This is a genomic window from Diaphorobacter caeni (assembly GCF_015354245.1).
Classification (GTDB): Bacteria; Pseudomonadota; Gammaproteobacteria; order Burkholderiales; family Burkholderiaceae_C; genus Diaphorobacter_A; species Diaphorobacter_A caeni.
In genome coordinates this window covers 172,377-230,047 of the sequence record NZ_JADKYZ010000006.1, presented here as the reverse complement: position 1 = coordinate 230,047, position 57,671 = coordinate 172,377, and the positions used below count along the sequence as shown (strand labels likewise).

The 57,671-nt window shown below is 63.5% G+C and carries 50 protein-coding genes (2 of these 50 cut by a window edge); 20 read left to right on the top strand and 30 right to left on the bottom strand.

All coding sequences use genetic code 11. From position 1 onward, the window contains the following. On the bottom strand, positions 1-194 hold the 5' portion of the coding sequence (locus ISG32_RS16320; protein ID WP_194772081.1) for a hypothetical protein. The gene continues 16 nt to the left of window position 1, outside the view; only the first 194 of its 210 coding nucleotides appear in the window; the start codon lies at positions 192-194; the stop codon falls past the left edge of the window. A gap of 270 nt (positions 195-464) precedes the next feature. Beyond that, positions 465-923 carry an azurin gene (azu, locus tag ISG32_RS16315; protein WP_194772080.1) on the bottom strand — a complete coding sequence of 153 codons (459 nt, stop codon included), beginning with the start codon at positions 921-923 and terminating at the stop codon, positions 465-467. A 154-nt stretch (positions 924-1,077) separates the two neighbouring features. On the opposite strand from azu, the gene ISG32_RS16310 reads away from it, so the two are divergent. The 4 genes from ISG32_RS16310 (at position 1,078) to ISG32_RS16295 (ending at position 4,894) form a co-directional block, all read left to right on the top strand. Next, positions 1,078-1,662 (top strand): YigZ family protein, encoded by a 585-nt coding sequence (locus ISG32_RS16310; RefSeq protein WP_194772256.1) that lies wholly within the window; start codon positions 1,078-1,080, stop codon positions 1,660-1,662. Between the two features lie 86 nt (positions 1,663-1,748). Beyond that, the gene (locus ISG32_RS16305; protein ID WP_194772079.1) at positions 1,749-3,164 is read left to right on the top strand and encodes a dihydrolipoyl dehydrogenase; all 1,416 of its coding nucleotides are present in this window, start codon (positions 1,749-1,751) and stop codon (positions 3,162-3,164) included. Positions 3,165-3,218: 54 nt separating this feature from the next. Next, the gene (locus tag ISG32_RS16300; protein WP_194772078.1) at positions 3,219-3,548 is read left to right on the top strand and encodes a helix-turn-helix domain-containing protein; all 330 of its coding nucleotides are present in this window, start codon (positions 3,219-3,221) and stop codon (positions 3,546-3,548) included. Positions 3,549-3,583: 35 nt separating this feature from the next. Beyond that, the gene (locus ISG32_RS16295) at positions 3,584-4,894 is read left to right on the top strand and encodes a type II toxin-antitoxin system HipA family toxin (RefSeq protein ID WP_194772077.1); all 1,311 of its coding nucleotides are present in this window, start codon (positions 3,584-3,586) and stop codon (positions 4,892-4,894) included. Positions 4,895-4,899: 5 nt separating this feature from the next. Here ISG32_RS16295 and ISG32_RS16290 read toward each other — a convergent pair whose 3' ends face one another. From ISG32_RS16290 to ISG32_RS16280, 3 genes are all read right to left on the bottom strand, one after another. Further along, the gene (locus tag ISG32_RS16290) at positions 4,900-5,763 is read right to left on the bottom strand and encodes a YbgC/FadM family acyl-CoA thioesterase (protein WP_194772076.1); all 864 of its coding nucleotides are present in this window, start codon (positions 5,761-5,763) and stop codon (positions 4,900-4,902) included. Between the two features lie 68 nt (positions 5,764-5,831). Further along, positions 5,832-6,749, bottom strand: coding sequence for an alpha/beta hydrolase (locus ISG32_RS16285; RefSeq protein ID WP_194772255.1), 918 nt, complete (start codon positions 6,747-6,749; stop codon positions 5,832-5,834). 80 nt (positions 6,750-6,829) lie between these two features. Beyond that, positions 6,830-7,729 carry a 2-keto-4-pentenoate hydratase gene (locus tag ISG32_RS16280; RefSeq protein WP_194772075.1) on the bottom strand — a complete coding sequence of 300 codons (900 nt, stop codon included), beginning with the start codon at positions 7,727-7,729 and terminating at the stop codon, positions 6,830-6,832. 78 nt (positions 7,730-7,807) lie between these two features. Here ISG32_RS16280 and ISG32_RS16275 point away from each other — a divergent pair, with 78 nt between their 5' ends. Both ISG32_RS16275 and ISG32_RS16270 read left to right on the top strand, forming a co-directional pair. After that, on the top strand, positions 7,808-8,944 hold the full coding sequence (locus ISG32_RS16275) for an iron-containing alcohol dehydrogenase (protein WP_194772074.1): 1,137 nt from the start codon (positions 7,808-7,810) through the stop codon (positions 8,942-8,944). A 145-nt stretch (positions 8,945-9,089) separates the two neighbouring features. Further along, positions 9,090-9,344 (top strand): hypothetical protein, encoded by a 255-nt coding sequence (locus ISG32_RS16270; protein ID WP_194772073.1) that lies wholly within the window; start codon positions 9,090-9,092, stop codon positions 9,342-9,344. Positions 9,345-9,421: 77 nt separating this feature from the next. Here the strand turns inward: ISG32_RS16270 and hrpA are convergent, their stop codons facing one another. Continuing rightward, positions 9,422-13,486, bottom strand: a complete 4,065-nt coding sequence (hrpA, locus tag ISG32_RS16265; RefSeq protein ID WP_194772072.1) for an ATP-dependent RNA helicase HrpA — start codon at positions 13,484-13,486, stop codon at positions 9,422-9,424. Positions 13,487-13,675: 189 nt separating this feature from the next. Between hrpA and ISG32_RS16260 the strand changes: the two genes are divergently transcribed. Beyond that, complete coding sequence (locus ISG32_RS16260; RefSeq protein ID WP_194772071.1) at positions 13,676-14,407, top strand: alpha/beta fold hydrolase; 732 nt, start codon at positions 13,676-13,678, stop codon at positions 14,405-14,407. Between the two features lie 160 nt (positions 14,408-14,567). On the opposite strand, the gene ISG32_RS16255 is transcribed toward ISG32_RS16260, so the two are convergent. Continuing rightward, positions 14,568-16,901 carry an ATP-binding protein gene (locus ISG32_RS16255; RefSeq protein WP_194772070.1) on the bottom strand — a complete coding sequence of 778 codons (2,334 nt, stop codon included), beginning with the start codon at positions 16,899-16,901 and terminating at the stop codon, positions 14,568-14,570. 418 nt (positions 16,902-17,319) lie between these two features. Here ISG32_RS16255 and ISG32_RS16250 point away from each other — a divergent pair, with 418 nt between their 5' ends. The 4 genes from ISG32_RS16250 to ISG32_RS16235 all read left to right on the top strand — a co-directional run bounded on the left by ISG32_RS16250 (position 17,320) and on the right by ISG32_RS16235 (position 23,403). Next, the gene (locus ISG32_RS16250) at positions 17,320-18,459 is read left to right on the top strand and encodes an HlyD family secretion protein (RefSeq protein WP_194772069.1); all 1,140 of its coding nucleotides are present in this window, start codon (positions 17,320-17,322) and stop codon (positions 18,457-18,459) included. A 35-nt stretch (positions 18,460-18,494) separates the two neighbouring features. After that, positions 18,495-21,260, top strand: coding sequence for a ribosome-associated ATPase/putative transporter RbbA (gene rbbA / locus ISG32_RS16245; protein WP_194772254.1), 2,766 nt, complete (start codon positions 18,495-18,497; stop codon positions 21,258-21,260). Positions 21,261-21,264: 4 nt separating this feature from the next. Further along, positions 21,265-22,410 carry an ABC transporter permease gene (locus ISG32_RS16240; protein WP_194772068.1) on the top strand — a complete coding sequence of 382 codons (1,146 nt, stop codon included), beginning with the start codon at positions 21,265-21,267 and terminating at the stop codon, positions 22,408-22,410. A gap of 282 nt (positions 22,411-22,692) precedes the next feature. Then, positions 22,693-23,403, top strand: coding sequence for an aspartate/glutamate racemase family protein (locus tag ISG32_RS16235; RefSeq protein ID WP_194772067.1), 711 nt, complete (start codon positions 22,693-22,695; stop codon positions 23,401-23,403). Between the two features lie 45 nt (positions 23,404-23,448). On the opposite strand, the gene ISG32_RS16230 is transcribed toward ISG32_RS16235, so the two are convergent. Genes ISG32_RS16230 through ISG32_RS16205 form a run of 6 tightly spaced genes read right to left on the bottom strand, consistent with a single transcriptional unit; the run spans position 23,449 to position 28,624 of the window. Beyond that, complete coding sequence (locus ISG32_RS16230) at positions 23,449-24,195, bottom strand: GntR family transcriptional regulator (RefSeq protein WP_228529872.1); 747 nt, start codon at positions 24,193-24,195, stop codon at positions 23,449-23,451. Between the two features lie 57 nt (positions 24,196-24,252). Beyond that, complete coding sequence (locus ISG32_RS16225; protein ID WP_228529871.1) at positions 24,253-24,732, bottom strand: nucleoside deaminase; 480 nt, start codon at positions 24,730-24,732, stop codon at positions 24,253-24,255. Between the two features lie 57 nt (positions 24,733-24,789). Then, positions 24,790-25,887, bottom strand: coding sequence for an ABC transporter ATP-binding protein (locus ISG32_RS16220; protein WP_194772065.1), 1,098 nt, complete (start codon positions 25,885-25,887; stop codon positions 24,790-24,792). A gap of 13 nt (positions 25,888-25,900) precedes the next feature. Then, positions 25,901-26,716, bottom strand: coding sequence for an ABC transporter permease (locus ISG32_RS16215; RefSeq protein ID WP_228529870.1), 816 nt, complete (start codon positions 26,714-26,716; stop codon positions 25,901-25,903). Beyond that, positions 26,713-27,606: an ABC transporter permease gene (locus ISG32_RS16210; RefSeq protein ID WP_194772064.1), complete on the bottom strand. Its 894-nt coding sequence runs from the start codon at positions 27,604-27,606 to the stop codon at positions 26,713-26,715. Before ISG32_RS16210 ends, ISG32_RS16215 begins: the two co-directional genes overlap by 4 nt. A 7-nt stretch (positions 27,607-27,613) precedes the next feature. Continuing rightward, positions 27,614-28,624 carry an ABC transporter substrate-binding protein gene (locus ISG32_RS16205; RefSeq protein ID WP_323745946.1) on the bottom strand — a complete coding sequence of 337 codons (1,011 nt, stop codon included), beginning with the start codon at positions 28,622-28,624 and terminating at the stop codon, positions 27,614-27,616. Between the two features lie 468 nt (positions 28,625-29,092). On the opposite strand from ISG32_RS16205, the gene ISG32_RS16200 reads away from it, so the two are divergent. The 3 genes from ISG32_RS16200 (at position 29,093) to ISG32_RS16190 (ending at position 32,580) form a co-directional block, all read left to right on the top strand. Beyond that, positions 29,093-29,347, top strand: a complete 255-nt coding sequence (locus ISG32_RS16200) for a type B 50S ribosomal protein L31 (protein WP_194772062.1) — start codon at positions 29,093-29,095, stop codon at positions 29,345-29,347. Between the two features lie 180 nt (positions 29,348-29,527). Beyond that, positions 29,528-31,219: a hypothetical protein gene (locus ISG32_RS16195; protein WP_194772061.1), complete on the top strand. Its 1,692-nt coding sequence runs from the start codon at positions 29,528-29,530 to the stop codon at positions 31,217-31,219. Further along, a complete protein-coding gene (locus ISG32_RS16190; RefSeq protein WP_194772060.1) occupies positions 31,219-32,580 on the top strand; it encodes an MATE family efflux transporter in 1,362 nt (453 codons plus the stop codon). Before ISG32_RS16195 ends, ISG32_RS16190 begins: the two co-directional genes overlap by 1 nt. Here ISG32_RS16190 and phoR read toward each other — a convergent pair. The 7 genes from phoR to pstS form a co-directional block, all read right to left on the bottom strand. Further along, positions 32,516-33,919 (bottom strand): phosphate regulon sensor histidine kinase PhoR, encoded by a 1,404-nt coding sequence (phoR, locus tag ISG32_RS16185; protein WP_194772059.1) that lies wholly within the window; start codon positions 33,917-33,919, stop codon positions 32,516-32,518. The genes ISG32_RS16190 and phoR overlap by 65 nt on opposite strands. Positions 33,920-34,118: 199 nt before the next feature. Then, the gene (phoB, locus tag ISG32_RS16180) at positions 34,119-34,826 is read right to left on the bottom strand and encodes a phosphate regulon transcriptional regulator PhoB (protein ID WP_194772058.1); all 708 of its coding nucleotides are present in this window, start codon (positions 34,824-34,826) and stop codon (positions 34,119-34,121) included. A gap of 16 nt (positions 34,827-34,842) precedes the next feature. After that, positions 34,843-35,544: a phosphate signaling complex protein PhoU gene (gene phoU, locus ISG32_RS16175; protein ID WP_194772057.1), complete on the bottom strand. Its 702-nt coding sequence runs from the start codon at positions 35,542-35,544 to the stop codon at positions 34,843-34,845. Between the two features lie 21 nt (positions 35,545-35,565). Next, on the bottom strand, positions 35,566-36,351 hold the full coding sequence (pstB, locus tag ISG32_RS16170; protein WP_194772056.1) for a phosphate ABC transporter ATP-binding protein PstB: 786 nt from the start codon (positions 36,349-36,351) through the stop codon (positions 35,566-35,568). A gap of 69 nt (positions 36,352-36,420) precedes the next feature. Then, complete coding sequence (gene pstA / locus ISG32_RS16165; RefSeq protein WP_194772055.1) at positions 36,421-37,308, bottom strand: phosphate ABC transporter permease PstA; 888 nt, start codon at positions 37,306-37,308, stop codon at positions 36,421-36,423. Further along, positions 37,305-38,240, bottom strand: coding sequence for a phosphate ABC transporter permease subunit PstC (gene pstC / locus ISG32_RS16160; protein WP_228529890.1), 936 nt, complete (start codon positions 38,238-38,240; stop codon positions 37,305-37,307). The genes pstA and pstC overlap by 4 nt, the downstream gene beginning before the upstream one ends. 234 nt (positions 38,241-38,474) lie before the next feature. Next, a complete protein-coding gene (pstS, locus tag ISG32_RS16155) occupies positions 38,475-39,515 on the bottom strand; it encodes a phosphate ABC transporter substrate-binding protein PstS (protein WP_194772054.1) in 1,041 nt (346 codons plus the stop codon). A gap of 186 nt (positions 39,516-39,701) precedes the next feature. Here pstS and ISG32_RS16150 point away from each other — a divergent pair, with 186 nt between their 5' ends. From ISG32_RS16150 to ISG32_RS16135, 4 genes are all read left to right on the top strand, one after another. Beyond that, positions 39,702-40,844, top strand: coding sequence for an ABC transporter substrate-binding protein (locus ISG32_RS16150; protein WP_194772053.1), 1,143 nt, complete (start codon positions 39,702-39,704; stop codon positions 40,842-40,844). 174 nt (positions 40,845-41,018) lie between these two features. Further along, positions 41,019-42,500: a Ppx/GppA phosphatase family protein gene (locus ISG32_RS16145; RefSeq protein ID WP_194772052.1), complete on the top strand. Its 1,482-nt coding sequence runs from the start codon at positions 41,019-41,021 to the stop codon at positions 42,498-42,500. A 53-nt stretch (positions 42,501-42,553) separates the two neighbouring features. After that, on the top strand, positions 42,554-43,093 hold the full coding sequence (locus tag ISG32_RS16140) for a hypothetical protein (RefSeq protein ID WP_228529869.1): 540 nt from the start codon (positions 42,554-42,556) through the stop codon (positions 43,091-43,093). Between the two features lie 152 nt (positions 43,094-43,245). Then, positions 43,246-43,932 (top strand): hypothetical protein, encoded by a 687-nt coding sequence (locus tag ISG32_RS16135; RefSeq protein ID WP_194772051.1) that lies wholly within the window; start codon positions 43,246-43,248, stop codon positions 43,930-43,932. Between the two features lie 24 nt (positions 43,933-43,956). Here ISG32_RS16135 and ISG32_RS16130 read toward each other — a convergent pair whose 3' ends face one another. The 7 genes from ISG32_RS16130 to ISG32_RS16100 form a co-directional block, all read right to left on the bottom strand. Then, positions 43,957-44,418, bottom strand: coding sequence for a SixA phosphatase family protein (locus ISG32_RS16130; protein ID WP_194772050.1), 462 nt, complete (start codon positions 44,416-44,418; stop codon positions 43,957-43,959). A 50-nt stretch (positions 44,419-44,468) separates the two neighbouring features. Beyond that, complete coding sequence (ppk1, locus tag ISG32_RS16125) at positions 44,469-46,571, bottom strand: polyphosphate kinase 1 (RefSeq protein ID WP_194772049.1); 2,103 nt, start codon at positions 46,569-46,571, stop codon at positions 44,469-44,471. A gap of 217 nt (positions 46,572-46,788) precedes the next feature. Continuing rightward, positions 46,789-47,625: a GNAT family N-acetyltransferase gene (locus tag ISG32_RS16120; protein ID WP_194772048.1), complete on the bottom strand. Its 837-nt coding sequence runs from the start codon at positions 47,623-47,625 to the stop codon at positions 46,789-46,791. Between the two features lie 127 nt (positions 47,626-47,752). Continuing rightward, positions 47,753-49,087: a phosphoglucosamine mutase gene (gene glmM, locus ISG32_RS16115; RefSeq protein ID WP_194772047.1), complete on the bottom strand. Its 1,335-nt coding sequence runs from the start codon at positions 49,085-49,087 to the stop codon at positions 47,753-47,755. 69 nt (positions 49,088-49,156) lie between these two features. Beyond that, positions 49,157-50,017 carry a dihydropteroate synthase gene (folP, locus tag ISG32_RS16110; protein WP_194772046.1) on the bottom strand — a complete coding sequence of 287 codons (861 nt, stop codon included), beginning with the start codon at positions 50,015-50,017 and terminating at the stop codon, positions 49,157-49,159. Positions 50,018-50,161: 144 nt separating this feature from the next. Then, on the bottom strand, positions 50,162-52,084 hold the full coding sequence (gene ftsH / locus ISG32_RS16105; protein ID WP_194772045.1) for an ATP-dependent zinc metalloprotease FtsH: 1,923 nt from the start codon (positions 52,082-52,084) through the stop codon (positions 50,162-50,164). Positions 52,085-52,271: 187 nt separating this feature from the next. Further along, on the bottom strand, positions 52,272-52,931 hold the full coding sequence (locus tag ISG32_RS16100) for an RlmE family RNA methyltransferase (RefSeq protein WP_194772044.1): 660 nt from the start codon (positions 52,929-52,931) through the stop codon (positions 52,272-52,274). Positions 52,932-53,077: 146 nt separating this feature from the next. Here ISG32_RS16100 and ISG32_RS16095 point away from each other — a divergent pair, with 146 nt between their 5' ends. Both ISG32_RS16095 and ISG32_RS16090 read left to right on the top strand, forming a co-directional pair. Continuing rightward, positions 53,078-53,551, top strand: coding sequence for a YhbY family RNA-binding protein (locus ISG32_RS16095; protein WP_194772043.1), 474 nt, complete (start codon positions 53,078-53,080; stop codon positions 53,549-53,551). A 55-nt stretch (positions 53,552-53,606) separates the two neighbouring features. Then, complete coding sequence (locus ISG32_RS16090; protein WP_228529868.1) at positions 53,607-54,386, top strand: glycosyltransferase; 780 nt, start codon at positions 53,607-53,609, stop codon at positions 54,384-54,386. Positions 54,387-54,483: 97 nt separating this feature from the next. Here the strand turns inward: ISG32_RS16090 and ISG32_RS16085 are convergent, their stop codons facing one another. The 3 genes from ISG32_RS16085 to carB form a co-directional block, all read right to left on the bottom strand. After that, the gene (locus ISG32_RS16085) at positions 54,484-54,912 is read right to left on the bottom strand and encodes a DUF4149 domain-containing protein (RefSeq protein ID WP_194772042.1); all 429 of its coding nucleotides are present in this window, start codon (positions 54,910-54,912) and stop codon (positions 54,484-54,486) included. 14 nt (positions 54,913-54,926) lie between these two features. After that, positions 54,927-55,403 carry a transcription elongation factor GreA gene (gene greA, locus ISG32_RS16080; RefSeq protein WP_194772041.1) on the bottom strand — a complete coding sequence of 159 codons (477 nt, stop codon included), beginning with the start codon at positions 55,401-55,403 and terminating at the stop codon, positions 54,927-54,929. A gap of 215 nt (positions 55,404-55,618) precedes the next feature. Beyond that, positions 55,619-57,671: the 3' portion of a carbamoyl-phosphate synthase large subunit gene (gene carB / locus ISG32_RS16075; protein WP_194772040.1), read on the bottom strand. The gene runs 1,193 nt beyond the window's last position; only the last 2,053 of its 3,246 coding nucleotides appear in the window; the start codon falls outside the window, past its right edge — the gene reads right to left on this strand; its stop codon occupies positions 55,619-55,621.

Here is a 57,671-nt window from a genome sequence, read left to right as displayed (position 1 = left end):
GAGCGCACGATGTGGTCCAGATCGGCCGGAGGCTCGATGTAGGCCGAGCGCAGCAGCTGACCATTGCGCAGCTGCACCGGTTCCTGCACGGGCTGAGGCATTGCCACCGGCTGAAAGTCGCTGGCCATCCACAATCCGGCGGCACCATGCGGCACGACGTAATCGGTTGGAGCAGTGATATAGCTGGCTGACATGGCAATTCCTCTCAAATTGCAGGTGGATGGGACTGAAAAAACTCCTTGAGCGAGAAAGCTGGCTGATCCGGACTTTCGCTGCACTATCGTCAGCTTAAGTTGATTGAACAACTTCCTTTGTAGGCTAACGTCCCAGAGACGCCAACGGCTGACAGGAAAACAACTTCTTTCACCGGCAAAAAGTAAGACGGCGTAACCAAACTGGCTACGCCGTCCTGAATGCTGCAAATCCGGCCTGCCCAACGGGCGCCGGATGCGCTGTCCGCTGGTTTACTTCGCCAACGTCAGCGAGCCCTTCATGATGCCGGAATGACCGGGGAACGAGCAGAAGAAGGTGTAATCGTCACCGGCCTTCAGCTTGCTCACCGCAAAGGTGACCGAGGCAGACTCGCCGCCGCCGATCAGCTTGGTGTGCGCGATCACGCGGGCGTCAGCGGGCTTGACGTAGTCCTTGTCGGCACCGGCGGGGATGCCGTCGTTGGCCACGCCCTGCATGTCCGAAGTCTTGGCGATCACCACGTTGTGGCCCATCGCGGTCTTGGGCATCTTGCCGACGTGCTTGAGCTTCACGGTGAAGTCCTTGCAGGCGGCGGGCACGCTGATGGCCTTGGTGTTGAACTGCATGGCGTCATTGCTCTCGACCTCGACCGCACAGTTCGGCGCGGCAAATGCCGGCACGGCGGCGGCGGAGACACAGGCGACGGCGATCCACTTCAGGAGCTTCTTCATTTTTTGCATTCCAGGTTGTCAATAACGGGTAAATACTAGGACTGACGAGTACCGCAGCATTTGACTTTGCTCAAGTATCACCCAATCGAAGTCAAGTCCCTTGAAGCGCTTCAAGGCGCATCCCGACAAAGGCTCGGTTAAGCTCGACCGCGACATGCCCCACACCCTGAAATCTACCGTCCACAGCGAACTCATCATCAAGAAAAGCCGTTTCATCGGCTGCGTGCAGCCCATGACCGACCGCGCGAGCGCGCAGGCCGTGGTCGATGGCCTGCGTGCCGAACACCCCGGGGCAGCCCATGTCTGCTGGGCGCTGCTGGCGGGCGGGCAATCCGCCGCCGTGGATGACGGCGAGCCCAGCGGCACCGCCGGGCGCCCGATGCTCGATGTGCTGCGTCACCAGGATCTGGAAGGCGTGCTGGCCACCGTCGTGCGCTACTTCGGCGGGGTCAAACTCGGCGCGGGCGGGCTGGTGCGCGCCTACACCGACAGCGTGGCGCAAGCGCTGCTCAAGGCCGAGAAGATCGAGCGTCAGGTGATGGCCGAGCTCGAATGCACCCTGCCCTACGCGCAGGAAGGCCTGCTGCGCCGCGAGGTCGAGGCCAGCGGCGCGCAACTGCTCGAAGTGTCCCACGGCAGCCAGGTGGTCGCCCGGCTGAAGATGCCGCAGTCGACGGCAGCGGAATTCCGCGAGCGGCTGAACGACCTCACACAGGGCCGAATCGGCTGGCTGGACTGAACCGGCCTGCGCCTACAGCCCCGCGCGCTCCCGTCGGGGACACTCCAAGTTCCACCGACACCTCTGCAGCAAAGAGAGACAAGAGCATGAGCGAGACACTGGACACCATCATCATCGGAGCCGGATCGGCGGGACTGTCGGCGCTGCGCGAGGTGCGCAAGCGCACGGACCGCTTTCTCATCGTCAACGACGGCCCCTGGGGAACGACCTGCGCGCGCGTGGGCTGCATGCCGTCCAAGCTGCTGATCGAGGCAGCGAGCGCGTTTGATCGCCGCAGGACCTTCGACACCTTCGGCATTCGGGGCGCCGATCGACTGAGCGTGGATCTCCCCGCCGTGCTGAGCCGGGTGCGCGAGCTGCGCGACGGTTTCGTCGCCGCAACCATCAGGGACACCGAGGTCGACGCGGCACGGCAGATCAGCGGACGCGCGCGGCTGCTCGGCCAGGATCGGATTTCGGTCAACGGACAGGAATACCGCGCCCGCCACCTTATCATCGCCACCGGCACCCGGCCACGCCTCGATCCAACGTGGACGGCTTTCGGCAGCCGCGTCCTGACCACCGACACCCTGTTCGAGCAGCCCACGCTAGCGCCGCGCATGGCCGTTCTCGGCCTTGGGCCCGTGGGCGTGGAGATGGCGCAGGCGCTCGCACGGCTGGGCATCACGGTATCGGCCTTCGTGACGCGCAAGGCCACTGCGGGCATCAGCGATCCCGAAGTGCTGAACGCGCTGTGGAGCGAGCTCGAAAAGGATTTCACGATCCACATCGGTGAGCGCGCCCATCTTGCGGCGCACAGGGACGGCATTGAAGTCATCAGCGGCGACCAGCGCGTCGTCGTTGACCAGGTGCTCGCCGCCAATGGCCGCGTTCCGAACGTGGAGGGCCTTGGGCTTGAGACGCTCGGCGTGCCGCTCGACCAGCACGGCCTCCCCTCCTTTGACCCGAACACGCGGCGGATCGGCGATCTGCCGGTGTTCATCGCGGGGGACATCGACCCCGACCGCGCACTGCTGCACGAGGCTTCGGACGAAGGCCACATCGCGGGCATGAACACCGCCCTCGACACGCCCAAGCGCTTTCGCCGCCGCACGCCGCTGGCGATCAGCTTCTGCCATCCCAACGCGGCCGTGGTCGGCAAGTCCTTCAAGGCGCTTGAGAACCAGGACTTCGTCACCGGCGCCATCGACTTCAGCCGCCAGGGTCGCGCCCGCGTCGCTCAGGAGAATGCGGGGCTGCTGCATGTCTATGCCGACCGCGCCTCCGGCCAACTGCTGGGCGCCGAGATGTGCGCACCCGCAGGAGAGCATCTGGCGCACCTGCTCGCACTGGCCATCCACAGCGGGATGACGGTGCAGCAGATGCTGGGCATGCCGATCTACCACCCGGTGCTGGAAGAAGGCCTGCGCACCGCGCTGCGCCGTGCGGCCGCCCAACTCGACGTCAAGGCCGATTCGGATCTGGCCCTGTGCGACCTGGAGTGTTCCAGCGTTCTGGAGTAAATAAAGACCTCAAAAGTACGCATTTTCATAAAAAAGCGTATGATAAATAGCATCATGACAGATGCTTTGATTGACTCCCTCGCCGCCGCCCGCAAGGCCCAGAAGATCACCCAGGCCGATCTCGCTCAACGGGCCGGCCTCTCGCGCATGGCGGTCCAGCGCACGGAAACCGGTGATGTCGACCCGCGCTATTCGACGCTGCTCGAGATGTCCCGCGTGCTCGGCATGCAGATGATGGCCGTGCCCGCCGATCTCGTGCCCGCGCTGCAGGCCTTCATCCAGTCCGGCGGCAAGTTCCTCGGCCAGCCCGTCGGTGCGGATGCGCCGCCCTCGGTGGTCGATGTCTACGCCGCCGAGCCCCAGGGCACGTACAAGGTCCGCTGAGCACGCAAGCCCACGCCAATACAAGCGGCACGAACATGTCCACCTCCATCCGCTACCTGCGCCTGTACATGCACCAGCCCGCAGCACTGGGCGGCGGACGGCGGGCGATCGGCTATCTTTCCCAATACGGCGACATCCTGCGCATCTCGTTCGAGAGCGACTACATCGCCGACGCTGCCCGCCCCACGCTGTCGCTGAGCTACCGGGGCGGCAACGAGCAGGACACGCGGAGCATCCTCGCCTCCGCACGCGATGCCCGCCTCGTGCGCACCGATGGCCGCTGGCCGGTCTACTTCCAGAACCTGCTGCCCGAGGGGCACAACCGAGAGCGCCTCGCGCACGAGCGCGGCTGCTCGCCCGACGATGAGTTCGAGCTGCTTGCCGCCGCCGGCCACGACCTGATGGGCGCGCTCGAGGTCGAGCCGATTGCGCCCGACGAGGCTATCCCCGAAGTCGTGCGCCACTGGCACACCACGCAGGGGCTGGATGTGCTGGAGCCCGGTTTCGTCGAGTACCCGGTGGCCGATGCGGCCTCGCTGCCCGGCGTCGTCACCAAGTTCAGCGCCGTGCAGGACGGCCGCCGCTACACCGTGCACCGCAAGGGCGCGGCGGGCAGCGTGATTCTCAAGCTGCCGACCACTCAACATCCCGATCTGGTGGCCAACGAATACGCCTGCTACCGGCTCTGCCAGGCGCTGGACCTTGAGACGGCGCAGGCCGAGATCATCACCCGCGAGCAGGCCGAGCTGCCCGAGCATGTGCCGTTCCACGAGATCCTCGCGGTGCAGCGCTTCGACCACCTGCCCGACGGCTCGCGCATCCACATGGAGGAGTTCAACCAGGCGCTCGGCTACGCCCCCCGCCACAAATACGGCAAGGGCCTGCAGCAGGACTGGCCGACGATGCTGCGCGTGCTCGACCGCCTGAGCCCCGAGCCGGTGCGCGACACCCGCGAATTCCTCGCGCGCACCGTCGCCGCCATCCTCATGGGCAACACGGACGCCCACCTCAAGAACTGGGCCCTGATCTACCCCGACGGCCTCCAGCCGCGCCTCGCTCCGGTCTACGACTGCGTCTGCGTCACGGCCTTCTTCAACGGCAGCTCCGTACAGCAGTACGCGGTCAACAAGGCCATCGACAGCACCATGCGCGCGCTCCGCTGGGGCGACATGGAAACGCTCATCAAATCCGCAGGACTGCTGCGCGCACCGCGCCACATCAGCCTGCTCAAGGAAGTGGTTGCGCAGGCCAAGGCGCAGTGGCCCACGCTGCTGCGCGACGCACCATCCGCCATGCGGGAGACGGTTCTCGCCCGGCTCGCGGGCGACGTGGCTCTCGCCGGCTGATTGGCTTATTTCGTCAACGCGCGCTGCATGGTGATGTGTGCAATGCCTGCCTCTTCGTAGGGCTCGCCCACCACCTCGAACGCGGCGCGGCGGTAAAAGCCCTCGGCGCTGCACTGTGCGTGCAGGATCACCTTGGCATCGCCACGCTCGCGCGACGCGTCGACCAGCGCATCCAGAATCGCCCGCCCCCAGCGCTGGCCGCGCAGCACGCGCGCGACCGCCATGCGGCCGATGCGGGCCTCGCCGGGCGCATCCTGCAGCAGACGCCCGGTCGCCACCGGCATGTTCAAGCGGTTGAACGCGACGGCATGAACGGCCGTGGCGTCCAGCGCGTCGAGCTCGATGTCGGGCGATATGCCCTGCTCCTCGATGAACACTGCCTTGCGCACGGCGCTGGCGGCCTCGCCGAGCGTGGCCCAGTCGCCCACCTGGAGCGTGACCATCTCCGCCCCGCCCTCGAACTGCAGGATCGCGTCGCGCAGCAGCTGCGGCACAGGGCGCGAGGTCTGCGTGACGGGATCGGCGAACACATAGACCAGCTCGACGGTCACCAGCAGCCGGTCACCCACAAAGATGCCGCATTCGAAATTCAGCGACGAATTGCCCACGCGCGTGCAGCGCATGCCGACGTCCAGCATGTCATCCATGCGTGCCGAGGCGTGGTATTCGACGCTGGCCTTCTTGAGGTAGATGTCGCCGCCGAGCGCCTGCATCGAGGACTCGTAGGGCATGGCGAGCGCGCGCCAGTATTCGGACATGCCGATGTCGGCGTAGGTCAGGTAATGCGCGTTGAAGACGATTTTCTGGACGTCCACTTCGGCCCAGCGCACACGCAGGCGGTGCACGCTGCGAAAGTCCTGGCGTTTCATGTTGTTGTTCTCTCAAAGTTGAAAATGAAAAATCTCAGAGCGCTTTTCACGATCTCAGCGCAAGGCTCTCAAAGGCCGAAGGCTTCGCGCAGCGCGCGCGCCGCATCGGCGTGGGCCTGACGGGCCTCCGGCAGCGCGCGGCCCATCTTGATGAATTCGTGGGTCACACCGCGGTAGATCTCCAGATCCACCGCCACGCCCGCAAGGCGCAGCTTGTCGGCATAGGCGATGCCCTCATCGACCAGCGGATCGAGCTCGGCGAGACCGATCCACGCGGGCGCGACATCGTCCACATCTGGCGCGAGCAGCGGCGCAAACCGCCAGTCCTCGCGATCGCTCCTGTTGGGAATGTAGTTGTTGAAATACCAGCTCACGGCATCCGCCTCCAGCACGAGACCGTGCGCGAACGTCCGGTGCGACTCCGTATCCTGATGCGCTGTCGTGCCGGGATAGAACAGCACCTGCAGCGCAATCGCGATCCGTGCGTCCCGCGCCTGGATCGCGTTGACGGCGGCCAGCGTCCCGCCCGCGCTGTCACCGCCGACGGCAAGGCGCTGGCCGTCCGCGCCCAGCTCCGAAGCGTGTGCGGCCAGCCATTGCAGGGCATCCCATGCATCGTTCGTCGCCACGGGAAACCGGTGCTCCGGCGAAAGGCGGTAATCGATGGATACCACCATGCAACCCGCCAGCCGCGCAAGTTCGCGGCACAGCGTGTCGTGCGTGTTGATGCTGCCGATGGTGAAGCCGCCGCCATGCGTGTAGAGAAGCAGCGGCAGACCCGGCTCCAGCGAGGTCGCATACAGTCTTGCGGGAATCGCGAAGCCGTCGCGCGCGGGGATGCTGAAGTTGTCAACGCGCGGCAGCTCAGCCTTGGGAACCTCGAGCACGCCCGAGCCCATTTCATAGAACGCGCGCGCGGCCTCGGGCGTGAGCGTGTGCATGGGCGCATGCTTGGCGCGCGCCATGCGCTCGATCACGTTGCGCATCTGCGGCGTGAGTTGCACGCCAGGAGGAAGTGAAGGAGCCGGTTGAGGAGTCGGGTGAGGAGCCGGGGATGCTGCGGAATTCAATCTGATTGTCCTGGAAACACGGGAGGCCGGAAATTCACCTGCACCGGCTTGGCGCCCGGCAGGCCTTGGTAAGTCACGATCACGCTGGTGCCGGCCTTGGGCGGCGTCAGCGGGGAGAACGATCCGAGGCTGATCAGATCGCCCTTTCGCAGGCGCAGATTCTCCTGCTGCAGCGCCCCGGCAAGCCAGACCACGGCGTTGAGCGGATGCCCGAGAATATCGCTACCCTTGCCGCTCGACAGCACGGCCCCGGTATTGTCCGAGACTTGCACGGCCATTTCGGCCAACGCCTGCAGCATCGCCTGCTGCTGCTCGGGAAACACCGGCGCGTTGATCGGCTCGCCCACCACGCCCAAGCGCGCGCCCACGTTGATCGCGGCGACACCCGCGCCATTGAGCGAGCCGGGGTTTTCCACCATCAGATCGGGCAGTTCGATGAACGGGATGATCTGGTCGATGTTCTCGAGCACCTCGGCCGGATTGCGCGCCGCGTTGATGTTCTCGCTCTTCACGCGCACCAGCATGTCCGCCTCGAACAACGGACGTGCGCCAAACTTCGCCTGCACGGTCACGTCATTGGGCAGGATCATGCCGTCGTAGAGCACGCCCCACACGGGTTTGTTCGTGCCGAAACGCTGCTGCACGGCCGGATTGGTGAGCCCCGCCTTGTAGCCGATCACCTTGCCGCCGAACTGCCGGGACAGCAATTCATTGAATCGCGCGCGCGAGCAGGCGCCCTCCTCGTCGGTCAGCTTGGCGATATTGGGCGAGGGCTTCATCGCCACGTAGTTCTGCATGAGCTGGGCCACCTCGCCGGCGTTCAGGCACTGCGCCTGCGCGCCTGTCACGCAGAGGACAGCCATGACCGAGGGGATCAGCGCGGATTTCAGTTTCATGAAGTCTCCTGTTGTAATCTGAGGTGCATCCAGCATCCTGGTTCATGATCCTAAATCCAATCAGCGAGACACCACACCATGGCTTTCATCTACTACGTCACCCAGATCCAGTTCGAGTACGGCGCAGTCGCCCTGCTGCCCCAGGAATGCGCGCGCACCGGCATCACCCGGCCGCTGGTGGTGACCGATCAGGGCGTGAAGGCTGCCGGTGTGCTGCAAAAAGTGCTGGACGCGATGCCGGGCATGGCCGTCGCGGTGTTCGACCAGACCCCCTCCAACCCGACCGAAGCCGCCGTACGTGCGGCCGTGGAGCTGTTCCGAAGCGGCCAGTGCGACGGGCTGATCGCGGTCGGCGGCGGCTCGGCGATCGACTGCGCCAAGGGCATCGCGATTGCGGCCACACACGAAGGCCCGCTCAAGACCTACGCCACCATTGAAGGCGGCTCGCCCAAGATCACCGAGCGCGCCGTGCCGCTGCTCGCCGTGCCCACGACCGCCGGCACCGGCAGCGAGGTGGCGCGCGGCGCCATCATCATCGTGGACGATCACCGCAAGCTCGGCTTTCACTCCTGGCACCTCGTGCCCAAGACCGCGATCTGCGATCCCGGCCTGACGCTGGGCCTGCCGCCACAGCTCACCGCCGCCACCGGCATGGACGCGATCGCGCACTGCATGGAAACCTTCATGTCCTCGGCCTTCAACCCGCCCGCCGACGGCATCGCGCTCGATGGCCTCGAACGCGGCTGGAAGCACATCGAAGCCGCCACACGCGACGGCGCCAACAAGGAGGCGCGCCTGAACATGATGAGCGCCAGCATGCAGGGCGCGATGGCATTCCAGAAAGGCCTTGGCTGCGTGCATTCGCTGAGCCACAGCCTTGGCGGCGTCAACCCCCGCCTGCACCACGGCACGCTCAACGCCATCTTCCTGCCCGCCGTGATCCGCTTCAACGCCCAGGATGCCAAGGTCAAGGCGGACAGCCGCCTCGAACGCATGGCCCACGCCATGGGCCTGCCCGCAGGCGGCGACGTGGCCGAGGCCGTGCGCGAGATGACCGCGCGCCTTGGACTGCCCACGGGCCTTGCCGCGCTCGGCGTGACCGAATCCATGTTCGACGACGTGATCAAGGGTGCCTTGGCCGACCATTGCCACAAGACCAATCCGCGCGAGGCCACTCCCGAGGAGTATCGCCAGATGCTGCGCGACTCGATGTGACCCGCTCCAAGCGCGATGTGGGGTGCGCGATGGGCGACTCGCCGCCATCGCACATCGCGACGAGATGGCGACCTACACGCCAGGTGCCCGCAAGTTTGAATACTTTGCCTTGTTCCAACACCACATGAAAGCAAGGACACCCATCATGAAAAAGCTGCTGCTTGCGACGGCCTTCGGTCTCTTCGCCACCACGTCCGCCTTCGCCCAACTGGGCGCGGCCGCCTCCAACGCCGCCGAAGCCGCCGAGCACAAGGTCGAGCAGAAGCAGGCCGAGAGCGAGGCCAAGAAAAGCGGCCCGGTCGGCAAAGCGGTGAACAACACCAAGGCCCAGTACCACAAGGCCCAATCCAAGCGCCATACCACGAAGGCCAAGGCCGCCGTGAAGAAATCGGTGTCCTGAGAGCGTCAACACGCTCTGAGCCCCTGCTCAGAGCTCACAAGGGCCCGCGCGCGGCAACTCCGCGCCCGGGCCCTTGTTCAATTCTGCAGTTGCCCCCAGACCTTTTCCATGCGTTTGGCGCTCACCGGATAAGGCGTGCGCAGCTCCTGCGCAAAGAAGCTCACGCGCAGCTCCTCGAGCATCCAGCGGTACTCCTGCATGCGCGCGTCCACCTGGCCCTTGCGCTCTGCCACCAGGCGCCAGTAACGCTGCTCCAGCGGTTTGAGCTCCGCGGATTTCGCCGCATCGCGCGCGGGATCGGCACGGACCTTGTCCAGACGGATCGTGATCGCCTTGAGGTAGCGCGCGTAGTGCCCAAGCTGCGTCCACGGCGCAATCGCGATGAAATTCTTGGGCATCAGGCGCTGCAGTTGCGCTGCCGCGTCGGCCGTGGCATCGGGCGCATTCTTCGTGTCCTTGATCTTGCGCTGCGCTGCCGAGTACTCGATCAGGATCACGCCCGCCATGCGAGCGACCTCGTTGGCGATCAGCGTGAGACGGCCGCGACCGTCCTGCACGCGCTGCTTGAAGTCGGCCTCGTTCGCGGGCAGCGGGTCCTGCAGAAAGGCGCGGTCGATGGCCACGTCGATGATCTGCCCGCGCAGCTCTTCCTGCGTGCCAAGCGGCATGTAGGCCACCGCCATCTTCTGCAGATCGGGAATGTTCTTCTCGAGATACTTGAGCGCATCCTTGATCTGCAGGGCGAACAGGCGGCGCAGGCCCACGCGGTGCTTGGCTGCGGCGATTTCGGGCTCGTCGAAGACCTCGATGCCGACCGCGTCGCCGTGGTCGATGAGCGCGGGGAAGCCAATCAGCGTCTGGCTGCCCTTGCCGATTTCCATGAGTTCCGGCAGCTCGCCAAACGACCACTCCGTGTAGCGCGCGTCGGCCTTCTGCTGCGGCTTGGCGGGCGCGCTTTTGGGCTTGTCGGCCTTGGGTTGCTTGTCCTGACGCGCGGGCTGCGCAGGTGCGGCTTCGTCGACCACAGCCGCCGCCTTGGCCTGCTCTCCTTCCACATGGCTGGCCACGCGCATCGATGCGAGCGCCTGAAACGCGCCGCGCGCCTTGGCACCAAGCTCTGACTTGAGCGCGCCGAGGTTGCGGCCCTGCCCCATCTGGCGTCCATGCTCATCCGTGATGCGGAAGTTCATGAACAGATGCGGGCTCAGCATGTCGAGCTTGAAGTCTGCGCGCTTCACGTCGAGCGAGGTCTCGTCGCGCACCTGCTTGAGCAGCACGTCGATGAGGCCGCCATTCGCCATGCGCTGTTCCTTGTTGAACAGATCGGCCAGACGCTGCGCGCTCTCCGGCAGCGGCACGAAGCGGCTGCGTGGGCGCTGCGGCAGGCTCTTGAGCAGGGCCTGGATCTTGTCTTTCAGCATGCCCGGAACCAGCCATTCGGCACGTTCCTCGCTCACCTGGTTGAGCACGAACAGCGGCACGGTGACGGTCACGCCGTCGCGCGCATCGCCCGGGCTGTGCAGGTACTGCGCGCTGCAATCGACGCCGCCGAGCTTCACCGTCTTGGGGAAGGCCTGGGTGGTGATGCCCGCCGCCTCGTGGCGCATGAGTTCGTCGCGCGACAGGCGCAGCAGATCGGGGTTGCCGCGCGATTCGGCGCGGAACCACTTGTCGAAGCTCGCACCGCTGTACACGTCGCGCGGCAGCTGCTGATCGTAGAACGCGTAGATGAGCTCGTCGTCCACCAGCACGTCGGCGCGGCGGCTCTTGTGTTCAAGCTCCTCGACCTTCTTGACCAGCTTGAGATTGGCGGCCAGAAAATGCCAGTGCGTCTCCCACTCGCCGCCCACCATGGCCTGGCGGATGAACAGCTCGCGCGCGGTCTGCGGATCAATACGGCCGTAGCTCACCCGGCGGCCGTTGTAGACCACGAGGCCGTAGAGCGTCGCGCGCTCGTAGGCCACCACATCGGCCTGCTTCTTGGACCAGTGCGGATCGAGCATTTGCTTTTTCAGCAGATGCGCGCCCACCTCTTCAAGCCACTGCGGCTCGATGGCCGCGATGCCGCGACCGTAGAGACGCGAGGTTTCCACCTGCTCCGCCGCCACGATCCAGCGCCCCGGCTTCTTGGCCAGATGCGCACCCGGATGGGCATGGAACTTGATGCCGTGCGCGCCCAGATAAGCATCGCTCTCCTCGCCCTTGTAGCCGATGTTGCCCAGCAGACCGGCCAGCATCGACAGGTGCACGGCCTCGTAGCCTGCAGCCTCGTCGTTGACCTTCCACTTCTGCTCCTTGATCACGGTGAGCAGCTGGGAATGAATGTCGCGCCACTCGCGCACGCGGCGGATGTTGATGAAGTTCTGGCGCAGCAACTGCTCCCACTGACGGTTGCTGATCTTGTGGGTGGCGGGCTCGCTCTCCGCCGGATTGAAGAGCGCGAGCTTTTCCTCCACCGTTTCCGTATCGCGCGCGCCGCTGCTGCGCTGGTTGACCGGCAGGAACGCCGCATTGCGGGCATTGGCGGACTTGTTGGCCGGAGCGGATTGCGCCGCCATTTCCGCCCGCGTCTTGGCCACCACCTTGCCGCCGCGCGCGTCCGACAGCCATTTCCACAGGCGCAGGTAGCCGCTGAACTCGCTCTTTTCATCGTCGAATTTCGCGTGCTGCTGGTCGGCCTGCTGCTGCGCCTCCATGGGTCGGTCACGCACGTCCTGCACGCTCAACGCGGACGCGATGATCAGCACCTCGGCGACCGCGCCGCGCTCGCGCGCCTCCAGAATCATGCGGCCCACGCGCGGATCGAGCGGCAGGCGCGACAGTTCCTTGCCCATGGGCAGCAACTGGCCCCGCTCATCCACCGCGCCCAGCTCCGCCAGCAGCTGGTAGCCGTCCGCAATCGCGCGGCCCGAAGGCGCTTCGAGGAACGGAAAATGCACCACGTCGCCAAGGTTCAGCGATTTCATTCGCAGAATCACACCGGCCAGAGACGAACGCAGGATTTCCGGGTCCGTGAATTTGGGGCGCGATTCAAAATCCGCCTCGTCATACAGACGAATGCAGATGCCGTTGGCCACACGCCCGCAACGACCGGCACGCTGATTGGCAGCCGCCTGGCTCACGGGCTCGACGAGCAACTGCTCGACCTTGCTGCGGAACGAATACCGCTTCACCCGCGCCGTACCCGCGTCAATCACGTAGCGGATGCCCGGCACCGTCAGCGAGGTCTCGGCCACGTTGGTCGCCAGCACGATGCGGCGGCCCGTGTGGCCGTCGAAGATGCGGTCCTGCTCGGCTTGCGACAGACGCGAGAACAGCGGCAGCACCTCGGCGCTGCGCAGCACCGGCGAATGCTGCAGGTGCTTGCGCAGATGATCGGCCGCCTCGCGGATTTCGCGCTCGCCAGGCAGAAAGACGAGGATGTCACCGCCCTTGCCGCCCGCCCAGAGCTCATCCACGCCCTCGGCGATCGCGTCGTTGAGATCAACGTCCTTCTTCTCTTCAAACGGGCGGTAGCGCATCTCGACCGGAAAGGTCCGGCCCGAGACCATGATGACCGGCGCGGGGCCTGCCTTGTTCTCGAAATGCTTGGCGAACCGGTCCGCATCGATGGTGGCCGAGGTGACGATCACCTTGAGATCGGGCCGCTTGGGCAGAATCTGGCGGATGTAGCCGAGCAGAAAGTCGATGTTCAGGCTGCGCTCATGCGCCTCGTCGATGATCAGCGTGTCGTAGGCCTTGAGCAGCGGGTCGGTCTGCGTCTCGGCCAGCAGAATGCCGTCTGTCATCAGCTTGACCGATGCGCCCTTCTGCAGCGTGTCCTGAAAGCGCACCTTGTAGCCGACCACCTCGCCGAGCGGCGTGCTCAGCTCCTCAGCGATCCGCTTGGCCACCGACGAGGCGGCAATCCGGCGCGGCTGGGTGTGGCCGATCAGGTGGCCGCGCACCACGCCCTTGTCATCGGGCGCGGCATTCATCCGCCCCCTACCGAGGGTCAGGGCGATCTTGGGAAGCTGGGTGGTCTTGCCCGAACCCGTCTCGCCACAGACGATGATGACCTGATGGCGGTCCATGGCCTCCATGATTTCTTCACGGCGGGCGGAGACGGGGAGGGATTCGGGAAACGTGATCTGCAAAGGCATAAGGGCGCAATTATCCCAGCGCCGCAGATTTCCGTTCCGAAACCTCCCTTTTTTCGTATTCTGGCGCCGGACTTGGTTCGATTTCACCCACTGCACGCGAAGGGGGCGAACGTACCTGCGATTGTGCGCCCCTGCCGGCCAGTTGCGGACATACACTCTCCGCCACCAAGACCGCTGAACTGATGATCGATGGAGCACTCTTTTTCGCTTAATGCGCTTGATTCATGGCATTCCGCAGTGACGCAATTCGAAGGAAGGATGATTTACTCGGATAGCCTCAGTACCGGCACCGGGGGTTACGCCTTGTGCATACATGGCGGTGGCGCGAGTGGCAGCACTACCTACCAAGGGTTACGCCAATTTCTTTTGAATCATGGAGTTGGCTCTACGGCATTGGATTGCATTGGGCATGGGCGCACAGGTGGGCGTTTTGAGGACTCGTCTCTGGCCTCTAGAGAACAGCAAATTCTCACCGTTGCCCAGCAGCAAGCCATTGCACCGACGATCCTTGTTGGAGCCAGTATGGGGGCCTACAACGCGATCCTGTTGGCCAAACAGCTTGGGGTTCACCATCTCGTTCTTGTGGTACCAGGCATCTATGTGCCCGATGCTTTTCACATTCCCTTTGGGCCAGAATTCACTGCAACCATTCGTCGAGAAAGGAGCTGGGAAGACAGTGACGCATGGAACGCCATCAGCGAATTTACGGGTCGCTTGCTTGTTGTCGCCGCCGAATTGGATGAAGTCATCCCTGCGGAGATTCCTCAAAAATTAATCTCGTCCGCAACACGGGCTGAGTTTTCCCAACTGGTAACAGTTCCGGAAGCCAAGCACAGTGGACTGCTGCCCAAGCTTCTCAATTCAGTGGATGGTGTCGCAGCACTTCAATCCTGCTTGCAACTGGGCAACCCTGTGATGTAGGCATTCAGAGAAGGCCTACCTTGGGTGGCGGATTCAACCCGTCCATCAAGCCAGTCACTTCACAGACGGAATTCGGCGACCGCCGCAGCGCCTGCATGGCAAGACCTGCGGCGTGAGCAGAGCAGAGAGCGCGATGGGCAGCGCTCTCTGTCTCAACCCATCAGCGCATGAACCCTATCGACCTCTGCTCCCGCACTTCCGGCTTGATGCGGTGCTCGGCCTCCAACTGCTCGATGAACTCTTCTGCCGAGAATTCCACGGCCAGAATGTCGCATTGCCGTTTCACGGCCGCAAAATCCCCAGGCGCCAACTGCGCGAGTCTGGCCAGGCGCTGGCTGATTTCGGGTGTGAGCCTCGACATGTCGCCCGCCAGCGCTTCCGTGATGAACATCTTCTCCCGTTGCTGCTCCGTGAGCGGCATGAACTTGATCTTGAAGGTGAAGCGGCGCAGCGCGGCCTGATCGATGCGATCGAGCAGGTTGGTGGTGCAGATGAACACACCGCTGTGGCGCTCCATCTGTTGCAGCATCTCGTTGACCTCCGTGACTTCGTAGTTGCGCTGCGCGCCGCGGCGGTCCATCAGGAAGCTGTCGGCCTCGTCGAGCAGGAGCACGGCTTTTTCCTGAGTGGCTTCGGCGAACATGGCGGCCATGTTCTGCTCGGTTTCGCCCACGTACTTGCTCACCAGATCGCTGGCCTGCTTGACGATGAGGGGCTGGCCCAGATGCTCTGCGATGTATTCGCCCAGTGCGGTCTTGCCGGTGCCGGGCGCGCCGTAGAAACACAGGGCGCCATGACCTCGCGCCTTGAGGGCGTCCACGATGCGAGGGATCTCGAAGCGGGTTTCGACGTTCAGCATGTCGAGGTCGTAGGTAGTGACCTGACGGCGGCCTTTTTTCCCGGCGGCATCGGGCCTGCGCCCCAGAGCCGCGTCGGCGTTCTTCAACTGGCGCGCGATCAAGGCCTCGAAGGCCTCGCCACCGGCTTCCGGTCCCACATGGGCCAGATCCGCAAAGCGCACTGCGGTGCGGATCTGTGCGGGGGTGAGGCCCTTGCGCTCGGTAAGGCTCGAGACGAAGGCGTCGCTCACGGCCACGCCATCCAGCGATTTGCGGATGAGCTGCTCGCGTGCGCCGGGGGGCGGCGACTTCAGTTCAAGGTGATAGGCGAAGCGGCGGCGGAAGGCCGGGTCTATCTGCTCGATGCGGTTGGTCACCCAGAGGGTCGGCACCGGGTTGGATTCAAGAATCTGGTTGACCCACGCTTTGCCGTTGACCGAACTGGCGGCCGGACTCGCCACCTGTTGTTCCGCACGCGCCAGCAGGCCCGCCGCGTCGACGCTGATGGGAGGAAACACGTCCTCCACTTCATCAAAGAGCAGCGCAGCGGCCTCCGCGCCTTTCAGGAACACCTGCGCGATCTGCAGCGAGCGATAGCGGTCGCGGCCCGAAAGGCTGTTGCCGTCGCGGTCGGCATATTCGACCTCAAACAAGTCCAGACCGGCCACGCGCGCAACCACCTTGGCCAGCTCGGTCTTGCCGGTGCCGGGGGGGCCGTACAGCAGCACGTTCACGCCCACGGCCTTGGTTTTCATGGCCTTGCTCAGCAGGTTGACCAGCACCTGCACTTCGTCGCCCACAAACTCGAAGTCGTTGGCCTGGAGCACGCTGGGCACCGCAGGTCGGGTGAACACGGCCATCAGTTCGGCACGGTCGCGGTACTCGCGCATGAGCACGGGCGGCAGTTTTTCGCTGACCTTCATGAGGTCGGCGAGGTCGGTGATGCTTTGTTCAGTGAGCAGGTTTTCGACCAGCCCGATGCGCTCCAGACGACCTCCGGCGCGCAGGGCTTCCGCCACCTCGGCGGCCGGCACGCCCGCGAGGTCGGCGATGGCCGCGTAGGCCTCGGGTGCATTGTTGACCTTGAACTCCACCAGCAGGCTGCGCAGGTCACGCTGATGGCGCGCCAGCGTGCCGTAAAGCAGCAGTGCGCGCTCGGCCTTGTTCAATTGCAGCAGGTTGGCCAACGAGTCGATGTTTTTTTCGATCAGCGTCGACTGCTTCTTGAGGGCGTGGCTCAACCACTGGTCGGTGCTGGTGAGCAGCGTCAGCAGGTCCTTGGGCGCGTCCTTGGCATATTCGTCCAGATAGTAAAAGAGTGAGCCCTCTTCGTAAGGGCCACGCCAGACGCCGTGGCGCTCCAGAAACTCCGCGCTGCTCAGCGGCTCATGCCCACGCCAGGCCTCGTTGTCCTTGCAGCGGCGCACCAGAAACTCCCGGACGCGGGCCAGCACGGGATCGGGCCACACCAGATGCCGGCCGACCAAGGCCATCAATCCGTTGATGTCGCGGCGCACATTGAACCTGGAACCCTGTTTCGTGGCCAGGGCCAACACGAAATGGGAACACATCAAATCCAGCACAGGCGCGGCCTGCAGGCCCGGCGATGCGACCATGCCGGCCTGTTCCAGAAATTCAATGGCACGTTTGGACATTCGAGGATCTCCTCATGAGGCTACGGATAGATTTATCCATAACGCGATCAGAAACAAGCGAGATGACAACCCAGCGCTGCTGGATGCAGAAACTGCGCCTCAGAATGTCAACTATTTTGCATGCTCCGACATACCCGCCGCAGCCCAGCAGAAAGTGCGCGCTTACGACCCGCAACCAATCGGCCAAAAACGCTCGCAATGAACAACGCTTCACGTGGCTTTCGCTGGTGCCGCACCGGAATGAATCCAGATCAATTCCCGCTTGGCAATTGACTCAAGTCAATCGTTGATTGACAACTTAATCACATACTGAAGCCTGCAATCAACACAACGAATGCTGGCCTGCATTGACATCGCACAAGATTTGCAAATGACTTGCGATCCTCGCGACGGACAGGGCCTGCGCATTCGCTCACGCATGACTCAGACCTCCGCCTCCTCGCCCTCCTCCTCCGCTCCCGCCTCCAGAAAGAAGTGGATCGTCATCGCCGCCGTGCTGGCTGCCGGTGCGGCGCTCGGCACCTATGGGTGGAAGCAGTGGCAGGCGACGCAGGCGAGCGCGGGTCTGGTCAGCGGCAACGGGCGGATCGAGGCGACCGAGGTGGACGTCGCCGCCAAGTACGCCGGTCGGGTCGCCGAGATCACGGCGCAGGAAGGCGACTTCGTGACCGCAGGCCAGACGCTCGCGCGCATGCAGATCGACACCTTCCAGGCCCAGCAGCAGGAGGCCGTCGCCGGTCGCGACAAGGCCAGCCACGCGGTGACCTCGGCGCGCGCCGATGTGGCGCTGAAGGAAAGCCAGCACGCCGCCACCCTCGCCACGGTGGTGCAGCGCGAAGCCGAGCTGGACGCCGCCAAGCGCCGCATGGCGCGCACGGAAACGCTGGCGAAGCAAGGGGCGTCGTCCCTGCAGGAGCTGGACGACGACCGGGCCCGCGTGGCCGGTGCCCAGGCGGCCCTGAAGGCCGCTCAGGCCCAGGGCTCCGCCGCCAAGGCCGCCATCGAGGCCGCGAAGGCCCAGATGGTGGGCGCGGCCTCGTCGGTGACGGCGGCCGAGGCGACGATCCGCCGCATCGACGCCGACGTGAAGGACAGCGACCTCGTCGCCCCGCGCGACGGCCGGGTGCAATTCCGGCTGGTGCAGCCCGGCGAGGTGATAGGCGCGGGCGGCAAGGTGCTCAATCTGGTCGATCTGTCGGACGTCTACATCAGCTTCTTCCTGCCCGAGACGGTGGCCGGGCGCGTCGCGCTGGGCACCGAAGTGCGCATCGTGCTCGATGCGGCTCCCCAATATGTGATTCCCGCCAAGGTGTCCTTCGTCGCGAGCACCGCGCAGTTCACGCCCAAGACCGTGGAGACCGCGAGCGAACGTCAGAAGCTGATGTTCCGCGTGAAGGCGCGCATCGCGCCCGAGCTGCTCAAGAAACATCTGGCGCAGGTGAAGACCGGCCTGCCCGGGGTCGCATGGATCAAGACCGATGACGGGCGCGACTGGCCCGGACACCTGCAGTTGAGCGCCGCCACCCAGACCGCACCGATCACCCAAGTCAAGCCATGAGCGGCCCATCGACCGCAGAGGTCGTGACCGACGCCATGGCCTCCTCGGCGGCCCCGGCGGCCCCGGCCGTCGCGTGCGTCGCCGAGATCCGCGACGTCAGTCTGCACTACGGCAAGACGCAGGCCCTGCGCCAGCTGAACCTGCGGTTGCGCGCCGGATGCATGATCGGCCTGATCGGGCCCGACGGCGTGGGCAAGTCCAGTCTGCTCTCGCTGCTGGCGGGCGCGCGCGCCGTGCAGTCGGGCAGCGTGACGGTGCTCGGCGGCGACATGCGCAGCAAGGCGCACCGTGACGCCGTCTGCCCGCGCATCGCGTACATGCCCCAGGGCCTTGGAAAAAATCTCTACCCGACGCTGTCTGTCGAGGAAAACCTGCAGTTCTTCGGTCGCCTGTTCGGCCACGACGAGGCCGAGCGCCGTGCGCGCATCGACGACCTCACCCAGAGCACCGGATTGCAGAAGTTTCTCGCGCGCCCGGCCGGCAAGCTCTCGGGCGGCATGAAGCAGAAGCTCGCGCTGTGCTGCGCGCTGATCCACGACCCCGATCTGCTGATCCTCGACGAGCCCACGACCGGCGTCGACCCGCTCGCGCGCGCGCAGTTCTGGGACCTGATCAACCGCATCCGCAACACCCGCCCGCACATGAGCGTGGTGGTCGCGACCGCGTACATGGACGAGGCACAGCGCTTTGACTGGCTCGCGGCCATGGATGACGGCGAAATTCTCGCGACCGGCACGCCCGCCGAACTGCTGGCGCGCACGCAGTCGACATCGCTGGAAACCGCCTTCATCGCCCTGCTGCCCGAAGAGAAAAAACGCGGCCACCGGGCCGTGGTGATTCCGCCGCTTGCGGGCGACGAAGGCGACATCGCCATCGAAGCGCAGGACCTGACGATGCGCTTTGGCGACTTCACCGCCGTCGACCATGTGAACTTCCGCATCCGGCGCGGCGAGATCTTCGGCTTTCTCGGCTCCAATGGCTGCGGCAAGTCGACGACGATGAAGATGCTGACCGGCCTGCTGCCCGCCAGCGAAGGTCGCGCCTGGCTGTTCGGCCACGAGGTCAACCCGCACGACATCGCCACGCGCCGCCGCGTGGGCTACATGTCGCAGGCGTTTTCACTGTACGGAGAGCTGACCGTCGCGCAGAACCTCGTGCTGCACGCCCAGTTGTTCCATGTGCCCAAGGCGGATGTGCCCGCGCGCGTGACCGAGATGCTCGCGCGCTTCGGACTCGAGAACGACCGCGACGCCCTGCCCGCCGCGCTGCCGCTCGGCAAGCGCCAGCGCCTGTCGCTCGCCGTGGCGATGGTGCACCAGCCCGAGCTGCTGATCCTCGACGAGCCCACATCCGGCGTGGACCCGGTCGCGCGCGACCAGTTCTGGAGCCTGCTCGTCGAGCTCTCGCGGCGGGACCGGGTGACCATCTTCATCTCCACCCATTTCATGAACGAGGCCGAGCGCTGCGACCGCATGTCGATGATGCATGCGGGCAAGGTGCTCGACAGCGACACGCCCGCCGCCCTTGTCGCCAAGCGCGGCGCGGCCTCGCTTGAAGAAGCCTTCATCGGTTATCTGGTGGAGGCCTCGGGCGAGCCCGCACCTTCACTGGCATCGGCGTCACCCGCACCGTCGACAGCCTCCGTCGCCACGCCGACCAGCCACGCCAAACCGCAGGGCTTCAGCCTGCAGCGGCTCTGGAGCTATCTCTGGCGCGAGGCGTTGGAGCTGCAGCGCGATCCCGTGCGCGCCACGCTTGCACTCGTGGGCTCTCTGGTCCTGATGATCGTGATGGGCTACGGCATCAGCATGGACGTGGAGAATCTGCGCTTTGCCGTGCTCGACCGCGACCAGAGCACGCTGAGCCAGAGCTACACGCAAAGCCTTTCGGGCTCGCGCTACTTCATCGAGCACGCGCCTTTGAGCGACTATGCCGAACTTGACCGCCGCATGCGCAGCGGCGAGCTCTCGCTCGCGATTGAAATCCCGCCAGGCTTCGGGCGCAACGTGCTGAGCGGCCGCGATGTCTCGGTCGGTGCCTGGTTCGACGGCGCCATGCCCGCGCGTGGTGAAACCGTGAAGGGCTATGTGCAGGGCATACACCAGCACTGGCTCACCGAGCAGGCCCGCGAGCGCCTCGGGCAATCGACGAGCAGCCTGATCGACGTGGAAACCCGCTTTCGCTACAACCCCGACGTGAAGAGCCTCCCCTCCATGGTGCCGGCCATCATGCCGCTGCTGCTCATGATGCTGCCCGCCATGCTCACGGCGCTCGCCGTGGTGCGAGAAAAGGAGCTCGGCTCCATCGTGAACCTCTACGTCACGCCCGTCACGCGCACCGAGTTTCTGCTCGGAAAGCAGCTGCCCTACGTGGCGCTCGCGATGCTGAACTTCTTTCTGATGAGCGCCATGTCGGTGTTCCTGTTCGACGTGCCGGTCAAGGGCAACTACCTGCTGCTAATCGTTGCGGCGCTTTTGTTCAGCATCATCACCACCGGCATGGGACTGCTCGCCTCGTCCGTCACCAAGAGCCAGATCGCCGCGATGTTCTTCGCGCTGCTCGGCACGCTGATCCCGGCCACGCAGTTCGCGGGCCTGACCGATCCGGTGTCCTCGCTGGAGGGCGCAGGCCGCTGGATCGGCGAAATCTACCCCGCCACCTACATGTTCTCGATCAGCCGCGGCGTCTTCAACAAGGCGCTCGGCGTGCACGATCTCGCGGCGGCCCTGCTGCCGCTCGTCATATCGATTCCGGTGATCATGGGCATCGCCATCCGGGCCCTGCCCAAACAGGAGCGCTGAGCCCATGACCACCAACGTGTCTCCGTTCAGCAGCCTGGCCAACATCTGGCGGCTCGGCGTCAAGGAGCTGTGGAGCCTCTGGCGCGACCCCGTCATGCTCATCCTCATCCTCTACACCTTCACGGTCTCGGTCTACACCGCAGCCACGGCCATGCCCGATACGCTGCACAACGCGCCCATCGCCATGGTCGACGAGGACCAGTCGCAGCTCTCCATGCGCATCACCTCGGCCTTCTATCCACCGCAGTTCATCACACCGCGCATGCTCACCCAGCAGCAGGTGGATGCAGCCATGGACGCGGGAGAGATCACCTTCGCGCTCACCATCCCCTCGGGATTCCAGCGCGACGTGCTGAGCGGCAAAAGCGCCGCCCTGCAGCTCAACGTGGACGCCACGCGCATGAGCCAGGCCTTCTCGGGCAGCGGCTACGTGCAGCAGATCGTCGCCTCCGAGGTCAGCGAGTTCGTGCAGCGCCACCGGGCCGCGACCGCCCTGCCCGTGGGCATCGAGCTGCGCGCGCGCTTCAACCCCGCCCTCGAGAAAATGTGGTTCGGCGGGCTCATGCAGATCATCAACAACGTGACCATGCTCTCCATCATCCTCACCGGCGCGGCCCTGATCCGCGAACGCGAGCATGGCACGCTGGAACATCTGCTGGTCATGCCCGTCACGCCCACCGAGATCATGCTCGCCAAGGTCTGGTCCATGGGCGCTGTCGTGCTGCTGGCAGCCGGGGTGTCACTCAACCTCGTCGTGCGCGGCTTGCTCAAGGTGCCCGTCGAGGGCAGCGTCCCGCTCTTCCTCGCGGGCGCGGCACTGTGCTTGTTCGCCACCACCGCCATGGGCATCTTCCTCGCGACGATCGCACGCAGCATGCCGCAGTTCGGCCTGCTGATGGTGCTGGTGCTGCTGCCCCTGCAGATGCTCTCCGGGGGCATGACTCCGCGCGAATCCATGCCGCAGTTCGTGCAGAACGTGATGCTGTTCGCGCCCACCACCCATTTCGTCGACCTGGGCCAGGCCATCCTCTACCGGGGCGCAGGCATCGAGACCGTCTGGAAGCCGTTCCTCTGGCTGGCCTGCATCGGCGCCGCGCTGTTCTGGGCATCGCTCGTGCGGTTTCGCAGGACCTTGTCCAGCATGGCGTGAAACGGAAATCCTCTATGGAGTCTCGGCACGAATCGATCGTCAAGCGGCTAGATGCAGAGCGGGATAGTATTCAAGACGAAAGCCGCAGTGATAGCCATAGCTATCACGAGGAATTTCAACGCAAAAGACCGCCCAAGGCTGCGCTAGCACGCGTCGATCTCATTCGTGCAGAGGCTCCCTAGCGCGAGCGCATTGCAGCGCACAGGATCAGGCAGGGAAATTGCTAGAAGTGAATGACTTCAACTCCTGCACTCGGCATGTCAAAGCCGAGCCCTCAAGATCATGCTCACACCCTGCCAGAATCACAACAGCAAGCACCGCAAAAAGCGTCTGCTCGTCATCAACCCCAACACTTCAAAGCATGTCAGCCTCCTGCTTCGCGACAGCATCTCCGGAGTCTGCGGAGTCCACTCGGATCTGGATGTAATTACCGCACGTTGGGGGGCCTCTTACATTGTTGACGAGCGCAGTTATGCAGTGGCTGCACATGCCGCACTGGACACATGGAGCAACGCCATACAAAGCCAAATCTGCAAGCCAGATACCGTGCTCATAGGCTGCTTCGGTGACCCGGGTCTTTTTGCCTTGAAGGAATGCTGCGACCTCCCCGTCACGGGCTTGGCTGAAGCCTCATTTCAACAGGCCGCAGCAATCGGCGATTTCGCCATAGTGACAGGCGGCCGCGCGTGGGCACCGATATTGGAGCGCATTGCACGCGGTACGGAATTCGGAACTGCATTGACCGGAATTCGCACCGTGGAAGCCACTGGCGCAGATCTCGCACGGGACGCACATCGCGCCCATGAATTACTCTACGCAGCCTGCAGTGAAGCGGCCTCCATTCCTGGAGTGAAAAGCGTGATACTTGGCGGAGCAGGACTTGTCGGCTTTGCTAAGCGACTGCAGCCGCACTTCAATATTCCACTGATTGACAGCGTGCGAGCTGGAGCAGAAGTCGCACTCGCCATGGCCGCAGAGCCCTCAAGCGGCTGAGACAAAAACTGCATTGTGGCGGTTGCGAATGAACCGCCTGAGGGCTCAATCTGGCTTGCGAGTATCAGTCGATTCCGCCGCGTAGCGCGCGAGCACATCGCGAATGTCCGTTCCTGCCCTCAGTGGTGGCAAAGTGCGAGCAGCCACCGCATCAAGATGCCGTTGCATAACCAGAGCTGCTGCCTCGAAATCGCCTGCAACCAATGCATCGACGATGGCCTCATGTTCCGCTACAGCACACTCGCTTGAATGCGGGCGTCCGTGAGACGCGAACACCAGTGAGCAACGCGAAACCACTTCGGTAATATAGCGCGACAGCAACTGATTGCCCGTCATCCGAGCCAGCAGAAGATGAAACTCACCTGATAGTCGGACCGGGCGGTGTGGAGTTGTTCCACTGGACGCCTCACGCTCCATACCCACATGTTCGCGAAGTGTCTTCTGCTGCTGTGTCGATATGTGCCCCGCGAGGGTTTGAACGACGACGCGCTCCAGGCCATTGCGCACAGACAGAATTTCACGCCCTTCTTCCAAATCGGGCGCCGCCACGAAAGCGCCTCGGTTGCGCTTGAGCTCCACTAACCCCTCCACAGCCAAGCGTCCAAGCGCCTCGCGCGCAATCGTGCGACTGGTTCCAAAACTCTCGCCAATCGCGTCTTCTGGCAGGCGCGCGCCAGGGCGCAAGCCCTGCTCCAGAATAGCCAGTCGCAACGCCTCATGGACCTCCTCGGTTCGAGAGCGTTGGATTTTGTCGTCCATTTCTTTGCCCTGCAGTATTTGATTTTTAGACATGATGTTGAATTCCGGATTCGATACATTCCTTGCTATCGGCAAGACCCTGTCGGCGAGCTAATCAGCAGCCTTGCGTGGCCCGGCCCATGCCTCCAGAATATCAATGGCATCCTCTGCAAGATGCTGTTCGGCGATGATAGGCCCGGCTTGCAGCGTAGCGCCCGCCGTGGTCCGTAGCTCATCTACATCGATGGGATGACGCTGCGCTACTGGTAACCCTTCAAATGCATTGCCCGATTGGCTCAGCGAGGCGGCATAGTACAGGCGACGAATGCCAGCGACATGCATGGCCGCAACACACATCGCACAAGGTTCACACGATGAATAGAGGTCGCAGCCCGTCAAGTCCACCCGCTGCAGTCGGCGGCAAGCATCGCGAATTGCTTCGACTTCGCCATGAGACGTGGGGTCGAAGTGCGCAACCGAGTGATTGAAGCCCTCCCCGATTACCTCGCCATCCTTGACGATCACTGCGCCGAACGGCTCCGTTCCTGGCTCCTCGAGCGCGCGCGCAGACAGCGCCAGCGCCTGTCTCATGTATTTCTCTACGTACATTTTTCAGTCCCTTCATTTGCAATATTGGATGTTTTCCGCTCAGACATTGCGAGGCAGTAGCCAAGCGTGTCGCGGATTCCAGTGCAGCCCAATGCGCCGTCCCGGCAACAGTTCCAACGATTCGATTTCATGTTGCTGCTTTTGTACGCGAAACTCTTTTCCGCCCGGTAATTCAATAAACACCGTTTGCGTAGAGCCCACAAATTCGATCCCCAGAACAGTGCCGAGCAGCGTTGCGGAACCCTCTGGCGCAACGGCATTCTCGGACAGCAATCCGATTCGGTCTGCGGCGATCACGAAACTCACATCATCGTCTCGCGCAAAGGTCCGATTGGTGGGCACATCAAAACTTCCCAAACCACCCTCCACACGGATTCCGTCGTCCATACATGCCGTCACATGGCCCGTCACCAGATTGTTCGCACCAATGAACTCAGCCACGAAAGGATTGTCCGGAGCGCGATAGACATCTTGCGGAGCACCCACTTGCTGGATACGCCCTTCGTTCATGATCACGATGCGATCAGCAAGCGCAAACGCCTCCGACTGCGCGTGCGTGACATACACGAAGGTAATACGCAGCTCGCGATGCAGGCGCGCCAATTCAGCCTGCATGCGCACACGCAAATGAGCGTCCAGTGCGCTGAGAGGCTCATCCAGCAACAGAACCGATGGCTCAGTGACAAGCGCCCGCGCAATTGCCACGCGTTGACGCTGACCACCGGACAACTGTGCAATCCGCCGATCCCCCAAACCTTCAAGCCCCATGCGACCTAGCCAATCGAGCGCTTGTTTGCGCCGTGCGACCGCACCCAGTTTCTTCATGCGCAGCGGAAACTCCACGTTCTCGACCACGCTCAAAAAAGGAAACAGCGCGAGGCTCTGCCACACCATGGGCGTGTCGCGCTGATAGGCCGGCACGCCGTGCATGTTCTCGCCGCCAATACGAATACTCCCCCCCGTAGGCTCATCGAGCCCGGCGAGCATGCGCAACAAGGTGGATTTACCGCAACCAGACGGCCCCATGATTGCGATGAACTCACCTACTGCAATATCCAGGTCAATGCCACGCACGGCGTGGTGCCCGGGGTAACGCTTGTCCAGCGCCCTCAAGGAAACGAATGCTTTGTCTTTCATGGATACCTCAGGTTTATGCGGACATCGCAGCCGGTCGCCCGGCGCGCACGCCCATGAAGCGTTGCGCCAACATCACCAGCACTACGCTGACCAACAGCACCAAGGTGCCGATGGCGTTGATCTTCGGACTCACCTGGCCTTGCAGCAAATTGAGAATGCGCACTGGCAGCGTCTCGTTCATTCCACCCACGAACCAGGCAATCATGAATTCGTCGAACGACACAGCGGCAGCCAGAAAGAACGACGCGATCAACGATGACTTGCAAAACGGAAGCACCACGTGCGTGAGACCGACGATGGGCGATGCGCCCATATTCCAAGCGGCCTGCTCGAGATCGGCGCCCAGCTCGTTCAAGCGCAGACGAATGATGGCCATCGAGAATGAGGTCGCGATGACCGCATGGCAGGCGATGATGGATTCGAGCTTTCCAAGCATACCGATGCGCGACAGAAAAGCCAGCATCGCCATGCCAAGCACCGTCGCAGGAATTGCTGGCGGAATCGCGATCAGCATCGCCATCGTCGCCTTGCCGCGAAAGCGATATCGGTAATCGAGATACGCCGCAGCAAATCCGAGGGCAGTAGAAATCACTGCCGTACTGATAGCCACCACAAGCGTATTGACTAACGCACCAAGCACCATCTCGTCCTCAAGAATCGCCCGGTGCCACTGGAGACTGAACCCACCCCAAGGTATACCGGGATAGCGATTCGCGTCGAACGAAAACCAGACGATGATGAGCATCGGCATCGCAATGAACGCAAACAACAAGCCCAACCATAGGTACTGCGCGACGCGGGAAAGCTTTTGCAACTTCATGCGATTCATGGGCATCTCCTGCTTGCGAGCACGCGCGTGAGTGCCAGAGCAGCCCCTAGCATCGCAAGCATGCTCACACCAATCACCGAAGCGCGTGGCCATTGCGACCCTGACTTAACGGTATCGACGATCAGAATCGACAGCGTAGGCGGATTGCTGCCCGTCATGAACAACGGACTCACATAGTCACCGAACGCCAACACAAAAGTGGTTGAGGCCGCAAGCAACAAAGCAGGACGAATCGCAGGCAACAACACTCGGGTGATCACCTGCCCACGGTTACAGCCCATGTTCTCGGCGGCCTCGATGAGCGTGCCGTCTACGCCACTCAACGCGAACGAAAGAATCAACACGACGATGGGCAGACTGAGCGTGAGCAGCCCAATGTGCAGCGAGAGTGAACCTCCTAACAACGGCAAAGCCGAAATGCCCAGAAGACCCAGCACGCTGTTGGCAATCCCTTCCGGACTCAGCACAATCTGCCATGCATAGATACGCAGGATATAACTGGAGAACACCGGCACTAGCAGCGCTGCAACCACCGCATTGCGCCATCGCGCAGGCAGCCGCAACGCAATGATGTATGCCGCAGGAAACGCGATCAACAACGCCAGCACGGTCGCAGTCACCGCCACTCCGAGCGTATACAGCGTTGCCTGATGGAAGTTGGAAGCACCGAGAATGCGCGTCCAATTGTCCAGCGAGAACGCTGGCTGCAGCCGGAAGGCCCGTACTTTCCAGAACGTGACGACCACGAGGAACAGCAACGGTCCGACGAAAAAGACCATCTGCCACAACAGCAGTGGCACACCGAGCAGTGAGGGCAATGTTCCGGGCGATGGGCCACGCCGCGCGGGCGTGCCCAAACGATCCAGCAATGAGATGAATGCGGCAGTCATGGATCGATCAGAGCGACTTGAAATTGCTCCAGACCTCGTTCCAGTCTTCGATGGACTGCTTGCTCGGCAACTGGCGGAACGCTATCTTCTTGGCTTTGTATTCGTCCATCACGTTCTGAGCCTTGAGATTCATGCGCAACAGTTCCGTCTCTCGTGGTTTGGTTTGATTGAGCAGCTTCCAGCCCGCCATCGACGGAATGCTTTTCATGTTGTCCGGTTTGGTCGCCATGCGCACCTGACCTTCAGGCGAAGTGGTGTACTGAATGAACTTGCGCGCCAAATCCCGCTTTGGCGTGCCCTTGATAATGGACAGCGATTCGGTCCATTGCAACCCGCCTTCCTGCGGAATGATGGTGTCCACCGGCACGCCGTTCATGCGCAGACCCAGCGTGATCCACTCGCCAATGCCAGGCACGAGTTGTGCGCGGCCATTGGTGAGCGACGAGAAGATATCGGCAATCGTGAAGAAACCCGCCGTTTGCGGCTTCAGCGAATACAACTTCTTGACCATTGCGTCATACTGCGCCTTGCTCAGATCGAAAGGTGGGCGATTTCCGTTGAGCAGACTGATCGAGCCCATGGCCGGAAGATACCAATCGAACAGACCCACCTTGCCCTTTGCCTTCTCGCTCCACAAGGCCGTGTAGGAAGATACTTCCTTGGCGCTGAAAGCCTTGGTGTTGTATGAAAGACCGAGATAGCCGAAATCGGTCATCACGCCGTAGAGCTTGCCGTCGAACCAATGGAGCGGGAACTTCTGGAATTCAGGCCAAAAATCCTTGAGCGCATAGTCGGCCGGATTCAATTCTTCGAGGTATTCACCCTCATGCAGCAGATGCATGTATTCCGCATCCGCCAGCACCACGTCGAAGCTGCCAGGTGGCGACTGATTCAGGATCGCCAGCATCTGATCTCCGCCCACATACTCCTTGACACGAACCTTCACGCCATGCGCCTTCTCGAATGCCTCAACCAGATAGGGATCGGCATTGCCCGGCCATGAAAGATAGTTGAGCACTTTTGGGTCCGCTGCTTCAGCGGCACTCCAGAGAGTGCTGCTGGCCCCGGCGATCAGGCTAGCCTGCAAAAACGAACGACGACTGAAATCTCGGGCGAGGGGAAGCTTGAAATTCGACATGTAGGTGCTTTCGGATTGAATCGCTGCAAATCGCATGCAATTCACCCTAAGCATCAGTCATGCCAAGTTGTTAGGGCTTGAATAAAAATGCCGAAAAAACGCCTTCGCCAAGGACTTAAAACACTCAAACAAAGGAAGTTAGTGAAAAACCTCCTTATAAAGCCCAAAAAAGTGCATGAAAAATCACCATAAAAGTGCATGCAATATTTTAGTGATGACGATAAAATCGCCGAGCCTAGCCACCCACTTCCCCCACCCCCTGATTCATGCAATAATAGAGGGCTTTTTCTTGCGGAAAGTACGTCAGGCTGGCTGGCGCGGCTCCCGCAGCTGACCTGAAGGAAGATCATGAAAGAAGGCATTCACCCCAATTACCGCGAAGTGCTGTTCCTGGACCTGTCCAACGGCTTCAAGTTCGTGACCCGTTCCTGCGTGAACACCAAGGAAACCGAAACTTTCGAAGGCAAGGAATACCCGCTGTTCAAGCTGGATACTTCCAGCGAATCGCATCCTTTCTACACTGGTACCCAGAAGTCCGTGGACAACATGGGCGGCCGTGTGGAGCGCTTCCGCAACCGCTTCGGCAAGACCGCAGCGAAGTAAGCATCAGCGCTTCGGGCTCCTCAGCCGCCTCAGGGTGGCATGGAGCCGGTCTCTTGCGAGAAAGGCAGCCGGTTTCCGTGCTGCCTTTTTTGTTTGCTTGCGTCGTTTGCCGCTATGCTCTGATGCTTCGGCCCGCGTTTGTCGCCGATTCTCCCGCCCGCAATCACTGTCCGTGTCAGTGTGAACCATCCCAATCCCGCCATCGTCGCCCAAAGTGCCGTGCGCCCGCTTCGCCGCTGGGCCCTGTGGCTGCTGTGCGCTGCCTATGTGATCTTCGGCTTCGTCGGCCGTGATCCTTGGCGCAATTCCGACGTGGCCGCATTCGGCTACATGCGTGAGCTGGCACTGGGCAACACCTCCTGGTTCACCCCCACGCTCGCGGGCCTGGCGCCCGACATCGATGGCCTGCTGCCCTACTGGCTCGGTGCATGGGCGATCCGCATCGCGCCGGACTGGATTCCGATGGAGTTCGCCGCGCGTCTGCCCTTCATCGCGATGCTGGCGCTGACGCTGGCGGCCACCTGGTACAGCATCTACTACCTCGCCCGCCAGCCGGGCGCCCAGCCGGTGGCCTTTGCCTTCGGCGGCGAGGCCTATCCGCTGGACTACGCCCGCGCGCTCGGCGATGCGGGCCTGCTCGCGCTGATCGCGAGTCTCGGTCTGGCCCAGCTTTCCCACGAAACCACCGGCTATCTGACGCAGTTGTGCGCCACCTCGCTGCTGTTCTTTGCCGCATCCAGCATTCCGCACCGGCGCAGCCTGTCCGCCGCGCTGGGCTTCGTCGGTCTGCTCGGCCTGTCGTTGAGCGGCGCGCCCACCGTTTCCGTGCTGCTGGGCCTCGGCAGCGCGCTGATCGCCTCGCAGTCAGGCCTGGCATCACCCGCCAAGCGCATCGAGAGCGGCGTCATCCTGCTCGTGGCGACGCTGGCTGCCGCAGGCGTGGCCGCGCTGCTGGGCCTGTGGCACTTCAATGCGGTGATGCCCAGCGGCTTCAAGGACATCCAGAGCAATTTCCGGCTGGTGCTGTGGTTCTGCTGGCCGGCCTGGCCGCTGGCGCTGTGGACGCTGTGGCGCTGGCGCCATCAGATCTTCAACGCGCAGTGGAACCGCCATCTGCTGCTGCCGCTGTGGTTCTGGCTGGTCGCGCTGGCGGCCATGACAACCTCCCGCCCCGCCGACCGCGCCCTGCTGCTCGGCCTGCCCGCGCTGGCGGCTCTGGCCGCGTTCGCCCTGCCGACCCTGCGCCGCAGCATCGCCGCGCTGATCGACTGGTTCACGCTGATCTTCTTCAGCATCTCGGCAATCACCATCTGGGTGATCTGGATCGCGGTGCAGACCGGCTTTCCGCCCAAGCCCGCCGCCAACGTCGCCAGGCTGGCGCCAAGCTTCGTTCCGAGCTTTTCGTGGATCGAATTCGGCCTCGCGCTGTGCGCCACCATTGGCTGGTGCGCGCTCGTCTGGTGGCGCGCCTCCCGCAACCGCGATGCGCTCTGGAAAAGCCTGATCCTGCCCGCAAGCGGCGCGACGCTGGGCTGGATTCTGCTGATGACCATCTGGCTGCCGATGCTGAACCACGGCCGCAGCATGGCACCCCAGATCAAACCACTGCTCACCCTCATCGAGGACAAGAGCGGCTGCGTGGGCGGCTACGGTCTGTCGCGCGCACAGATCGCCGCCATCAGCTACTACGGCAACCTGACCATGGTGGCCTCGCGCAACGCCGATCGCTGCGAGTGGATCATCACCGACGCGGACGCCACGCCCCCCGTCACCGACGTCTGGCCCAACGCGCAATGGGAAGAAGTGGGCGGCGTCGCACGCCCCACCGACCGAACCGATCGCCTCGTCGTGCTGCACAGGCGAGCGCGCTGATGTCCGAGCACTCCATCATCACAAGGCACGCGGTCACGGTACTGGCTGGCCAGTTGGCCGTCATGGCCTTCGGCGTGACCGACACGGTCGTCGCCGGCCGCCACTCCGAAGGCGCACTCGCGGCGCTGTCCATCGGCTCGGCGGTGTTCATCAGCGTCTATGTGTCGCTCATGGGCGTGCTGCAGGCGCTGCTGCCGATCTGGGCCGAGCAGCGCGGTGCGGCGCACTCCACCCAGCTCGGTGCAAGCGTGCGCCAGTCGCTCTACCTCTGGGTGGCCGCCAGCGTGATCGGCATGGCTCTGCTGCTCTCGCCCGACGCGATCCTGCGCTGGACCAAAGTGCCCCCCGAGCTGCGCCATGTCGTGATCGACTATCTGCACATTCTGGCGTTCGCGCTGCCGCCCTCGCTGCTGTTCCGCGTCTACAGCACGATGAACCAGTCGCTGGGCTATCCCAAGCTCGTGACCTGGCTGCAGATCGCCTCGCTCGCGCTCAAGGTGCCGCTGTCGATCTGGTTCACGTTCGGCGGTCTGGGCATCACCGCGCAGGGCGCTGCAGGCTGCGCCTGGGCGACGCTGGTGGTGAACTACTCGCTGATGTTCTGCGGGCTCTACATGCTGCGCACCCAGCGCATGTACGACTCGCTCGCCCTTTGGCGGCCTTTGGAGCGGCCCGACTTCGCGCAGCTCGGCAAGTTTCTGCGCCTCGGGATTCCGGCGGGACTGTCGATACTGGTCGAGGTCACCTCGTTCACGCTGATGGCGCTGTTCATCGCGCGCCAGGGCACGCTGGCCGCCGCCGCGCACCAGATTCTGTCCAACATGGCCGCCGTGCTCTACATGGTGCCGCTCGCGATCGCGATCGCCACCAGCGCGCGCGTGAGCTACTGGCGCGGCGCAGGCGACGAAGCCACCGCGCGCTCGGTCGCGCTCCAGGGCCTTGGCATGGCGGCGACGATGGGACTGGTGCTGTCCGCGGCCCTCGCGCTCGCCCGCCATCAGGTGGCGGCGTTCTACTCCACCAACGCTGCGGTCATCACCCTCACCGCCGCGCTGCTGATCTGGGTGGCGGCCTACCATCTGGCGGATTCGATCCAGACGCTGTGCATCTTCGTGCTGCGCAGCTACCGGGTGACGTTTCTGCCGTTCGTGGTCTACGGCCTGATGCTCTGGGGCGGCGGGCTGGCGGGCGGCTATCTGCTGGCCTATGAAGGGCTCGCGGGCTTCGGGCCGTTCAACTCGCCCGCGCCGTTCTGGGCCTGCAGCGCGGCGGCGCTGGCCGTCACCGCAGTGGTCTTCACTGCTCTGCTGGCTCGCGCACTGAAGCGTAGTGTGCAGGCGGCTGCGCCAACGCGGGCGTGATCACCGGCCTGCCTCCGCGCACGCGCGATGCAGGGAACACCACCGCAAAGGTCGATCCTTTGCCGAGCACGCTCGAGATCTGCAGCGTCGCGCCGTGGCGCTGCACCGCGTGCTTGACGATCGCCAGCCCCAGCCCCGTGCCGCCCGTCTCGCGCGAGCGGCTGCGGTCCACGCGGTAGAAGCGCTCGGTCAGGCGCGGAATGTGCTCGGGCGCAATGCCCACTCCGGTGTCGGTCACGGAAAAGCGCGCGCTGCCGTCGTCCAGCACATCCCAGCCCACGGTGATGGTGCCGCCCGACGGCGTGTAGCGCACCGCGTTGTTGACCAGGTTGGTCAGCGCGCTCTGCAGCTCGGTCACGATCCCGGCGATCTGGCCGGAGGCCTTCATCGCCTCGGCGGCGGGAAAAATGATCTCGTGGTGCTTCTTCTGGTTCACCGACAGCGTGGCCGACAGGCCTCGGGCCTCCTCCTCGCTGCGCCTGAGCAGCGCCTCGACCGGCATCCAGTCGCTCATGCCCGGAAGCGGACTGCCTTCGAGCCGCGACAGCGTGAGCAGATCCTGCACCACGCTCTGCATGCGCGCCGCCTGCTGCGACATCATTCCGAGATAGCGCTGCTGCTCTTCCTCGGTGAGCTGCAGGGTCTGCAGCGTCTCGACGAAGCCGGTCAGCACGGTGAGCGGCGTGCGGATCTCGTGCGACACGTTGGCCACGAAATCGCGGCGCATGGCTTCGGCCTGCTCCAGCGCGGTGATGTCCTGCGACAAAAGCAGCTTGCGGCCGTCGCCATAGGGATACAGCTGCACGGAAATGCGCACCGGGCGCGTCGGTGTGCTGGAGCGCCCCTGCAGCGCCACGGGGCGCGCAAAGTTCTGGGCGCTGTAGTAGGTCGTGAAGTCCGGATCGCGCACCAGGTTGCCGATGGACTGCATGAGATCACGGCTTGCGTCGAAGCCGAAATGCCCCTCCGCCGTCTGGTTGCACCACTCGATGTGCCCCTCCTCGTCGAGCAGCACCACGCCGTTGGGCGAGGCCTGCAGCGCCGAGAGAATGTCATGCAGCCGGGCGTCGCTCGCCTTGATCTGCAACTGCGACTGACGAACCAGACGACGCGCGCGGTCCGCCGCTTCGCCCCACATGCCGCGCAGCGACGGCGCGGTCTGCGGATCCCCGTGGCGCAGCCAGCGCAGCACGCGGCTGCCGCGCCAGAAATCCCAGATGAACCAGACCCAGGTGGCGATGCTCACGCCGGCGGCGGCGCCCCAAAGCCCCGCTTCCCACCAGCCGAGGGCTCCGCCCGCGACCTGGAAGGCGATGAAAAAGATAAAACGCCAGAGCATGGTTTCGCGCAAATAACGGCATTGTCGGATGCCGCCGTGTTGGAGATATGTCAGTTATACGCGCAAGTACCTGTCCGTAAACCCGGCGGGCCTTGGGCGAATTTCGGCCGAAACGAAAAAGCCGGGCGTACCAACCCGGCATGCGGCCGCCCAAGCCGATCTCCGGTCCACAAAAACCAGAGTCGGCGGGCGGGATTCCTCAGGCCTGCATCAGGGCCGGGGGTTGGGCCGTCAGGCGGTAGCCTGCTCCGCGCACGGTCTCGATCATGGTCGAGGCACCGCCCAGCGCTTCGCGCAGGCGCTTGACGTGCACGTCCACGGTGCGCTCCTCGATGAACACATGGTCGCCCCAGACCTTGTCGAGCAGCTGGGCACGGCTGTGCACGCGCTCGGAATGCTTCATCAGAAAATGCAGCAGCTTGAACTCGGTCGGCCCCACCTTGAGTCCCTGGCCCTGATAGCTCACGCGGTAAGTGGCCGCGTCCAGCGTCAACTCGCCGATGGATACGCTGTCGCTCACCTGCTCGGGCGCGCGGCGGCGCAGCACCGCGCGGATGCGCGCGAGCAGCTCCTGCGTGGAGAACGGCTTGGTGATGTAGTCGTCGGCACCGGCATCCAGACCCGCGACCTTGTCCGGCTCGTCGCCGCGCGCAGTCAGCATCAGGATAGGGATCGGCTTGGTGCGCGGATCGGCGCGCCACTTGCGGGCGAGCTGCAGGCCGCTCTGGCCCGGCAGCATCCAGTCCAGCAGGATCACGTCGGGCAGCACGGCGTCGAGCTCACGCTGGGCGGAGTCACCGTCTTCGGCCCAGATGGGCTGAAAACCGTTGTGACGCAGATTCACGGCGACGAGCTCGGCAATCGCCGACTCGTCTTCGACGATCAGAACGCGAGGTAGTTTCTTCATCTAACGCACCGTCCTTTCAACCGACTGCCGACTCGATCTCATCCATCGCAGTGTGGCGCACATCCTTGCCCTTGACCAGATAGATGATGAGTTCAGCCACATTCTTGGAATGGTCTCCGATGCGCTCGATGGCCTTGGCCAGGAACAGCAGATCGAGGCTCGGCGAGATCATGCGCGGATCTTCCATCATGTAGGTGACCAGCTTGCGCACGAAACCGTCGAACTCCTTGTCGATCAGATCGTCTTCCTTCAGGATGTCCAGCGCCGCCTTGGTGTCGAGGCGCGCGAAGGCGTCCAGCGCCTTGCGCAGCAGGCCGGACGCCAGATCGGCGGCCATGCGCAGATCGCTGGAGGGCAGCGAACGGGCAGAGCCGCTTTCGATGATCGAGCGCACCATGCGCGCCATGCGCGTGGCCTCGTCGCCCATGCGCTCAAGGTTGGCGATGGCCTTGCTGAACGCGATCAGCAGGCGCAGGTCACGCGCCGTCGGCTGGCGGCGGGCGATGATGCTGGACAGCTCGTGGTCGATTTCCACTTCCATGCTGTTCACGCGCTGCTCGATGGCTTCCACTTGCTGCACCGCTTCGATGCTGAAGTGCGACAGCGCATAGATGGCCTGGCGGATCTGCGACTCGACGAGACCGCCGAGCTCCATCACGCGCGAGGAGACGCTGTTGAGTTCGCTGTCGAATTGCGAGGAGAGGTGTTTGTCTGGCATGTTGTGTCCCCTTGAATCTGCTTAGCCGAAACGGCCGGTGATGTAGTCTTCGGTTTCCTTGCGCTGCGGCTTGAAGAACATCTGTTCCGTGTCGCCGAACTCCACCAGGTCACCCAGATACATGTAGGCGGTGTAGTCGCTGCAGCGGGCCGCCTGCTGCATGTTGTGGGTCACGATGACCACGGTGTAGTCGTTCTTGAGCTCAGCGATCAGCTCCTCCACCTTGGCGGTCGAGATCGGATCCAGCGCCGAGCACGGCTCGTCAAGCAGCAGCACTTCAGGCTTGATCGCGATGCCGCGTGCGATGCACAGACGCTGCTGCTGACCACCCGAGAGGCCCGAGCCGCTCTGGTGCAGCTTGTCCTTCACTTCGGTCCACAGAGCCGCCTTGCGCAGCGCCCATTCGACGCGCTCGTCCATGTCGGTCGCACTCAGGCTCTCGAACAGCTTCACGCCGAATGCGATGTTGTCATAGATGGACATCGGAAACGGTGTGGGCTTCTGGAACACCATGCCGACCTTGGCGCGGATCAGCGCCACGTCCTGCTTGCTGGTCAGCAGGTTCTCGCCGTCCAGGATGATCTCGCCCTCCGCGCGCTGCTCGGGATAGAGCTCGAACATGCGGTTGAAGGTGCGCAGCAACGTGGACTTGCCGCAGCCCGAGGGGCCGATGAACGCGGTCACCTTGTTCTCGGGAATGTCGAGGTTGATGCCCTTGAGCGCGTGGAACTTGCCATAGAAGAAGTTCAGGTTGCGCACCGTGATCTTCGAAGTGTTGGCCGACAGACTGTTCTTGATGGGAGCCATGATGAGGTTTTCCTCTTCTCTGGGATTCTTGAATGCTTGAATGCTTTTGAATTCGTTGAGCGGTCCGCGTCACTTCTGACGCGTGACGATGCGGGCCAGGATGTTCAGTCCCAGCACAGCCAGCGTGATCAGGAACACGCCGGCCCATGCCAGGTGCTGCCAGTTCTCGTACGGGCTCATTGCGAACTTGAAGATCGTGACCGGGAGGCTGGCCATGGGCTTGGACAGGTCGCCGTTCCAGAACTGGTTGTTCAGCGCGGTGAACAGCAGCGGCGCGGTTTCACCGGCGATGCGGGCCACGGCCAGCAGCACACCGGTGATCACACCGGCACGTGCGGCGCGCAGCGTCACCATGGTGATGACCTTCCACTTGGGCGTGCCCAGAGCGTAGGCGGCTTCGCGCAGGCTCGAGGGCACCAGCGTCAGCATGTTCTCGGTGGTGCGGATCACCACCGGAATCACGATCAGCGCCAGCGCCAGAATGCCGGCGTAGGCCGAGAAGCTCTTGAACTTGGCCACCACGATGGCGTAGACGAACAGGCCGATCACGATCGACGGCGCCGACAGCAGAATGTCGTTCACGAAGCGGGTGACCGAGGCCAGCCAGCCGCGCGGGTCGTATTCGGCCAGGTACACACCGGCCATGATGCCGATGGGCGTGCCCACGAAGGTGGCGAGACCCACCATCACCACCGAGCCGAAGATCGCGTTGGCGATGCCCCCGTCTTCATTGGGCGGTGGCGTCATCTCGGTGAACAGCGTCATGCTGAGACCGCCGATGCCAAGGCGCAGCGTCTCCCAGAGGATCCAGATCAGCCAGAACACGCCGAAGGCCATGGCGGCGAGCGACAGCGTCAGCGCGATCTGGTTGACGCGCTTGCGGCCTGCGTAGCGCGCGGCGCGCACCTTGGCGAGTTCCTGCGCGGCGATGAGTTGCGTGGAGGTAGCGGTATTCACGAACGTGCTCCTTCGGCTTTCTTCAGGCGGTTGAGCAGCAGCTTGGAGAGTGACAGCACCACGAAGGTGATGAAGAACAGGACCAGCCCCAGATAGATCAGCGAAGCCTGGTGCAGGCCCTCGCCCGCTTCGGCGAACTCGTTGGCGAGCGCCGAGGTGATGCTGTTGGCGGCCTCGAAGACCGACAGCGAGTTGAGCTGGTTCATGTTGCCGATCACGAAGGTCACGGCCATGGTTTCACCCAGCGCGCGACCCAGACCCAGCATGATGCCGCCGAGCACGCCTGCCTTGGTGTAGGGCAGCACGACCTTCCAGACCACTTCCCATGTCGTGGAGCCGAGACCGTAGGCCGACTCCTTGAGCAGCGCGGGCGTCACTTCGAACACGTCGCGCATCACCGAGGCGATGAACGGAATGATCATGATCGCGAGAATGATGCCGGCCGACAGGATGCCGATGCCGACCGGAGGGCCGGAAACCAGCGCGCCGAGGAACGGCACGCCGGTGAACATTTTCTGAAGAGGACCCTGCACGTAGGTGGCAAGAATGGGGCCGAACACCATCAGGCCCCACATGCCGTAGACGATGGAGGGAACGGCCGCCAGCAGTTCGATGGCCGTGCCCAGCGGGCGCTTGAGCCATGCGGGCGAGAGCTCGGTGAGGAACAGCGCGATGCCGAAGCTCACCGGCACGGCGATGATCAGCGCGATCGCCGAGGTGGCCAGCGTGCCGTAGATCATGACCAGGCCGCCGTACTCGTTCTGTACGGGGTCCCAGACGCTGCTGGTCAGAAAGCCGAGGCCATAGGTGGTGATGGACGGCCAGGCGCCGTACACCAGAGAAATCAGAATGCCGATGAGCAGCATCAAGGTGAGCAGCGCGGCTCCGCGTGCGCACCAGCCGAACAATCGGTCAGCAAAAGTGCCTGACATGGGGTTGGAGCGGCGCGGCGGGGTATTTTTAGACACTTTCTCCACATCCTTCAATGAAGAATTGGATGATGATACGGGCAGTGTTGTGGACACGTCAGACGCCTTGGTAAGGTATTTGGAAAGGGCGACCTTCACGAGCATTGACTGTCCGGCAGTCAACCCCGCAGATGCCGGCAATCCTGTTGCGGGACATGTGCGGGGTCATTGTTCGATGCTCGGTGGGATCGAAGGTGCTTACTTCACTTCGATGGCCTTGCCGGAGGCGTCCTTGATGTCGGCCCACGACTTGAAGATCACCTGCTTGACGCTGTCGGGCATCGGCACGTAGTCCAGATCGCCGGCGGTCTTGTCACCGTTCTTGTAGGCCCACTCGAAGAACTTCAGCGAAGTGGCGGCCTGCACCGGCTTGTCCTGCACCTTCTGCATCAGGATGAAGGTGGCGGACGTGATCGGCCATGCATCCTTGCCGGGCTGCTCGGTCAGGATCTGGTAGAAGCTCTTGGACCAGTCGGCACCGGCGGCTGCGGCCTTGAACGTGGCGTCGTCAGGGGAGACGAAGTTGCCGTCCTTGTTCTGCAGCTGGGTGTAGGTCATCTTGTTCTGCTTCACGTAGGCGTACTCGACATAGCCGATCGAGTTGGGCAGACGGCCCACGAACGCGGCCACGCCTTCGTTGCCCTTGCCACCCGCGCCGGTGGGCCAGTTCACGGCCGTGCCTTCACCGATCTTCTCCTTCCACTCGGGGTTCACCTTGGACAGGTAGTTGGTGAAGCCGAAGGTCGTGCCCGAGCCGTCGGCGCGACGCACGGGAGCGATGGCTGCGTCAGGCAGGTTCACGCCGGGGTTCAGCGCCTTGATGGCGGCGTCGTTCCAGTTGGTGATCTTGGCCAGATAGATGTCGCCCAGCACCTTGCCCGAGAGCTTCAGCTGGCCGGGAGCGATGCCCTTGATGTTCACGACCGGCACGATGCCGCCGATCACCGTGGGGAACTGCACCAGGCCCTTCTTCTGCAGCTCGTCGTCCTTCAGGGGGGCGTCGGAAGCGCCGAAGTCCACGGTCTTGGCTTCGATCTGACGCAGACCTGCGCCGGAGCCGACGGATTGGTAGTTGATCTTGACGTTGGTTGCCTTGTTGTAATCGGCAGCCCACTTGGAGTACAGAGGAGCCGGGAAGCTGGCGCCAGCGCCTGTTGCTTCGCTCTGTGCCATGGCGGAGGAGAACGCACCCATTGCGACCAGACCAGACACCAGAACACGAATTGCAGACATTGTCATGAGAGAGACCTCAAGGTTGAACAAACATGTGATGGGATGAAATGTAGAAGTCCTATATGACAGAGTCGTGACACATTGGATTTGTCATAAAGATTTTTCAGAGGAGGGCTGCCACCGAACCGTCACAAAACTGTCTTGAGCGACTCGTAACATGAAGTTTCCAAACGCAATATTCACGTTACCAAGATGCATCGCCCCGCCCTTCTGTCCGAACCGCTCACCCGCCGCACATGGCTCCGTACCACGGGTGTGGTGGCCGCGCTCGGAGCCGCCTTCCCGGCCACGAGCGCTCTGGCCGCCGGCGAGAGCAATGCCGTGGCCTCGGTCACCCAGATCGTCGACATGTCGCCGCTGCAGCAGGACATCAGCCGCGACTTCCTGATCGGCTCGCGCGTGGCCTGGCAGGAGTACAACGCCCGCGAGCGCGCCAAGGGCCGCGCCATCGCGCATCTGGTGGTCGAGACCGACGGCAGCGCCCGCGCCGTCAAGGCCGCCTGGCAGAGCGCCGTGATCGACCCGACCTGCGTGGCGCTGAGCGGCTGCGTGGGTGACACCACCGCAGCCGCCGTGGCCGGCCTGCAGCGCACGCCGGGAAACAATGCCCTGCCGCTGGTCGCACCCTGGCTGCAGCGCGAATGGGCCGACAACGAAAACGCGGTCTTTCAGGCATTTCCCGACTATCAGGCCCAGATCGCCCACGCCATGAAGTCGCTGGCGGTCATGGGCGTCAAGCAGGCGGGCGTCGTCTACGCCACGCCCGCGCTGCAAAAGGAGCTGAGCGCCTCCATCGCGCTCGTGGGCGGAGGTCAGGGGGTGAAGCTGCAGGTGCTGGCGGCCGACAAGCGCCCCGCTTCGCCGCCCGCGCTGATCCTGTTCGTCGGCGGCACGCCGGAGCTGCACGCCTTCGCCCATCTGGTCGGCGGAAAGGCGGGCTCGCACTGCTACCTGATCGCGCTGGCCGACGTGAACCTGCAGGTGCTCACCCAGCTCGGCGGCGTGCCGCGCAACGTCTCGGTGATCGTGACCCAGCCGGTGCCGGTCGTGAGCTCCGGCCTGCCGGTGGTGCGCAGCTACCGCACCGCGCTCGGCAGACTCTACGACGAGCCGCCATCGCAGCACGGCCTGGCGGGCTACATCGCTGCGCGCTACACCGCCGAGGTGCTCGCGACGCTTGGCGCGAACGTCACCCGCGCCGCGGCTCTGGCGGCCTTTCGCAGGCGAGCCGACCAGACGATCGGCGGCTTTCTCATCGCCTACCAAGGCGAGCGCCTGAGCAGTGCCAACGTCACCCAGAGCATGCTCACCTCGGATGGCCGCATCGTCGGATGACGTGGCGTGAAGCCGACGCGAATGCGACCATGTCCTTCACTCGGCCATGGTCGTCGGTGCTATGCTGCGCCGCGAGAAATGGATCCTCCACACATGGCGAACGACCACCACAATGCATCGGTCCGCATGGCGCCGGAGATCCGCAAGACGCGCAAAGCACCAAGCCCCCTTTTTATGCAAGATGGAACATTGCTGGCTGCCGTGGACCTTGGGTCCAACAGCTTCCGACTGGAAATCGGCCGATATGAGCACGGCCATATCGAGAAAATCGAATACTTCAAGGAAACCGTACGTCAAGGCGCGGGGCTGGATGAAGACAAGAACCTGACCGCTGACTCCATGCAGCGCGGCTGGGACTGTCTTGCCCGCTTTGCCGAGCGATTGGCCGGTTTTCCGAAAGCGCATGTGCGCGCCGTCGCCACGCAGACGCTGCGCGAGGCGCGCAACCGCGAGCTGTTCATCGAGCGCGGCAGCGAAATCCTCGGCTATCCCATCGACATCGTCTCCGGCCCCGAAGAGGCGCGCCTGATCTATCAGGGTGTGGCCCGCCTGCTGCCGCAATCGGACGAGCGCCGTCTCGTGGTCGACATCGGTGGCCGCTCCACCGAAATCATTCTCGGCCGCCAGTTCACGCCCAGCGCGGTCGCCTCGTTCCGCGTGGGCAGCGTCGCCTGGTCCACGCGCTATTTCCCCGATGGCCAGTTCACCCCGCGCGCGTTCGAAGCCGCCGAAGTCGCCGCCAAGGCCGTGCTCGACGAAGCGCTGGACACCTATCGGCGCGACACCTGGGACGTCGCCTACGGCTCCTCCGGCACGGTGGGCGCGGTGGGCGACGTGCTGGCCGCTGCCGGTGCCGCGCCCGAAGGCCGGATCACCCGCGACGGCCTTGACTGGCTCTACGACCAGCTGATCACCGCCCGCAGCGCCGACCGCGTGCGCATGAACGGCCTCAAGGAAGACCGCCGCGCCGTGATCGGCGGCGGCGTCAGCGTGCTGCGCGCGATCTTCAATCTGCTCGGCATCACTGAAATGCAGGTGGCCCAGGGTGCGCTGCGCCAAGGCGCGCTCTACGACCTGCTGGATCGCGAACAGCCCCACACCGATCTGCGCTCCTCCACCGTGCGCGGGCTGATGCAGCGCTTTGGCGTGGATGAACTGCACGCGCAGCGCGTGGCGAAGCTCGCCACGCAGCTCTTCGAGAGCGCCGCGCCCACAGGCAGCGAGCGCGCCGCACGCAAGCTCGACTGGGCCGCGCGCCTGCACGAAATCGGACAGCGCATCTCGCACAGCGGCTATCAGCGCCACGGGGCCTACATCCTCGATCACACCGACGCGGCGGGCTTCGCCCTGCCCGAGCTGCATCACCTGAGCCAGCTGGTGCTCGGCCATCGCGGCAAAGTCCACAAGATCGGGCTCGAACTCAGCGATGCGCAATTCGCGCTGCAGCTGATGTGCCTGCGCACAGCCATCGCGCTGTGCCACGCCCGCCGCGAGCCCGACACCGAGGGCTTCACGCTTGGCTTCGACGGCGAGCGCTGCGTCGTCCGCTCGCGCCCCGGTTGGTCGGAGAGCTATCCGCAGTCCGCCCACTTGCTGGAGGAAGAACGCTACTGCTGGCAGAAGACGCCCTGGGAATTTGTCACGGAGCTGAGGTGACATTTTTTTGAAGAACGGTATAAACTGTTTATATCGTTTTTCAATCCCTTCTCATGACCCCCACCGCCAAGACTTCCGTCGCTCCTACCGCAGCCCCCACTCCCGTTGCCGCCGCCGCCAAGAAGGTCGTGCAGCAGACGGCAACCACCGCTGCTGCGGCCGCGCCAGCGCCCACCCCCACCGCCGCTTCCAAGAAAGTCGTGAGCGCGCCTGCGGCGGCTGAACCAGCGGCCAAGGCCTCCAGCGCGAAGGCCAAGAAGGCCGGCAAGCCCGCAGAAGCCAAGACAGCCTCCAAGGCCGCATCCAAGGCCCGCAAGGTGGCCGCCAAGGACGTGCAGAAGGAAGCCAAGGAAGCCGCGAAGGAAGCCAAGCCCAAGAAGCCCAAGCTGGTGCGCGACAGCTTCACCATCCCCAAGGATGAATATGCCGTCATCGACATGCTCAAGCTGCGCGCTGCCAAGCTCGACCATCCGGTCAAGAAGAGCGAACTGCTGCGCGCCGGCCTCAAGCTGCTGGCCACGCTGGACGACCAACAACTGCAGGCCGCGCTCAAGGCTGTTCCGGCCATCAAGACCGGTCGTCCAAAGGCCTGAAGAACCACTCGTCCATTCCATGTCGGTCGCGCCAGGCATCTGATGCTTGGCGCAGGCCGACGTCCTTCGCACCGATTGGCAAATCGGTGTCTCGGCGCTTGCATGGGCGAGAATACGAGAACGGTCTACTTCCGGGCCATCTCACCAGTTCCATGCCAAGCGCTCTGACTCCGCCAAACACCCGCTCCATCCAGTTCGACGTTGCTGACTGCACGCTGCGCGAACAGTCCGAAGAGCATCTCGGCTGGAGCACCTCCAACGACGTGTTTCTGGTTCTGCGTGTCCCCAAAGCCCGCGCGGACTGGCAGTTCGACCTACAGGATCTCTCTGCGGCAAGAAACTATTTTTCCAGCAAATGTGCTGACAACGGTGGTGTTCTGCTGGAGATAGAAAAGGTCGTGGTGCACGGACGCCATGCGCTGCTGGGGCTCTTCAAATACCGTTCGCCCATTCCTCAGAGTCTGGGAATGATGTTTTCCAATGTCCTCTGGATTCCCTACGGAGACTGGCTGCTGGAGATCAGCGTCGAGTCGCCCGAGCGCGGAGACACGGGCCTGCGCGAGGCAGTGGTGCTGGCCATGGGCAAGAACAACGAAAGCACCGCTGAACAAGCCACGCCCATCGTGCTCGACAACACCGAAGACATGTTTGCGACCATGCGCGCGCGTCCGCTGCAGGCATTGCCGTCCGATGACCGTCGATTCGATGACATGTTTCCGGAGCACCCGCTCTCGAAGGTTCGCCATCGCATGCGTCAGCTGATTTCGACCGTCTCCATTGCAGAAGAAGTCACAGCACCCGGGCTGCCCAAGCGCGCGCCTTGGTGGAAATTCTGGTGAGCGCCCTCTCCCACCAGAACGTCATCACAGAAAATCCGGTGACTGCACCGACAGCAGGATCGTCTCCTCGATCTCCTGTCGGCTGCGGTGCCTGAGCCACCAGACCGAACCCTTGCGGATCGAGCACTGGCTGGCCGTCATGCCGAACAGCCTGGCGGCCGTCTCTCCAAGCATCGGCTGATGCCCCACGACCAGCACGGCGCCGCGTGACTTGGGCCACTGGGCGAGCTCAAGCAGATCGTCGACCGAGCCACCGGGCAGCAGTTCGGCACGCGGTTTGAACTTGCGGCCCAACGCCCTCGCAGTCTGCTCGGTGCGCACGGACGGACTCACGAGCACCCGCAGCCCCTCGGGCAGTTGACGATCAAGCCAGGACGCCATGCGCGCGGCCTGCTTTTCACCTCGCGATGTCAGCGGGCGCTCCAGATCGTCCCCGCCGTCCGGCGCTTCTTCAGCCTCGGCGTGCCGCCAGAGAATCAGATCCATTTCGCGTTTCTCTCGTCGATAGATTGTGGATTCGAGGATGGGTCCTGACATCAGCGCGTCGGCGCATAGCGGCGCATCAGCGCCTTCTGCGCGCCGAGACCGTCCGTCACGCGCGGCGCACGCTCGTAGTGCCCGTCGGCCTCCAGCGTCCATGCGTCTCGGTCATCGTGGAGGTAGGACACCAGACACTCGTCGATGATCCGCTGGCGCAGCTTTCTGTCCTTCACCGGCCAAGCGAGTTCGACGCGGCGCAGCATGTTGCGATTCATCCAGTCGGCGCTCGAGAGGTACAGGTCTTCCTGTTGCCCCGCAGCGAAATAGAACACGCGCGTGTGCTCCAGAAAGCGGCCGATGACCGAGCGCACGCGGATGCGCTCCGTCACGCCCGGAACCTGTGCGGGCAGCATGCAGGCACCGCGCACGATCAGATCGATGTGCGCGCCACGCTGCCCCGCCCGCAGCAGCGCCTGGATCAGCGCCTCGTCGGTCAGCGCGTTCATCTTGGCGACGATGCGCGCATGCTCTCCGCGCGCGGCGGCTTGGCCGACGGCGTCGACCATGTCGATCATGCGCCGCTGCAGTTCGAACGGCGCGAGGATCAGGTCATTCAATTTGGGCACGCGGTTCTGGTTGGCCAGATGGTCGAACACCGTATCCATGTCGGCGGTGATGCGCTCGTCCGCCGTGAGGCAGCTCAGGTCGGTGTAGAGCTTGGCCGTGCGCGGGTTGTAGTTGCCGGTGGACAGATGGCCGTAGCGCCGCAGCTGGCGGCCCTCACGGCGCGTGATGAGCAGCATCTTGGCGTGCGTCTTGAGACCCACGACGCCGTAGACCACCTGCGCGCCGATGGACTCGAGCGCCTCGGCCCAGTTGATGTTGGCCTCTTCATCGAAGCGCGCCTTGAGCTCCACGACCGCAGTGACCTCCTTGCCACGGCGCACGGCCTCGCGCAGCAGGTCCATCATTTCGGAATCGGCACCGGTGCGATAAATCGTCTGCTTGATCACCAGCACCTTGGGATCATTCACCGCCTCGCGCAGAAAGGCGAGCACGCCGTCGAAGCTCTCGAACGGCTGGTGGATCAGCACGTCGCGCTTCTTCAGCTCGGCAAAGATCGAGCTGCTGCGCGGCAGCTGCTCAGGCCACGCGGGCTGCCATGCGGGGAACAGCAGCGAGCGGTCCGCGACCAGTTCCACCACCTGCGACAGGCGCACCAGATTGACCGGCCCCTGCACGCGATAGAGCGCGGCGGCGGGCAGATTGAACTGCGAAAGCAGAAAGTCCGACATGTAGCGCGAACAGCCGGACGACACCTCCAGCCGCACCGCCTGACCGAAATGGCGATGCTGCAGCCCCTGACGCAGAGCCATGCGCAGATTGCGCACGTCTTCCTCATCCACCGCCAGGTCGGAATGGCGCGTGACGCGGAACTGCGAAAACTCGGTCACGTCACGCCCGGGAAACAGATCGGCCAGATGCGAGCGGATGATGCTGGAGAGCGTGACCATCTGCACGCCCTTGGGCGCGACCTCGGCGGGCAGGCGGATCACGCGCGGGAGGATGCGCGGGATCTTGACGATGGCGATCTCGTTGGAGCGGCCGAACGCGTCGCCGCCCTTGAGCCGGACAATGAAGTTGAGCGATTTGTTGGCGACCTGCGGAAACGGGTGCGACGGATCCAGCCCCACCGGAATCAACAGTGGCCGCACGTCGCGCTGGAAATACTCCTTCACCCAGCGCTTTTGCGCGCTGCTGCGCTCGCCGTGCGAGACGATGCGGATGCCATGCGCCTCAAAGGCCGGAATCAGCGAATCGTTGTAGAGCGCGTATTGCCGATCCACGAGCTGATGCGCCTTCTGCGCCAGCGCCTCGAACGAGGCCACGCTGTACTCGCCCTTGGTCTCGCCCTGCTGCGCGGCGGTCAGATGGGCCGCAGCCCGCACTTCGAAGAACTCGTCCAGATTCGACGAGACGATGCACAGATAGCGCAGACGCTCGAGCAGCGGCACGTCAGGGCGTACCGCCCAGTCAAAGACCCGTTCATTGAACGCCAGAATGCTGTGGTCCCGGTCGAGCAAGGCGATTTTTTTGCCGTCCGGCCCCTCGGGAGACCGGGTGGCGGAAACGGCGGCGCTACCCTCTGATGCTGTCATGGACGATGGCGTGGACGCGGAAAAAGGCATACGAATGAATCAGTGCAGGATTGACAACAATCAGTATCAAATGCGCCTGTGACAAACACGTGACAAGTCACCGTTTTGTCATATCCAGGACGACATATTCATTCGCATGCTGGAGATATTTGGACGAACGTGAAGTAAGAAAGCGCCGCATGTTCGGCAAACAGACACTCAGAGCGTGTTTGCGATCTCAGCGGTTCAAAAAATGCTTGCGGTATTTCGCCGGCAGGTCTTCCAGACGCATCAGCATCGGCAGGTCCGCCGTGTTGAAGTCGGGATCCCATGCGGGAGCGCCGAGAATGCGGGTGCCAAGGCGCAGATAGCCCTTGATCAGCGCGGGCGGGTCGACATCCAGGTTGTCGTCCAGAGTCTCGAGCGGCAGCGGCAGGCGCGGACGCACGTGGAACTCGATGGGCGCCATGTGCGTCGCGCTGATCCTGCGGTAGATGCTGGCGGCCACGTCACCCGTCACCACGCCGTTGTGCAGCATCGGAATGCTGGCGCAGCCGATCATGGTGTCCAGCGAATTGCGCACCATGAAGTCCGCCAAGGCCCCCCAGAGTGCCAGCACCACGCCGCCATGGCGATGGTCCGGATGCACGCAACTGCGGCCCAGCTCCACCATGCGGCTGCGCAGCGTGCGCAAGCGGGTGAGGTCGAATTCGGTGTCGCTGTAGGTGCTGCCCACGCGGCGCGCCTGCACCGGAGTCAGCACGCGGTAGGTGCCGATCACCTGGCGGGTGGCTGCATCACGCACCAGCAGGTGTTCGCAGAAATCATCAAAGAGATCGATGTCATGGCCCGCGACGGGCGTGCTCAGCTGCGCGCCCATTTCGGAGACGAACACGTCGTGACGCAGCTTCTGCGCCTCTCTCACTTCATCGAGGTGGCGCGCCCAGGAGACTTCGATGCCGCCCCGCGCTTCCTGAACCTGCCCCACATGGCTCGCATCAGATGCGCGGTGAAGTGACCCCCTGGGCAAAGAAGCCGGGCTGAGAGGCATCGTCGGGCTGGGCAGGTCACTCATGGGGGCATTCCTCATCGTGTGGAGGACATGCCAGACAGCTACCCGGACAGGAGCGCCCCGCCTCCGCAGGAAATTGTGGAAGGCTGCGGTGACGGGTGCGTGTCAGTCGGGTGACGGTTCAGTGACGTCAGCCTGCTCGCGCCACGTCGGCAAGCAGTTGCGCATAGTGATTCGCGTCGTCGGCGCTCTCGGCCTCGACCATCACGCGCAGCAGCGGCTCGGTGCCGCTGGCACGGATCAGCACGCGGCCCTGGTCGCCGAGCGTCTGCTCCGCATCGCGCGTGGCCTCCGCGAGTTTGGTGTTGGCCTTCCAGTCCTGACCGGGCTGCAGGCGCACGTTGAGCAGCACCTGCGGGAACAGCTTCACCTCGGTGAGCAGTTGCGGCAGCGACTTGTCGGCACGCACGCAGGTCTGCAGCACCTGCAACGCGCTGACCAGCCCGTCGCCGGTGGTGTGCTTGTCGAGCGCCAGCAGATGGCCCGACCCTTCGCCGCCGAGCTGCCAGCCGTTCTTGACGAGTTCTTCGAGCACGTAGCGGTCGCCCACCTTGGCGCGCACGAACTCGACGCCCTTGCGGCGCAGCGCCACCTCGACGGCCATGTTGGTCATCAGCGTGCCGACGACGCCGGGCACGGATTCACCGCGCGAAAGGCGGTCGAGCGTCATCAGATAGAGCAGCTCGTCGCCGTTGTAGAGGCGACCCTGGGCATCGACCATCTGCAGACGGTCGGCGTCGCCATCCAGCGCCACGCCGTAGTGCGCGTGGTTGGCCCGCACGGCGCGCACCAGCGCATCCGGATGGGTCGCGCCCACGTCGCGGTTGATGTTGAATCCGTCCGGCGAGCAGCCAATGGAGATGACTTCCGCGCCTAGTTCATGAAACACCTTGGGAGCGATGTGATACGCCGCGCCATTGGCCGCATCGACGACGATGCGCAGGCCGCGCAGCGTCAGGGCGTTGGCGAAGGTGCTCTTGCAGAATTCGATGTAGCGACCGGCGGCATCCTCAAGACGGCGCGCCTTGCCGAGCGACTGCGAATCCGCCCAGACCGGAGGCTCGTCCAGCGCGGCCTCGACCTGCTCTTCCCAGCTGTCAGGCAGCTTGGTGCCGTGCGCGGAGAAGAACTTGATGCCGTTGTCCTGGAACGCGTTGTGGCTGGCGCTGATCACCACGCCAAGGCTCGCGCGCTGCGCGCGCGTGAGGTAGGCGACGCCGGGCGTCGGCAGCGGACCAAGCAGCACGACGTCCACACCGGCAGAGTTGAAACCCGACTCCAACGCGCTCTCCAGCATGTAGCCGGAAATGCGCGTGTCCTTGCCGATCAGCACCGTCGGGCGCTCTTCGGTGCGGCGCAGCACGCGGCCCACCGCGTGGGCCAGCTTGAGGGCAAAGTCTGGGGTGATCGGGGCGACACCCACGGTGCCGCGGATTCCATCGGTTCCAAAGTAACGACGTGACATCTTGTTGTTTTCCTCTGCCTGTTGAGTCTCTTCGCGAGATCTGTCTTGTTGAATCGTGGGTGGCTGATCTTAGCGTCTCGCCGGACGTCGCTGCTCCTGCTGCTGCTCCATCGCCGCAAACACCTTGAGCGCCGCCACGGTGTCGCGCACATCGTGCACCCGCACGACGGCCGCGCCCTGCTGCACCGACAGCAGCGCCGCCGCCACGCTGGCGCCAAGGCGCTGATCGACCGGCAGCCCCGTCACCGCGCCAAGCGACGATTTGCGCGACCAGCCCGCGAGCCAAGCGTAGCCTCCCGAGCGCTGAACCAGATCATTCTGAGCGGAAAGAAGCGCAAAATTTTGCTCCACGGTCTTGCCGAAGCCGATGCCCGCGTCGAGCACGATGCGCTCCCGGGCGATGTCCATGCCGCGCAGCACGGCCAGCTCCTGCGCGAGAAAGCGCCAGACCTCGTCGACCACGTCGCCGTCCATCGTCTGCTGCTGCATCGTCTGCGGATCGCGGTGCATGTGCATGATGCAGATGCCGCAGTCCGGATGCGCCGCGACGGCCTCGCGCGCGCCGGACTGGCGCAGGGCCCAGATGTCGTTGATGATGTCCGCCCCCTCGCCCAGCGCCGCGCGCATGACCTCGGGCTTGTACGTGTCGATGGACAGCGGCACGCCCAGATCGCGGGCCGCGCGCACCACCGGAATCACCCGCGCGAGTTCTTCCTCCAGAGGCACGGCGGGGCTGCCCGGGCGGGTGGACTCGCCACCGATGTCGAGAATGTCCGCGCCCTCTTTCACCAGCGCCTCGCAGTGCGCGAGCGCATCGCGGACGTTGTCGTGACTGCCTCCGTCAGAGAACGAATCGGGAGTGACGTTGACGATGCCCATCACTTTGGGCGCGTTCAGATCGATCTGGAAACGACCAGCTTGCCAGTACATAACGTGCGAAATTCCTTGAGATTCTGTGGCGATCTTGCCTGGCTGCCGGCGAGCCGCCTTGGAATTTCGGGGCTCGCCAGAAACAACAAAGGGGCCCGAAAGGGCCCCTTTGTCGTGGTGGTCAGTGCTGGAGAGTCACCGACTTCAAGCCGCTGTGGGCGATGGATCGGACTTCACTGCTGGAGTGCCGCCGCCCGAGTTGTTGTCGCCACCCGATGGAGGAACGCGGGGCGTCCAGTCCTTGGGTGGGCGCGGCGGCTTGCCGGCCATGATGTCGTTGAGCTGCTCCGCATCGATGGTTTCCCATTCGAGCATGGCCTTGGCCATGGCGTGCATCTTGTCCGAGTTTTCCTCGATCAGGCGGCGCGCCAGATGGTATTGCTCGTCGATGATGCGACGCACTTCAGTGTCCACCTTCTGCATCGTCTCTTCCGAAATGCTGGTGGTCTTGGTCACCGAGCGGCCCAGGAACACTTCGCCTTCGTTTTCGGCGTAGACCATCGGACCCAGCGCTTCGGTCATACCGTAACGCATCACCATGTCGCGGGCGATCTGGGTGGCACGCTCGAAGTCGTTGCTCGCGCCGGTGGTCATCTGGTTCATGAACACTTCTTCGGCGATACGACCACCGAACAGCATCGCGATCTGGTTGAGCATGAATTCCTTGTCGTAGGAATACCGGTCCTGCTCGGGCAAGCTCATCGTCACGCCCAGCGCACGACCGCGCGGGATGATGGTGACCTTGTGCACCGGATCGCACTTGGGCAGCAGCTTGCCGATCAAGGCATGGCCCGCTTCGTGGTATGCCGTGTTGCGACGCTCTTCTTCGGGCATGACCATGGACTTGCGCTCGGGGCCCATGATGATCTTGTCCTTGGCCTTTTCGAAGTCCTGCATCTCGACGGTGCGCGCATTGCGACGCGCAGCCATCAGGGCGGCCTCATTGCAGAGGTTGGCCAGATCGGCGCCGGACATGCCGGGCGTGCCACGGGCGATCACGCCCGGATTCACGTCCTGACCCACGGGGATCTTGCGCATGTGCACGTTGAGGATCTGCTCGCGGCCACGGATATCGGGCAGCGTCACGTACACCTGACGGTCGAAACGACCGGGGCGCAGCAGCGCGGCGTCCAGAATGTCGGGGCGGTTGGTCGCAGCCACGACGATCACGCCGAGGTTGGTCTCGAAGCCGTCCATCTCGACCAGCATCTGGTTCAGCGTCTGTTCGCGCTCGTCATTGCCGCCGCCGAGGCCTGCGCCACGCTGACGACCGACCGCATCGATTTCGTCGATGAAGATGATGCAGGGCGCGTTCTTCTTGGCGTTCTCGAACATGTCGCGCACGCGGGCAGCGCCCACGCCGACGAACATTTCAACGAAGTCGGAACCCGAGATCGAGAAGAACGGCACCTTGGCTTCGCCGGCGATCGACTTGGCCAGCAGCGTCTTGCCGGTGCCAGGAGGGCCGACCAGCAGCAGGCCGCGAGGAATGCGACCGCCGAGCTTCTGGAACTTGTTGGGGTCCTTCAGGAAGTCGACGACTTCCTTGACCTCTTCCTTGGCCTCGTCGCAACCGGCCACGTCCGCGAACGTGACCGTGTTGTTGTTCTCGTCGAGCATGCGGGCCTTGGACTTGCCGAAGCTGAACGCCCCGCCCTTGCCGCCGCCCTGCATCTGACGCATGAAGTAGACCCACACGCCGATCAGCAGCAGCATCGGGCCCCAGCTCACGAGCAGGGTCATCAGCAGCGAACCTTCTTCGCGTGGCTTCACGTCGAACTTGACGTTGTTGTTGATGAGGTCGCCCACCAGACCACGGTCCAGATAGGTGGCGGTCGTGCGGATCTTGCGATCGTCGCTGGTCACGGCCACCACTTCAGTGCCGCCAGGGCTTTCCTGAATAGTGGCTGTCTTGATGCGGCCATCACGGACCTGCGTGAGGAAGTCCGAATAGCCGACCGTGCCAGCGCCAGCGCCAGCACGGGTGTCAAACTGTTTGAACACCGTAAACAGCACCATGGCGATCACGAGCCATACGGCGACTTTTGAAAACCACTGATTGTTCAAGCGGAGCTCCAGATTCTAAAAATATTGAACAACTGTGTCCTATGCCGGTCACAAGATTGCTCTAGCGCATTTGGGGAACATTTTAGACTTTTCAACCGCGTTTCCCTTCCGATTTACCCCAGCGAAAGCCATGGTCACCCTTATGAAGGGGTATTCCAGAGGTGTGACAAGTCATTTCACGCCTTTTTCAGGGCTTTTTCAAGCCGATGCCCACGAGGAAGGTCTCGGACGACTTGTCGCGTGACGCCTTGGGCTTGATCGGCTTGACCACCTTGAACGTGTCCCGGAACAGCTGCACCAGTTGCGTGTAGCCACTGCCGTTGAACAGCTTGACCACCAGCGCACCCTCGGGCTTCAGATGATGCACTGCAAAATCCACCGCCAGCTCGATCAGGTGCGAAATGCGGGCCGCATCCGTGGACTCTATGCCCGACAGGTTGGGCGCCATGTCGGACACCACCACATCCACGGGGCGGCCACCCACGGCTTCCTGAAGCTGCTCGAGCACGGACTCCTCGCGGAAATCGCCCTGAATGTACTGCACACCCTCGATGGGCTCCATCGGCAGCAGGTCGAGTCCGATGATCACGCCGTTGAGCTCGCCCACCGCAGCACCCGAGGGCGACATGCGACGACGCAAGTACTGGCTCCACGCGCCCGGCGTGCAGCCCAGGTCGACCACGATGTGGCCGGGGCGGATCAGGTTGAACTGCTCGTCGATTTCCTTGAGCTTGTAGGCCGCGCGGGCCCGGTAGCCATCCTTCTGGGCCTGACGGACGTAGGGGTCATGGATGTGCTCGTTGAGCCATGCCTTGTTGACCTTCTTGCTTTTGGTTTGAACTTTCATATCTATCCCTGCCCCGTCAAGGAAGCTCCAGGCGGCAGCCGCTGCAATGCGCCGGTGACGGGAAAACCCATCGATTGGGCCTGTCCGCGCATACAGAATCCTTCAATAAAAAGGCAAACCGCGCTCTCATTGAGATAATACGGGTTATGCCTCAAATTCAACTCACTCCAACACAGCGCCGGGAACACCGCGCCGATGCCCATCACCTCGACCCCGTGGTCATGATCGGTGGCGACGGCCTGACACCCGGCGTGCAAAAGGAGATCGACGCAGCGCTCAACGCGCACGGCCTGATCAAGGTCCGCGTCTTCGGCGATGACCGCGCTGCCCGTGAAGAAATGTACCAGCAACTGGCCGACACCTTGAACGCTGCGCCTATTCAGCACATCGGCAAGCTGCTGGTGCTGTGGCGCCCGATCCCCGAAAAGGAAAAGGCCCATGACGACGACCGCATGCCCGGTCCTCGCGACGTCAAGGTGCTCAAGTTCAGCAAGCGCGGAGGCCAGAAGCCCGAAGTCAAGCAGATCCGCGTGCTCGGCAACCAGCGCCTGACGGCCGGTGGCCAGATCAAGCGCGCCAAGCCGAAGATGAAGTCGGTGAAAAAGGGCCACAACGACTGATCCGCCCCAAGGACCAGATCGCAGATCGCTTTTTTTCCGCACGACAATCGCCGACATGAGCACACACACCGCGCAAGCCGCGCAGCAGCGCCACATCATCTGCATGAAGTGGGGCACGAAGTACGGCCCGGAGTACGTCAACCGGCTCTACGCCATGGTGCGACGTCACCTCACGGGTGATTTCAAGTTCGTCTGCCTGACCGACGACACCAGGGGCCTGCGTCCCGAAGTGGAATCCCACCCGATTCCTGACATCAACTTCAACCTCGCGCCCGGCGAGCCCGACCGCGCCTGGAAGAAGCTGACCACGTTCGAGGCTGATCTCTACGGCCTGCGCGGCACGGCGCTGTTTCTCGACATCGACATCGTGATCGTCGGCAGTCTTGATGACTTCTTCACCCAGCCCGGCCAGTTCCTGATCATCAAGGACTACCCACGCTTCTGGCGCAACAACGCCAAGCGCATCGTCGGAAACTCGTCGGTCTACCGCTTTGAGCTCGGCGCGCATGCCGACGTGCTGGCCTACTTCCGCAAGAACTCGCAGGCGATCCGCGCCCAGTACCGCAATGAGCAGGAGTACCTGTCGCACGTTCTCAACAAGCAGGGAAAGCTGTCGTACTGGCCCGCCTCATGGTGCCCGAGTTTCAAGTACGCCTGCATTCCCACCTGGCCGACCAACTACTGGAAGGAGCCGGTCCCGCCCAAGGATGCACGCATCGTGATCTTCCACGGCGAGTGCAATCCGCACGACGCGCTCGCAGGCCGCCGCAACAAGCCGCTGCGGCACATCCAGCCCACCACCTGGGTGGCCAAGGCCTGGGAACAGGTCGAGTAAGCCACCCGCCCCGAATCGCCGACAACAGCAAAACAACAAAGGCGCTGCCTCCAACGAGGTCAGCGCCTTTTTCATGAATGAGCGAACAATCGGTCCGTCAGGACGAAGTCGAGCGCCTCGCGAGCTTCCACAGCAGCACGGTCGCGCAGACCCACTGCAGCAGATACATGACGGTGCCGACGCTGTGCCACAGCTTGAGGTTCTGACGCGCGACGATGCGCGGCGACACGCCGTACTGCACCAGCAGCGCGAGCAGCATGCCGCCGATGATCAGCATCAGCCCGCTCTGCGCCCAGTCCTCGATTCGTTCCGCATGCCGACGCTTGCTGAGAATCAGCAGCGAGAGGCAGCAGCCCACCGAAACCCAGGTCTGCGCCGCGAACAGCTTGGCAGCCATGTTGCCCGCCACCGTAGGGTTGCCCAGGTTGGCGAACAGCATGGGCACGACCATGAAGCCGATGATCGAAAGACTGCCCCACCACAGGGCAGTCGCCATGACCGGCAGACGTTCGTGAATGGTCGACATCTGCGCGGGCCCGATCAGATGTAGCGGACCGCCACCACTTCGTAGCGACGCTCGCCGCCCGGGGCCATCACCACGGCGGTGTCGCCCTCTTCCTTGCCGATCAGCGCACGCGCGATCGGGCTGGAGACGTTGATCAGGCCGTGCTTCAGATCGGCCTCGTCCTCGCCCACGATCTGGTAGGTGACCGCATCGCCGCTGTCCTCGTCTTCCAGATCGACGGTGGCGCCGAACACCACCTTGCCGCCAGCGTCGAGCTGGGTTGGATCGATGATCTGCGCGGCGGAGAGCTTGCCCTCCACTTCGATGATGCGGCCTTCGATGAAGCCCTGACGATCCTTGGCCGCTTCGTATTCGGCGTTTTCGCTCAGGTCACCCTGCGCACGCGCCTCCGCGATGGCTTGCACCACGGCTGGACGCTCGACGGACTTGAGCTGCTTGAGCTCCGTCTTCAATTTTTCCGCACCGCGCTTGGTGATTGGAATAGTGGCCATTCCTCTGACTCCGTATCTCTGTTCATATGACGCAGCTTGGGCGCCGGTTGACTCTGGCGCGCTTCGAACACAGCAACTGCATCCCCCCGGCGCCCCAAAAGCAAACCGCCGCGCGTTGCCGTGCGGCGGTCATTCATTGATGGGAACATTATGCCGGTTTTGTCCCGGCTGTCAGCCCCCAAAAACCCGCCGTCCGGTCAGGACAGCGGTTGCACTCAAGCGGTCAGCTGTGCATGCAGTTCCTGAACGGAATACACATCCAGGTTGTTCATCGACTTCATGCCTTCCACAGCCGCTTCCGCGCCGAAGATGGTGGTGAAGGTCGTCACGCGCGCCAGCAGTGCGCTGGTGCGGATGGCGCGCGAATCGGCGATCGCGTTGCGACGCTCTTCCACAGTGTTGATGACCATGGCGATCTCGTTGTTCTTGAGCATGTCCACGATGTGCGGACGGCCTTCCGTGACCTTGTTCACGGTTTGAACTTCGATGCCCGCCTCGGCAATCGCCGCAGCCGTGCCGCGCGTGGCGCAGAGCGTGAAGCCCATGGCGGCCAGTTCCCTGGCGATGGCGACGGCACGCGGCTTGTCGGCGTTCTTCACGGTCAGGAAGACCTTGCCTTCAGTCGGCAGCTTGGTGCCCGCGCCGAGCTGGCTCTTGACGAACGCTTCGCCAAAGGTCTTGCCCACGCCCATCACTTCGCCGGTGGACTTCATCTCGGGGCCGAGAATCGTGTCCACGCCGGGGAACTTCACGAACGGGAACACGGCTTCCTTCACGCTGAAGTAAGGCGGCGTCACTTCCTTGGTCACACCCTGCTCGGCCAGCGTATCGCCGACCATGCAACGTGCGGCCACCTTGGCAAGCTGAATGCCCGTTGCCTTGGAGACGAACGGCACGGTGCGCGAAGCACGCGGGTTCACTTCCAGCACGTAGATCACGTCCTTGCCGTCACGCTCCTGAATCGCGAACTGCACGTTCATCAGGCCGACCACGTTCAGGCCATGGGCCATTTCAGCGGTCTGACGCTTGATCTCGGCGACCGTCGCGGCGCTCAGGTAGTACGGAGGCAGCGAACATGCCGAGTCACCGGAGTGCACGCCGGCCTGCTCGATGTGCTCCATCACGCCGCCGATGAACACGGCGCCGGTGCTGTCGCGCACGCAGTCCACGTCGCATTCGATGGCGTTCGACAGGAAGTGGTCCAGCAGCACGGGCGAGTCGTTGCTCACCTTGACCGCTTCGCGCATGTAGCGCTCGAGGTCACGTTGCTCGTGCACGATTTCCATCGCACGGCCACCCAGCACGTAGGAAGGGCGCACCACCAGCGGATAGCCGATGGCCGTCGCGTGCTCGAGCGCCTGCGCTTCGGTACGGGCCGTGGCGTTTGGCGGCTGCAGCAGCTTGAGGTCGTTGAGCAGCTTCTGGAAGCGCTCGCGGTCTTCGGCTGCATCGATGGAATCCGGCGATGTGCCGACGATCGGCACGCCTTCCTTTTCCAGACCCAGCGCCAGCTTCAGCGGCGTCTGACCGCCGTACTGGACGATCACGCCGGCGGGCTTTTCCACCGCCACGATTTCCAGCACGTCTTCAAGCGTCAGCGGCTCGAAGTACAGGCGGTCGGACGTGTCGTAGTCGGTCGAGACAGTCTCGGGATTGCAGTTGACCATGATGGTTTCGTAACCATCTTCACGCATCGCCATGGCGGCATGCACGCAGCAGTAGTCGAACTCGATGCCTTGACCGATGCGGTTCGGGCCACCGCCCAGCACCATGATCTTTTTCTTGTCGGTGGGCGCCGCTTCGCACTCTTCGTCATACGTCGAGTACATGTAGGCCGTGTTCGACGCGAACTCCGCCGCGCAGGTGTCCACGCGCTTGTAGACCGGACGCACCTTCAGGGCGTGACGCGCATCGCGCACCGCCTTGTCGGTGGTGTGCAGCAGCTTGGCCAGACGACGGTCCGCAAAACCCTTCTGCTTGAGAGTGCGCATGGTGCCCGCATCGATGGCGGCCAATGCCTTGTCGCCCTTTTCTTCAAACAGCTTGTCGAGGTCGAGTTCGATCTTCACGATCTCTTCGATCTGCACCAGGAACCACTTGTCGATCTTGGTGATGTTGTGCACTTCGTCGAGCGTCCAGCCCGCAGCGAAGGCATCGCCCACGTACCAGATGCGGTCGGGACCGGGCTCGCCCAGTTCCTTCTCCAGAATTTCGCGGTCCTGGGTCTTCTCGTTCATGCCGTCCACGCCCACTTCCAGACCGCGCAGG

Bases quoted from the DNA above. Each gene is read 5' to 3' on its own strand.
- azu (WP_194772080.1), bottom strand. From the start codon at position 923: ATGAAGAAGCTCCTGAAGTGGATCGCCGTCGCCTGTGTCTCCGCCGCC.
- ISG32_RS16310 (WP_194772256.1), top strand. From the start codon at position 1,078: ATGCCCCACACCCTGAAATCTACCGTCCACAGCGAACTCATCATCAAG.
- ISG32_RS16305 (WP_194772079.1), top strand. From the start codon at position 1,749: ATGAGCGAGACACTGGACACCATCATCATCGGAGCCGGATCGGCGGGA.
- ISG32_RS16300 (WP_194772078.1), top strand. From the start codon at position 3,219: ATGACAGATGCTTTGATTGACTCCCTCGCCGCCGCCCGCAAGGCCCAG.
- ISG32_RS16295 (WP_194772077.1), top strand. From the start codon at position 3,584: ATGTCCACCTCCATCCGCTACCTGCGCCTGTACATGCACCAGCCCGCA.
- ISG32_RS16290 (WP_194772076.1), bottom strand. From the start codon at position 5,763: ATGAAACGCCAGGACTTTCGCAGCGTGCACCGCCTGCGTGTGCGCTGG.
- ISG32_RS16285 (WP_194772255.1), bottom strand. From the start codon at position 6,749: ATGCGCAACGTGATCGAGCGCATGGCGCGCGCCAAGCATGCGCCCATG.
- ISG32_RS16280 (WP_194772075.1), bottom strand. From the start codon at position 7,729: ATGAAACTGAAATCCGCGCTGATCCCCTCGGTCATGGCTGTCCTCTGC.
- ISG32_RS16275 (WP_194772074.1), top strand. From the start codon at position 7,808: ATGGCTTTCATCTACTACGTCACCCAGATCCAGTTCGAGTACGGCGCA.
- ISG32_RS16270 (WP_194772073.1), top strand. From the start codon at position 9,090: ATGAAAAAGCTGCTGCTTGCGACGGCCTTCGGTCTCTTCGCCACCACG.
- hrpA (WP_194772072.1), bottom strand. From the start codon at position 13,486: ATGCCTTTGCAGATCACGTTTCCCGAATCCCTCCCCGTCTCCGCCCGC.
- ISG32_RS16260 (WP_194772071.1), top strand. From the start codon at position 13,676: ATGGAGCACTCTTTTTCGCTTAATGCGCTTGATTCATGGCATTCCGCA.
- ISG32_RS16255 (WP_194772070.1), bottom strand. From the start codon at position 16,901: ATGTCCAAACGTGCCATTGAATTTCTGGAACAGGCCGGCATGGTCGCA.
- ISG32_RS16250 (WP_194772069.1), top strand. From the start codon at position 17,320: ATGACTCAGACCTCCGCCTCCTCGCCCTCCTCCTCCGCTCCCGCCTCC.
- rbbA (WP_194772254.1), top strand. From the start codon at position 18,495: ATGGCCTCCTCGGCGGCCCCGGCGGCCCCGGCCGTCGCGTGCGTCGCC.
- ISG32_RS16240 (WP_194772068.1), top strand. From the start codon at position 21,265: ATGACCACCAACGTGTCTCCGTTCAGCAGCCTGGCCAACATCTGGCGG.
- ISG32_RS16235 (WP_194772067.1), top strand. From the start codon at position 22,693: ATGCTCACACCCTGCCAGAATCACAACAGCAAGCACCGCAAAAAGCGT.
- ISG32_RS16230 (WP_228529872.1), bottom strand. From the start codon at position 24,195: ATGTCTAAAAATCAAATACTGCAGGGCAAAGAAATGGACGACAAAATC.
- ISG32_RS16225 (WP_228529871.1), bottom strand. From the start codon at position 24,732: ATGAGACAGGCGCTGGCGCTGTCTGCGCGCGCGCTCGAGGAGCCAGGA.
- ISG32_RS16220 (WP_194772065.1), bottom strand. From the start codon at position 25,887: ATGAAAGACAAAGCATTCGTTTCCTTGAGGGCGCTGGACAAGCGTTAC.
- ISG32_RS16215 (WP_228529870.1), bottom strand. From the start codon at position 26,716: ATGAATCGCATGAAGTTGCAAAAGCTTTCCCGCGTCGCGCAGTACCTA.
- ISG32_RS16210 (WP_194772064.1), bottom strand. From the start codon at position 27,606: ATGACTGCCGCATTCATCTCATTGCTGGATCGTTTGGGCACGCCCGCG.
- ISG32_RS16200 (WP_194772062.1), top strand. From the start codon at position 29,093: ATGAAAGAAGGCATTCACCCCAATTACCGCGAAGTGCTGTTCCTGGAC.
- ISG32_RS16190 (WP_194772060.1), top strand. From the start codon at position 31,219: ATGTCCGAGCACTCCATCATCACAAGGCACGCGGTCACGGTACTGGCT.
- phoR (WP_194772059.1), bottom strand. From the start codon at position 33,919: ATGCTCTGGCGTTTTATCTTTTTCATCGCCTTCCAGGTCGCGGGCGGA.
- phoB (WP_194772058.1), bottom strand. From the start codon at position 34,826: ATGAAGAAACTACCTCGCGTTCTGATCGTCGAAGACGAGTCGGCGATT.
- phoU (WP_194772057.1), bottom strand. From the start codon at position 35,544: ATGCCAGACAAACACCTCTCCTCGCAATTCGACAGCGAACTCAACAGC.
- pstB (WP_194772056.1), bottom strand. From the start codon at position 36,351: ATGGCTCCCATCAAGAACAGTCTGTCGGCCAACACTTCGAAGATCACG.
- pstC (WP_228529890.1), bottom strand. From the start codon at position 38,240: ATGTCAGGCACTTTTGCTGACCGATTGTTCGGCTGGTGCGCACGCGGA.
- pstS (WP_194772054.1), bottom strand. From the start codon at position 39,515: ATGACAATGTCTGCAATTCGTGTTCTGGTGTCTGGTCTGGTCGCAATG.
- ISG32_RS16150 (WP_194772053.1), top strand. From the start codon at position 39,702: ATGCATCGCCCCGCCCTTCTGTCCGAACCGCTCACCCGCCGCACATGG.
- ISG32_RS16145 (WP_194772052.1), top strand. From the start codon at position 41,019: ATGCAAGATGGAACATTGCTGGCTGCCGTGGACCTTGGGTCCAACAGC.
- ISG32_RS16140 (WP_228529869.1), top strand. From the start codon at position 42,554: ATGACCCCCACCGCCAAGACTTCCGTCGCTCCTACCGCAGCCCCCACT.
- ISG32_RS16135 (WP_194772051.1), top strand. From the start codon at position 43,246: ATGCCAAGCGCTCTGACTCCGCCAAACACCCGCTCCATCCAGTTCGAC.
- ISG32_RS16130 (WP_194772050.1), bottom strand. From the start codon at position 44,418: ATGGATCTGATTCTCTGGCGGCACGCCGAGGCTGAAGAAGCGCCGGAC.
- ppk1 (WP_194772049.1), bottom strand. From the start codon at position 46,571: ATGACAGCATCAGAGGGTAGCGCCGCCGTTTCCGCCACCCGGTCTCCC.
- ISG32_RS16120 (WP_194772048.1), bottom strand. From the start codon at position 47,625: ATGAGTGACCTGCCCAGCCCGACGATGCCTCTCAGCCCGGCTTCTTTG.
- glmM (WP_194772047.1), bottom strand. From the start codon at position 49,087: ATGTCACGTCGTTACTTTGGAACCGATGGAATCCGCGGCACCGTGGGT.
- folP (WP_194772046.1), bottom strand. From the start codon at position 50,017: ATGTACTGGCAAGCTGGTCGTTTCCAGATCGATCTGAACGCGCCCAAA.
- ISG32_RS16100 (WP_194772044.1), bottom strand. From the start codon at position 52,931: ATGAAAGTTCAAACCAAAAGCAAGAAGGTCAACAAGGCATGGCTCAAC.
- ISG32_RS16095 (WP_194772043.1), top strand. From the start codon at position 53,078: ATGCCTCAAATTCAACTCACTCCAACACAGCGCCGGGAACACCGCGCC.
- ISG32_RS16090 (WP_228529868.1), top strand. From the start codon at position 53,607: ATGAGCACACACACCGCGCAAGCCGCGCAGCAGCGCCACATCATCTGC.
- ISG32_RS16085 (WP_194772042.1), bottom strand. From the start codon at position 54,912: ATGTCGACCATTCACGAACGTCTGCCGGTCATGGCGACTGCCCTGTGG.
- greA (WP_194772041.1), bottom strand. From the start codon at position 55,403: ATGGCCACTATTCCAATCACCAAGCGCGGTGCGGAAAAATTGAAGACG.